Annotated in this window: 56 protein-coding genes, 1 tRNA gene and 2 pseudogenes (1 of these 59 only partly in view); 26 read left to right on the plus strand and 33 right to left on the minus strand. The window is 54.5% G+C overall.

Going from position 1 to position 56445, the window contains the following annotated elements:
• Nucleotides 1–362: flagellin (locus tag ACG0Z5_RS17930; protein WP_394449868.1), on the plus strand; the 362-nt coding region annotated here is incomplete at its 5' end.
• Nucleotides 363–433: 71 nt separating this feature from the next.
• Here ACG0Z5_RS17930 and ACG0Z5_RS17935 read toward each other — a convergent pair.
• Nucleotides 434–1612 (minus strand): methyl-accepting chemotaxis protein, encoded by a 1179-nt coding sequence (locus ACG0Z5_RS17935; RefSeq protein WP_394449870.1) that lies wholly within the window; start codon nucleotides 1610–1612, stop codon nucleotides 434–436.
• A 713-nt stretch (nucleotides 1613–2325) separates the two neighbouring features.
• On the opposite strand from ACG0Z5_RS17935, the gene ACG0Z5_RS17940 reads away from it, so the two are divergent.
• A complete protein-coding gene (locus ACG0Z5_RS17940) occupies nucleotides 2326–3165 on the plus strand; it encodes a transcriptional regulator (protein ID WP_394449872.1) in 840 nt (279 codons plus the stop codon).
• The gene (locus ACG0Z5_RS17945; protein ID WP_394449874.1) at nucleotides 3131–3655 is read left to right on the plus strand and encodes a hypothetical protein; all 525 of its coding nucleotides are present in this window, start codon (nucleotides 3131–3133) and stop codon (nucleotides 3653–3655) included. The genes ACG0Z5_RS17940 and ACG0Z5_RS17945 overlap by 35 nt, the downstream gene beginning before the upstream one ends.
• A gap of 257 nt (nucleotides 3656–3912) precedes the next feature.
• Here ACG0Z5_RS17945 and fliR read toward each other — a convergent pair whose 3' ends face one another.
• The 13 genes from fliR to fliF all read right to left on the minus strand — a co-directional run bounded on the left by fliR (nucleotide 3913) and on the right by fliF (nucleotide 14375).
• Nucleotides 3913–4692, minus strand: a complete 780-nt coding sequence (fliR, locus tag ACG0Z5_RS17950; protein WP_394449876.1) for a flagellar biosynthetic protein FliR — start codon at nucleotides 4690–4692, stop codon at nucleotides 3913–3915.
• On the minus strand, nucleotides 4692–4961 hold the full coding sequence (gene fliQ, locus ACG0Z5_RS17955) for a flagellar biosynthesis protein FliQ (RefSeq protein ID WP_394449878.1): 270 nt from the start codon (nucleotides 4959–4961) through the stop codon (nucleotides 4692–4694). Before fliQ ends, fliR begins: the two co-directional genes overlap by 1 nt.
• A 9-nt stretch (nucleotides 4962–4970) precedes the next feature.
• Nucleotides 4971–5717, minus strand: coding sequence for a flagellar type III secretion system pore protein FliP (gene fliP, locus ACG0Z5_RS17960; protein ID WP_394449880.1), 747 nt, complete (start codon nucleotides 5715–5717; stop codon nucleotides 4971–4973).
• On the minus strand, nucleotides 5714–6115 hold the full coding sequence (gene fliO, locus ACG0Z5_RS17965; RefSeq protein WP_394449882.1) for a flagellar biosynthetic protein FliO: 402 nt from the start codon (nucleotides 6113–6115) through the stop codon (nucleotides 5714–5716). The genes fliP and fliO overlap by 4 nt, the downstream gene beginning before the upstream one ends.
• Complete coding sequence (fliN, locus tag ACG0Z5_RS17970) at nucleotides 6115–6498, minus strand: flagellar motor switch protein FliN (RefSeq protein WP_394449884.1); 384 nt, start codon at nucleotides 6496–6498, stop codon at nucleotides 6115–6117. The genes fliO and fliN overlap by 1 nt, the downstream gene beginning before the upstream one ends.
• Nucleotides 6499–6505: 7 nt before the next feature.
• Nucleotides 6506–7498, minus strand: coding sequence for a flagellar motor switch protein FliM (gene fliM / locus ACG0Z5_RS17975; RefSeq protein ID WP_394449886.1), 993 nt, complete (start codon nucleotides 7496–7498; stop codon nucleotides 6506–6508).
• Nucleotides 7499–7503: 5 nt separating this feature from the next.
• Complete coding sequence (locus ACG0Z5_RS17980) at nucleotides 7504–8013, minus strand: flagellar basal body-associated FliL family protein (protein ID WP_394449888.1); 510 nt, start codon at nucleotides 8011–8013, stop codon at nucleotides 7504–7506.
• A 129-nt stretch (nucleotides 8014–8142) separates the two neighbouring features.
• Nucleotides 8143–9186 (minus strand): flagellar hook-length control protein FliK, encoded by a 1044-nt coding sequence (locus ACG0Z5_RS17985; RefSeq protein WP_394449890.1) that lies wholly within the window; start codon nucleotides 9184–9186, stop codon nucleotides 8143–8145.
• Nucleotides 9183–9614 carry a flagellar export protein FliJ gene (fliJ, locus tag ACG0Z5_RS17990; RefSeq protein ID WP_394449954.1) on the minus strand — a complete coding sequence of 144 codons (432 nt, stop codon included), beginning with the start codon at nucleotides 9612–9614 and terminating at the stop codon, nucleotides 9183–9185. The genes ACG0Z5_RS17985 and fliJ overlap by 4 nt, the downstream gene beginning before the upstream one ends.
• 28 nt (nucleotides 9615–9642) lie before the next feature.
• Nucleotides 9643–11007: a flagellar protein export ATPase FliI gene (fliI, locus tag ACG0Z5_RS17995; protein WP_394449892.1), complete on the minus strand. Its 1365-nt coding sequence runs from the start codon at nucleotides 11005–11007 to the stop codon at nucleotides 9643–9645.
• Nucleotides 11004–11708 carry a flagellar assembly protein FliH gene (locus tag ACG0Z5_RS18000; protein ID WP_394449894.1) on the minus strand — a complete coding sequence of 235 codons (705 nt, stop codon included), beginning with the start codon at nucleotides 11706–11708 and terminating at the stop codon, nucleotides 11004–11006. The genes fliI and ACG0Z5_RS18000 overlap by 4 nt, the downstream gene beginning before the upstream one ends.
• Nucleotides 11695–12681 carry a flagellar motor switch protein FliG gene (gene fliG / locus ACG0Z5_RS18005; RefSeq protein WP_394449896.1) on the minus strand — a complete coding sequence of 329 codons (987 nt, stop codon included), beginning with the start codon at nucleotides 12679–12681 and terminating at the stop codon, nucleotides 11695–11697. Before fliG ends, ACG0Z5_RS18000 begins: the two co-directional genes overlap by 14 nt.
• A complete protein-coding gene (gene fliF, locus ACG0Z5_RS18010) occupies nucleotides 12678–14375 on the minus strand; it encodes a flagellar basal-body MS-ring/collar protein FliF (RefSeq protein ID WP_394449898.1) in 1698 nt (565 codons plus the stop codon). The genes fliG and fliF overlap by 4 nt, the downstream gene beginning before the upstream one ends.
• Before the next feature lie 264 nt (nucleotides 14376–14639).
• On the opposite strand from fliF, the gene fliE reads away from it, so the two are divergent.
• The 9 genes from fliE to ACG0Z5_RS18055 all read left to right on the plus strand — a co-directional run bounded on the left by fliE (nucleotide 14640) and on the right by ACG0Z5_RS18055 (nucleotide 24013).
• Nucleotides 14640–14963 (plus strand): flagellar hook-basal body complex protein FliE, encoded by a 324-nt coding sequence (gene fliE, locus ACG0Z5_RS18015; protein WP_394449900.1) that lies wholly within the window; start codon nucleotides 14640–14642, stop codon nucleotides 14961–14963.
• 16 nt (nucleotides 14964–14979) lie between these two features.
• Nucleotides 14980–15834, plus strand: a complete 855-nt coding sequence (locus tag ACG0Z5_RS18020) for a CheR family methyltransferase (RefSeq protein ID WP_394449902.1) — start codon at nucleotides 14980–14982, stop codon at nucleotides 15832–15834.
• Nucleotides 15831–16919 (plus strand): chemotaxis response regulator protein-glutamate methylesterase, encoded by a 1089-nt coding sequence (locus tag ACG0Z5_RS18025; protein WP_394449904.1) that lies wholly within the window; start codon nucleotides 15831–15833, stop codon nucleotides 16917–16919. Before ACG0Z5_RS18020 ends, ACG0Z5_RS18025 begins: the two co-directional genes overlap by 4 nt.
• A complete protein-coding gene (gene cheY / locus ACG0Z5_RS18030; RefSeq protein ID WP_394449906.1) occupies nucleotides 16909–17295 on the plus strand; it encodes a chemotaxis response regulator CheY in 387 nt (128 codons plus the stop codon). Before ACG0Z5_RS18025 ends, cheY begins: the two co-directional genes overlap by 11 nt.
• A gap of 11 nt (nucleotides 17296–17306) precedes the next feature.
• Nucleotides 17307–17942: a protein phosphatase CheZ gene (gene cheZ, locus ACG0Z5_RS18035; RefSeq protein WP_394449908.1), complete on the plus strand. Its 636-nt coding sequence runs from the start codon at nucleotides 17307–17309 to the stop codon at nucleotides 17940–17942.
• A gap of 18 nt (nucleotides 17943–17960) precedes the next feature.
• Complete coding sequence (gene flhB / locus ACG0Z5_RS18040) at nucleotides 17961–19106, plus strand: flagellar biosynthesis protein FlhB (protein ID WP_394449910.1); 1146 nt, start codon at nucleotides 17961–17963, stop codon at nucleotides 19104–19106.
• Nucleotides 19106–21208 (plus strand): flagellar biosynthesis protein FlhA, encoded by a 2103-nt coding sequence (gene flhA / locus ACG0Z5_RS18045; RefSeq protein WP_394449956.1) that lies wholly within the window; start codon nucleotides 19106–19108, stop codon nucleotides 21206–21208. The genes flhB and flhA overlap by 1 nt, the downstream gene beginning before the upstream one ends.
• Nucleotides 21205–21612 (plus strand): flagellar protein FlhE, encoded by a 408-nt coding sequence (locus ACG0Z5_RS18050; protein WP_394449912.1) that lies wholly within the window; start codon nucleotides 21205–21207, stop codon nucleotides 21610–21612. Before flhA ends, ACG0Z5_RS18050 begins: the two co-directional genes overlap by 4 nt.
• A gap of 307 nt (nucleotides 21613–21919) precedes the next feature.
• Entirely contained in the window at nucleotides 21920–24013 is a 2094-nt protein-coding gene (locus ACG0Z5_RS18055; RefSeq protein WP_394449914.1) for an EAL domain-containing protein, read from the plus strand.
• Between the two features lie 79 nt (nucleotides 24014–24092).
• Here ACG0Z5_RS18055 and ACG0Z5_RS18060 read toward each other — a convergent pair whose 3' ends face one another.
• Nucleotides 24093–27614: an AAA domain-containing protein gene (locus tag ACG0Z5_RS18060; protein ID WP_394449916.1), complete on the minus strand. Its 3522-nt coding sequence runs from the start codon at nucleotides 27612–27614 to the stop codon at nucleotides 24093–24095.
• A gap of 230 nt (nucleotides 27615–27844) precedes the next feature.
• Nucleotides 27845–28249, minus strand: a complete 405-nt coding sequence (gene fos / locus ACG0Z5_RS18065) for a fosfomycin resistance glutathione transferase (protein ID WP_394449918.1) — start codon at nucleotides 28247–28249, stop codon at nucleotides 27845–27847.
• Nucleotides 28250–28386: 137 nt separating this feature from the next.
• On the opposite strand from fos, the gene ACG0Z5_RS18070 reads away from it, so the two are divergent.
• The 3 genes and pseudogenes from ACG0Z5_RS18070 to ACG0Z5_RS18080 all read left to right on the plus strand — a co-directional run.
• A complete protein-coding gene (locus ACG0Z5_RS18070; RefSeq protein WP_319628334.1) occupies nucleotides 28387–28770 on the plus strand; it encodes a VOC family protein in 384 nt (127 codons plus the stop codon).
• A gap of 241 nt (nucleotides 28771–29011) precedes the next feature.
• Nucleotides 29012–29269: a YjhX family toxin gene (locus ACG0Z5_RS18075; protein WP_014882342.1), complete on the plus strand. Its 258-nt coding sequence runs from the start codon at nucleotides 29012–29014 to the stop codon at nucleotides 29267–29269.
• 10 nt (nucleotides 29270–29279) lie between these two features.
• Nucleotides 29280–30131, plus strand: a pseudogene (locus ACG0Z5_RS18080) (class I SAM-dependent methyltransferase); the annotation flags it as partial.
• A gap of 23 nt (nucleotides 30132–30154) precedes the next feature.
• Here the strand turns inward: ACG0Z5_RS18080 and ACG0Z5_RS18085 are convergent.
• The 3 genes and pseudogenes from ACG0Z5_RS18085 to ACG0Z5_RS18095 form a co-directional block, all read right to left on the minus strand.
• Nucleotides 30155–30289, minus strand: a pseudogene (locus ACG0Z5_RS18085) (STM2901 family protein); the annotation flags it as partial.
• Nucleotides 30290–30504: 215 nt separating this feature from the next.
• Complete coding sequence (locus tag ACG0Z5_RS18090; protein ID WP_394449920.1) at nucleotides 30505–30825, minus strand: helix-turn-helix domain-containing protein; 321 nt, start codon at nucleotides 30823–30825, stop codon at nucleotides 30505–30507.
• Nucleotides 30826–30918: 93 nt separating this feature from the next.
• The gene (locus tag ACG0Z5_RS18095) at nucleotides 30919–31245 is read right to left on the minus strand and encodes a helix-turn-helix domain-containing protein (RefSeq protein WP_394449922.1); all 327 of its coding nucleotides are present in this window, start codon (nucleotides 31243–31245) and stop codon (nucleotides 30919–30921) included.
• Nucleotides 31246–31468: 223 nt separating this feature from the next.
• On the opposite strand from ACG0Z5_RS18095, the gene ACG0Z5_RS18100 reads away from it, so the two are divergent.
• Entirely contained in the window at nucleotides 31469–31729 is a 261-nt protein-coding gene (locus ACG0Z5_RS18100; protein WP_394449924.1) for a helix-turn-helix domain-containing protein, read from the plus strand.
• Between the two features lie 115 nt (nucleotides 31730–31844).
• On the opposite strand, the gene ACG0Z5_RS18105 is transcribed toward ACG0Z5_RS18100, so the two are convergent.
• Nucleotides 31845–32108 carry a helix-turn-helix domain-containing protein gene (locus ACG0Z5_RS18105; protein ID WP_394449926.1) on the minus strand — a complete coding sequence of 88 codons (264 nt, stop codon included), beginning with the start codon at nucleotides 32106–32108 and terminating at the stop codon, nucleotides 31845–31847.
• Between the two features lie 122 nt (nucleotides 32109–32230).
• On the opposite strand from ACG0Z5_RS18105, the gene ACG0Z5_RS18110 reads away from it, so the two are divergent.
• Nucleotides 32231–32479, plus strand: a complete 249-nt coding sequence (locus ACG0Z5_RS18110; protein ID WP_394449928.1) for a helix-turn-helix transcriptional regulator — start codon at nucleotides 32231–32233, stop codon at nucleotides 32477–32479.
• A gap of 622 nt (nucleotides 32480–33101) precedes the next feature.
• Here the strand turns inward: ACG0Z5_RS18110 and ACG0Z5_RS18115 are convergent.
• From ACG0Z5_RS18115 to ACG0Z5_RS18145, 7 genes are all read right to left on the minus strand, one after another.
• Entirely contained in the window at nucleotides 33102–33716 is a 615-nt protein-coding gene (locus ACG0Z5_RS18115) for a hypothetical protein (RefSeq protein WP_271130717.1), read from the minus strand.
• An 89-nt stretch (nucleotides 33717–33805) separates the two neighbouring features.
• Nucleotides 33806–34312: a DUF4431 domain-containing protein gene (locus ACG0Z5_RS18120; protein ID WP_271130716.1), complete on the minus strand. Its 507-nt coding sequence runs from the start codon at nucleotides 34310–34312 to the stop codon at nucleotides 33806–33808.
• A gap of 304 nt (nucleotides 34313–34616) precedes the next feature.
• The gene (locus ACG0Z5_RS18125) at nucleotides 34617–36950 is read right to left on the minus strand and encodes a primase-helicase zinc-binding domain-containing protein (RefSeq protein WP_394449930.1); all 2334 of its coding nucleotides are present in this window, start codon (nucleotides 36948–36950) and stop codon (nucleotides 34617–34619) included.
• A 13-nt stretch (nucleotides 36951–36963) separates the two neighbouring features.
• Nucleotides 36964–37284, minus strand: a complete 321-nt coding sequence (locus tag ACG0Z5_RS18130) for a DUF5375 domain-containing protein (RefSeq protein ID WP_271130714.1) — start codon at nucleotides 37282–37284, stop codon at nucleotides 36964–36966.
• A complete protein-coding gene (locus ACG0Z5_RS18135) occupies nucleotides 37281–37508 on the minus strand; it encodes a hypothetical protein (RefSeq protein ID WP_271130713.1) in 228 nt (75 codons plus the stop codon). Before ACG0Z5_RS18135 ends, ACG0Z5_RS18130 begins: the two co-directional genes overlap by 4 nt.
• Nucleotides 37505–38056, minus strand: a complete 552-nt coding sequence (locus ACG0Z5_RS18140) for a host cell division inhibitor Icd-like protein (RefSeq protein ID WP_271130712.1) — start codon at nucleotides 38054–38056, stop codon at nucleotides 37505–37507. The genes ACG0Z5_RS18135 and ACG0Z5_RS18140 overlap by 4 nt, the downstream gene beginning before the upstream one ends.
• Nucleotides 38053–38319: a helix-turn-helix transcriptional regulator gene (locus ACG0Z5_RS18145; protein WP_271130711.1), complete on the minus strand. Its 267-nt coding sequence runs from the start codon at nucleotides 38317–38319 to the stop codon at nucleotides 38053–38055. Before ACG0Z5_RS18145 ends, ACG0Z5_RS18140 begins: the two co-directional genes overlap by 4 nt.
• A 540-nt stretch (nucleotides 38320–38859) precedes the next feature.
• On the opposite strand from ACG0Z5_RS18145, the gene ACG0Z5_RS18150 reads away from it, so the two are divergent.
• From ACG0Z5_RS18150 to ACG0Z5_RS18165, 4 genes are all read left to right on the plus strand, one after another.
• Entirely contained in the window at nucleotides 38860–39663 is an 804-nt protein-coding gene (locus ACG0Z5_RS18150) for a capsid protein (RefSeq protein ID WP_394449933.1), read from the plus strand.
• Nucleotides 39660–39902, plus strand: coding sequence for an ogr/Delta-like zinc finger family protein (locus ACG0Z5_RS18155; RefSeq protein ID WP_271130709.1), 243 nt, complete (start codon nucleotides 39660–39662; stop codon nucleotides 39900–39902). Before ACG0Z5_RS18150 ends, ACG0Z5_RS18155 begins: the two co-directional genes overlap by 4 nt.
• A gap of 16 nt (nucleotides 39903–39918) precedes the next feature.
• Nucleotides 39919–40494 (plus strand): phage polarity suppression protein, encoded by a 576-nt coding sequence (locus ACG0Z5_RS18160; RefSeq protein ID WP_394449935.1) that lies wholly within the window; start codon nucleotides 39919–39921, stop codon nucleotides 40492–40494.
• 478 nt (nucleotides 40495–40972) lie between these two features.
• Nucleotides 40973–41845, plus strand: a complete 873-nt coding sequence (locus tag ACG0Z5_RS18165; RefSeq protein WP_271130707.1) for an HNH endonuclease — start codon at nucleotides 40973–40975, stop codon at nucleotides 41843–41845.
• A 4-nt stretch (nucleotides 41846–41849) separates the two neighbouring features.
• Here the strand turns inward: ACG0Z5_RS18165 and ACG0Z5_RS18170 are convergent, their stop codons facing one another.
• From ACG0Z5_RS18170 to ACG0Z5_RS18180, 3 genes are all read right to left on the minus strand, one after another.
• The gene (locus ACG0Z5_RS18170) at nucleotides 41850–43313 is read right to left on the minus strand and encodes a hypothetical protein (protein WP_394449937.1); all 1464 of its coding nucleotides are present in this window, start codon (nucleotides 43311–43313) and stop codon (nucleotides 41850–41852) included.
• A 146-nt stretch (nucleotides 43314–43459) separates the two neighbouring features.
• A complete protein-coding gene (locus ACG0Z5_RS18175; protein WP_271130705.1) occupies nucleotides 43460–44716 on the minus strand; it encodes a tyrosine-type recombinase/integrase in 1257 nt (418 codons plus the stop codon).
• Between the two features lie 163 nt (nucleotides 44717–44879).
• Nucleotides 44880–44964: transfer RNA gene (locus tag ACG0Z5_RS18180), tRNA-Leu, on the minus strand.
• 207 nt (nucleotides 44965–45171) lie between these two features.
• Here ACG0Z5_RS18180 and ahr point away from each other — a divergent pair.
• Complete coding sequence (gene ahr, locus ACG0Z5_RS18185; RefSeq protein WP_394449939.1) at nucleotides 45172–46191, plus strand: NADPH-dependent aldehyde reductase Ahr; 1020 nt, start codon at nucleotides 45172–45174, stop codon at nucleotides 46189–46191.
• Nucleotides 46192–46250: 59 nt separating this feature from the next.
• Here the strand turns inward: ahr and ACG0Z5_RS18190 are convergent, their stop codons facing one another.
• Nucleotides 46251–47891: a dihydroxyacetone kinase subunit DhaK gene (locus tag ACG0Z5_RS18190; RefSeq protein ID WP_394449941.1), complete on the minus strand. Its 1641-nt coding sequence runs from the start codon at nucleotides 47889–47891 to the stop codon at nucleotides 46251–46253.
• Nucleotides 47892–48039: 148 nt separating this feature from the next.
• Here ACG0Z5_RS18190 and ACG0Z5_RS18195 point away from each other — a divergent pair, with 148 nt between their 5' ends.
• On the plus strand, nucleotides 48040–49542 hold the full coding sequence (locus ACG0Z5_RS18195; RefSeq protein WP_394449943.1) for a helicase HerA-like C-terminal domain-containing protein: 1503 nt from the start codon (nucleotides 48040–48042) through the stop codon (nucleotides 49540–49542).
• 103 nt (nucleotides 49543–49645) lie between these two features.
• Here ACG0Z5_RS18195 and lptG read toward each other — a convergent pair whose 3' ends face one another.
• Together lptG and lptF are read right to left on the minus strand one after the other, a co-directional pair.
• A complete protein-coding gene (gene lptG, locus ACG0Z5_RS18200; protein WP_394449945.1) occupies nucleotides 49646–50728 on the minus strand; it encodes an LPS export ABC transporter permease LptG in 1083 nt (360 codons plus the stop codon).
• Nucleotides 50728–51828, minus strand: a complete 1101-nt coding sequence (lptF, locus tag ACG0Z5_RS18205; RefSeq protein ID WP_394449947.1) for an LPS export ABC transporter permease LptF — start codon at nucleotides 51826–51828, stop codon at nucleotides 50728–50730. The genes lptG and lptF overlap by 1 nt, the downstream gene beginning before the upstream one ends.
• 267 nt (nucleotides 51829–52095) lie before the next feature.
• Here lptF and pepA point away from each other — a divergent pair, with 267 nt between their 5' ends.
• From pepA to ACG0Z5_RS18220, 3 genes are all read left to right on the plus strand, one after another.
• Nucleotides 52096–53607, plus strand: coding sequence for a leucyl aminopeptidase (gene pepA / locus ACG0Z5_RS18210; protein WP_319785155.1), 1512 nt, complete (start codon nucleotides 52096–52098; stop codon nucleotides 53605–53607).
• Nucleotides 53608–53684: 77 nt separating this feature from the next.
• Complete coding sequence (gene holC / locus ACG0Z5_RS18215; RefSeq protein WP_319628357.1) at nucleotides 53685–54128, plus strand: DNA polymerase III subunit chi; 444 nt, start codon at nucleotides 53685–53687, stop codon at nucleotides 54126–54128.
• On the plus strand, nucleotides 54128–56445 hold the 5' portion of the coding sequence (locus ACG0Z5_RS18220) for a valine--tRNA ligase (RefSeq protein WP_394449950.1). It continues 538 nt past the right edge of the window; the window shows 2318 of its 2856 coding nt (coding positions 1–2318); it begins with the start codon at nucleotides 54128–54130; the stop codon falls past the right edge of the window. The genes holC and ACG0Z5_RS18220 overlap by 1 nt, the downstream gene beginning before the upstream one ends.

Raw genomic sequence — 56445 nt, forward strand, 5'->3', positions numbered from 1 at the left:
CCGTTGATGCTGCAGGGGATGCAACTGCAGGCACCCTGACGCCTCGTGACGAATACGCGGTGCAGAAATTCGCTGCGGGCGGCAGCGCCGATGGCCTGCTGGCTAAACTGGACGAAGCGCTGACTTCCGTCACCAACTTCCAGGCCGACCTCGGTGCGGTACAGAACCGTTTTGGTTCGATCATCGCCAACCTGAACACCACGGTTATCAACACCACCGAAGCGCGTTCCCGTATTCAGGATGCCGACTTCTCAGTGGAAGTCTCCGCCATGAGCCGCGCCAACATCCTGCAACAGGCCGGTATCTCCGTGCTGTCTCAGGCTAACCAGGTGCCACAGAACGTGCTGAGCCTGCTGCGTTAATCCAGGCTGCCTCTTCATTGGCAACGCTAATCTATTGCCCTCCGAACGGAGGGCTTTTTTGTCTCTGCTCGCTAACGAGGACTGCGCTGAATCAGCGCATTGGCCACAGTGTAGACTTCTTCAATCAACACGTTATGACTTTGACCCGCAGAGGGGGAACCGCTTTGCGTCTGCATCACCGCATCGGTGACCAGGGCCCGCAGCTCTTTCGACGATCGGGCGCTGCGCTGCGCCAGATTGCGCGCCTCAACGGCAAATACGCCTTCTTCATCATGCAGCGAATAACTGTATGCCCGGCTGGAAAGCTGGACCAGCGTCCCGGCGCTGTCTGCAATTTCTAACGCCGCCTGATGCAGGGCATGCATCGCCTGCACTACGCTCACAACGCTTTCCACCAGCATTGCTACGCGGTTGGCGTTCTCCTCCGGGACGTGCAGCAGTAGCTCGTTTTTTTGCGCGATCGCCGTCGCGGCGCGGGCGATGATACTGGCCTGTTCGCCGATGTCATTCACCAACGGCGGCAAATGCGCATGCTGTTCACGCAGGGCGGTCGCCTCCTGTTTCAGCTGCGACGGCAGCTCCTCATTGAGTCGGGCCAGATGCTGATTCAGGCTGCGCACCAAGGTCAGCGTTGACACCAGCACCAGCGTCGCCAGCGGCCAGGGCTTGTGCAGCACCACCGTTGGACGTTCGCCCAGATGGCGGGTCGGGATATCAATAGCCAACAGCCAGTCGGTGTCGTGTAAAGGCTGGACAACCAGCGTGTGCTCCCCACTGGCGGTACGAAAACGGGTCTGACGCAGGCCCTCGCCGCGCTGCGCCAGCAGGGTTCGCAGGGGGACAGCCATCGGCAAATCGATATCGTTTTGCGACGGTAAACTGGTCGCCCCGGCCGCTTCGCCGACAATGCGCCCCTCGAGGTCAACGATCCATACCCGTCCCCCGAGCCTGTCCCCCAACTCCTTCACCAGGGCGTTAAAGAAGTTACGATCCTGCCCGCCCTGGGCATCAACGTCACCGCCGGGCAGCGATTTGTCCAGCGCATAACTTTTGAGGGTCACCACGTTTTCGGTCATGGAGCGCTGTTGAGCCTCCACCCGGTCGAGCTGTTCGCGCAGCTGATTAGCCAGCGAATCCACCTGATGACGGAGCCTGTCGCCCTCGGATTTAATGACATGTGGCATCACGTAGTACTGAATAACGGCCAGCAGAGTGATGCAGACAAAAACCAAGATAACTGTGAGTAACATTGAATAAACGCCTGTAAAAACAACGGCAGCACAACGCTGCCACTCCCCGGTTATTTTATTATGCGCAGGGCGATAAAGGCGGCAGTTAAACGGCCAATAACAGCGCACTTTTGCCAAAGATACTTAAGCAAAGGTTATACATTGCCAGACGCGGGAATACCTTTCAGGCGGTAGGGTTTTTAACAATGGCTTTTTTAGCGTTATTAAGCACATAAATAACCACAGTTATTAAAGAGGTATTTATTAAATTATATTAAAGCCGCAAGCAGCCGCCGTGAGAATGAAAATGAAACGCGTTGAGAAAACCTTCCCGAACCACAAAACGCCTCGCCTATGATGCGTTCAAAGCCAGACACCGCGCCGATCCCACGACAGCACGCTAAGTCAATGTCAGCTATAGTGATTACAACTCTCAGACCGGGATTATCCTGATGAAAAATAGAGGTACCGTCGGCAGATGTACATCCTCCAGGCCGGGTGTTAACTTTATTAACGACTCAATTTGCGGTGTCTGGATGAACAAAATGCGCTATCGCTGGCGTTAATAACCTTAATGATGTTGCAACAACTCATTCGCAGTGGTTGAAAAAAAACGGCGCAGGACATAAAAAGCTGGCACGCTTTTTCCATTGTTAACAAGGACCAATAACCAGCGTTAATAAAATCAATATCATCTGAACACTAAGAATATTTAATCAGAAGAATCAATAACTATGCTCAACAACATCGTAATTGGATCGTCAGTGACGCTGGATACGCAGACACGGACGCTCACCCGGACGCGGGATGGGGAAAGCGTCACCTTACCCGCATCAGCCTGCCTGTGTTTGAAGGCCCTGGTCGAGGCGCAGGGAGACGTGTTGTCTCAGGATCAGCTAATGGATATTGGTTGGCGCAGTGCCGGGGTGGAAGTCACCGATAACAGCGTGCGGGTGATGATCAATAAACTGCGGCGTGCCCTGAACACGCTGCAGCTTCAGGACAATATCACCCTGCTGGCGGTGACCCGCAGCGGCTATCGCCTGATTGTGCGCGACGACATCCCGGCGCCAGAGCCACAGCCGTCGATGGCGGCGCCCCCCATCGCTGCCGCCGCAGAACATGCCGCGGCACCAGTCCCGGCAGAGCCTCACGTCAGCCAGGCCGCCTACGTCGCCCCCGCACAGGTAAAGCCTTCCAGGGTGCGCCGCTATCTGCTGGCGGGCCTGAGCGGCATTGCAGCCGGGCTGGTGGTCGCCTTTCTTATGCATCTGCTCTTTATCGCCACCCCGACAAAGATGGACTTTGTCCGTTGGACGGGGCCAGACGTGCCTGCGGGAACCGAAGTGATGGTGCCCAAAGGCAAAGAGCATCAGCAAAAAATGATAGACGCGACCCTTCGTATCTATCAGCAACACGTACTGGATAAGCGGCCTGGGGAAACGCCCGCCCAGGTGCTGTATCTCACGCTCGCGGATGCCCGCACCAAAAACCATTTGGGGCTGATCGCCTGCGTACAACCGCTTCAGGATGCAAACAATGACTGTGAATCGTACTATTTTCGGATTTATTAAATGGCCATGGGTGCTGGTGTTTGTGTGTGGTTTTATTGTCGCATTTACCGCCTGCGTGCTGTACTCGATATATGCCAGCCCACTGAAATCCCAGTGTATTGCTCCAGTATCACTGTATGCGGTTAAGGACGATAACGATGTGGTATTAACCCGTGGGGTATACCGCTCCTTTCGGTCCGGGATCGATAAAGGACGCGTCACCTTCACCGGCAACATCCGCCATTTTGTGGACGATAAAATGGTGGGGCGGCCCATTCCGGTCCAGCGAGAAGTGATGTTTAACGCCAACTTTTCCGGTGATTTGTTGCTGATGACCATCACCGGGCATCACCGTCGACTGGGCGATCAGAGCAGCGATCGCGACGTGCAGGATTATATCTTCCCGCAGATCCACCCCGGTGAAACCGGGGTGACGTCGTTGTATCTGCTTGAAGGCAAAGCGGTCGCAACGGGCACAGAAATTACCCCGCGGGTTCTTTGCATCAATTAATCGCCCCGGCCCCTGATAATCCATCAGGGGCCACGCCTTACCCGTTAATCCGGACTCCCAGCGTGCCGACGCCAATCTCCAATGCCGTGCTTTCATACTGTGCCCCGACGTAAGGCTGGCGGCGAGGGGGGAGAGCGTCCTGACAATCGGAAAACGGGCAAGTCTTGACATTGAAGCACCTGCATCTTGATCGCTTTTTTATGATTAAGATGTAGACGCAGTTGATAATTTGAGCAATTTTCGCTGCGAAAAAAGTATCAGGAAAAGGACAGGATCAGTTCCGCCAGATTATCGAAAATCCGCGCCATCAGATGTTCGAAGAACGGGGCCAGGGTCTGGGCCATCAAAAACAGCGCCACCATCCCCACGCTGAGCGTCAGCGGGAAGCCGACCACGAAAATAGAGAGCTGCGGCGTGAGGCGGTTGAGCAAGCCAAGAATGAAGTTAATACACAGCAGCAAGGCAATAATCGGCAGCCCGAGCATCAGCCCCTGGCTGAAAATCAACCCGGCGTGGCTGACCAGATACATAAAGCCACCCGCGTGCAACGGTGCGGCGCTGACCGGCAACGAATGGAAAGTCTCGGCGACCAGCGCCAGCAGCCACAGATGGCCGTTAAACACCAGAAACAGCAGCGTCACCAGCAGATTGAGGAAGCGAGAAATCACCGGGCTGTTACCGACCCCGGGGTCAAAAAAGGTCGCAAAAGAGAGTCCCATCTGCATACCGATGAGCTCACCAGCGAGACGCACCGCGGCGAAGATAAACTGTAGCGTCAGCCCCATCGCCGCGCCGATCACCACCTGTTTGGCGAGCACCCACACGCCGGTCCATGAGTACAATCCCACTCCGGCATCCGGCACGCTGCTTCCGATCAGCAAGGCGGTCAGTAACGCCAGCCCGGCACGCAGCCGGGCGCTGACGCTGCGCTCGCTAAAAATCGGCGCAACCTGTAACAGCGCCGCGATACGCACCATGATGAAAAAGGTATGGCTGATGTGCGCGTAAAACTGCTCGAGGGGGATGCCGAACGCCATTAGCCGATCGCGAAGGGAATGTTGAGTAACAGCGTGCGGGTGTATTCGATGAAGATTTTCATCATCCACGGGCCGAGGATCACCGCCACCCCGACGATCATCAGGATCTTCGGAATAAAGGTCATGGTCATTTCGTTTATCTGAGTCGCGGCCTGCAAAATACTGATTATCAGGCCCGTCGCCAGCGCCACCAGCAGCAGCGGTCCGGCGACCATCAGCCCAACCTTGATCGCCTGCATGCCCATCATCATCACGCTTTCAGGGGTCATGGTGCGCTCCTAACTGTAAAAGCTTTGGGCCAGAGAGCCCATCAGCAGCTGCCAGCCATCAACCAGCACAAACAGCATCAGTTTGAACGGCAGGGCAATGGTGGTCGGGGGCACCATCACCATCCCCAGCGCCATCAGGATACTGGCGACCACCAGATCGATAATCAGGAACGGAATGAAAATGGTGAAACCAATCTGGAACGCGGTTTTCAGCTCGCTGGTGACAAATGCCGGAACCAGAATGCTCAAGGGTACGGCTTCCGGTCCGTCGATAGCCTCGGCTTTGGCAATCCGGGCAAACATCGCCAGATCGCTCTCGCGGGTTTGGTCGAGCATAAAGCCCCGCAGCGGCTTGACGCCTTCCGCCAGCGCGACTTCCATCGTGATTTTATCTTCCTGTAACGGCAGCCAGGCTTTGTCATAAATCTGGCTGAACACCGGGGACATCACGAAAAAGGTCAGAAACAGCGCCAGCCCGACCAGCACCTGATTCGGCGGCGCGGTCGGGGTGCCGAGCGCATTGCGCAGCAGGCCGAGCACGATAATGATGCGGGTGAATCCGGTCATCATCAGCAGCACGCCGGGGATAAAGGTGAAGCCGCTCAGCAGCACCAGGGTTTGCACCGGCAGTGACCAGCCCGCTTCGCCCATCGGTTTGGCTATCGTGATGTCGCTGTTCGCCGCCAGTGCGCCGAACGCGGACAGCAGCAGTCCGGCGCCCAGTAGAGAGCGCCCAAGTAGACGACGGGGGATCATGTGTCTGGGTCCTGACGATGTTGATCACGCAGCTTGTTCAGCAACGCGGAAAATGATTGAGGCGCAGGCGCGGCGGCGTTCACCGGGGTCACAGGCCGGGGCTGGGTGGTGAGGCAGGTAATCTGGCTGGCGGTCACGCCGAGCACCAGACGCTGCTCGCCCACGTCCACCAGCACCAGACGTTCACGCGCGCCAAGGGATTTGCTGGCGACCACGGTCATTACGCCGCTGCCGTCATTCAGGCGGCGTGCCAGGCCGCTGCGACGCACCACCCACGCCAGCGCCATCAGCAGCAAGACCACCAGCGCCAGCGCGCCCATTACCGTCATCAGCACGGAGTCGGACGCCAGGACGTCGGCCGGGCCGTTAACGGCATGGAGAGACGAAGAACGGTTCATTAGCGGCTCAGACGGTGCATGCGCTCGGACGGCGTAATGATATCGGTTATGCGAATGCCGAATTTATCCGACACCACCACCACTTCGCCCTGGGCAATTAAGTATCCGTTGATCAGGATATCCAGCGGCTCACCCGCCAGACCATCCAGCGACACCACCGACCCCTGGCTTAAGCGCAGCAGCTCTTTAATGGTCATCTTGGTGCGACCTAATTCCACGGTCATCTTGACCGGAATATCCAGAATCAGGTTCATCTCTTCAGAGAATTGGGGCACCGCCGTACCGCCGGTATTTCCCGCCGCGTGTTGTTCGCTCAGTGCGTCCCCCCAAAGATTATCGATGGACTGATCTTCCGGGCCCGACGAGGTATTCATGTCGCTCATGGGGGCATTACTCCTTGTGTAATGAGTGTATTGCAGGTTGAATCATCTGCTCGACCTTCAGAGCATATTGATTGTTTACAGAGCCATATTTCGCTGTGAATACCGGTACTCCACCGACACTCGCTGCAATAAACTCCTGTTTGTCTAATCCGATCACATCGCCTTTTTTCATCTGCATCACGTTGGAGAGACGGGTGTTCACATCGGCAAAGCGCGCCACCAGTTCCAGCTCGGTTTCCCGCATCTGGCTGGCCAGCATTCCGCGCCAGTGAGAGTCCTCGTGGCGGGAGTTGTCCATCGGTGGATTGCTTAACACCTCCCGCAACGGCTCAATCGAGCTGAAGGGAATACAGATATTGAACTCCCCGCGATGTGAGCCGATTTCCACCGAAAAAGGCGTGGTGACCACCACGTCATTGGGTGACGAGGTGATATTGGTAAACTTGACCTGAATTTCAGAACGGATGTATTCCGTTTTGATTTTGTAAATCGAGCTCCAGGCAAATTCATAGGCTTCCCGCGCCATGCTCAGCATGCGGTGGATAACCCGTTGCTCGGTCGGGGTAAATTCCCGTCCGTCGGCTTTGGTCGGAAAACGGCCATCGCCACCGAACAGGTTATCCACCGCCATAAAGACCAGCCCCGGTGAAAACGCCATCAGCGAGGTGCCGCGCAGCGGATTCAGGTGCAATAAATTCAGGTTGGTTGGCACCGGTAAATTGCGGGCAAACTCATGGTACGGCTGAATTTTAATATTGCCCGCGGTGATATCCGGGCTACGGCGCAGCAGGTTAAACAGCCCCATCCGAAACTGGCGGGCAAAGCGTTCGTTAATAATTTCCAGCGAATGAAGACGTTCGCGGATCACCCGGCGTTGGGTATGCGGATCGTAGGGTTTAATCCCCGCGTCCGGACTCCCGCCGTGGCGATCGTCGCTGCTCTCGTTGTCGGCGTTGAGCAGGCGATCGATTTCATCCTGTGATAAGAAGCTGTCAGCCATAATATTTACCGCAGAATAAATTCATTAATTAAGACATCAATGGGTTGAATCGCCTGATGCTGCGTCAGCGGTTTGCTCAGTTCATTCTTAATACTGGCAATAAATTGAGCCTTACCTTCATCGGTCGATAAACCTTCATAAGTTTGTTGGGTCAGCAGCAAAAAAAGACGGCTGCGGTATTCGGGTAAATATTTTTCAAGGGTGGCTAATGACTGGCGGTCGGCCAGACGCACCGAAATACCGAGGAACAACACGCGGTCAGATTCATTCGCCGTCGGCTTCAGGCTGACGGTAAAAGTGTTCATCGCCAGATAGAGTGGGTCAGGGCTGACGACCTGCGGCTTCCCTTGCAGGGCCGTATCCTGCCCGGTAGTCGCCGCTGGCTGAGCGTATTTCATTTCCCAGAACATATAGCCGGCAAGTCCGCAGGCGGTGATCGCAATCAGAAACATCAGGGTTGTCAGAAGCGAACGAGACCCTCCGCCAGAGGCGGACTTTTTATTTTTGTTACTCATGACAGTTAACTCTGTAATAAGGGAGCGCCGATCCTCAGCCCTCCCGATTTAATAGGCAGGTATTGTAGTCCATTTAATGAGCTGAATAATCAGGGGATAAAATTTCATTCCTGTCGCTAATTCAGTACATCAGGCAAAGGTATTAATCCCGTAGACATTCCCCGGCGCGGTGGTTAACAGCTGCGGCACACTTTGCGCTTCGGTTGCCTCCTCACTGCCCTCTGACTCCGCGCGGGCGTGTTCCCCCTGCGCATCCGCTCCGGCGTGAGGGTTTTCGGCCCCTACGCTGGCTTGCCCCAGCTGAATACCGGACTCCGCCATCGCCGTGCGCAGCTGTGGCATCGCCTGTTCCATCGCCTGACGCACCTGCGCATGTTCGCTAACGATATGCACCTGGGCCTGCTCCTGATGCAGACGCAGAGTGATATGCAGCGACCCCAGCTCCTCAGGGTGCAAACGAATTTCCGCATTGTGGATGCCGTTCCGGCTGAACATCACAATCTGCTGGCTGACCGAATGCTTCCACTCCGGGGCTTCCGGCGGGTAGCTCACCGTCGCCACCGGGACAGGTGCCGGGCTGATGGCCGGACGCGTCGCCGCAGGCAGGGTAATGGGGCTGACACCGATCGGCTGCGCGCTGTTTTCAGGAACGCCTGCCTCAACCGTGAGCACCGGCTGAACGCTGGCCTGCACCATTCCCGCGCTGCCGTTCACGCCGGCTAACGTTGCCTGCGGTTTGTCGGCTTTCACCGCTTTCCCGGCCACCGCCGCCACAACGTCAGCCATGCTTTGGCGTGCAGAAGGCTTGATGGCTTCCAAAGGCGCCACTTCGGCCCCCGTTGTCACCGCCGCATTACGCGCCACCAGCTGCTGTAGTTGCCATTGCGGACTCTCTTGCGCCCCCTCGGTCGTCAGCGCCGCCAGCATCTTTTCCGCCCGGGCTGTCTCTGTCAGACTCTCCCCGTCACGCTCCCCGGTGACAACGGGTATGTTCTCAGGCTTCTGCGCCAGCAGTTCTGCCACAATCGGCAGCCCCACCAGCCCCAGTTCCACTAACTTTTCATCCAGCTGAATACCAAAATCCTTGCCGGTCAACGCGCTGGTCAATTCGCCGCTCATGAGGGGCAGCCCCTCCGCGCCGCCTGTCAGCAGCCGGGTGATATCTATGTTCATAATCTCTCTCTTTTTTGTCCGGCACGCTGGGCGAACTCGTCCATCATTTTTTGCTCGGCTCGGCTTTCCACCTGCGCCTGGGCCGTCTCGCGGCGCACGATCAGGGTTTCAAAGGCGTTGAGGCGCTGCTTGTCGGAGATCCAGCTCGCTTTCGCCCGATCCACCGCTTTTTCGCAGGTGTTCACGTGGCCTGCATGCTGCTTCACCACCTGATTGAGCGACAAAATAAACGACTGGTGATTGACCAGATCCGCCACCGACATCCCGCGCCCGGTCATCCCACGGCGCAGCGACTGCTGGTACTCCTGCTCGTAATTCTGTAACTGCTGATGCTGGTTGACCGCCTCCTGCCACGTCTGCTGCATCGTGCCGAGCGTGCGGGTGGTTTCGGTCAGCTTCTCCTCCGCCATGTCGCGCAGCATCACCATCGGGTTTTTGACCTTCATTGGCTGGCCCTTATGGGTTGATCGTTGGGAACAGGCCCGTCAGACCGGCAATCGCGTCTTCGTAGCGGCTGCGCTCGTGAATAGCCTGAAGCAGGAACGCTTCCAGCGCCGGATAGTCTTGAATGGCCTGATCGAGCAGCGGATCGCTGCCCTTCACATAGGCCCCGACGCTGACCAGGTCACGGTTGCGCTGATACGTCGACAACAGCTGCTTGAAGCGCTGCACCTTGCGATACTGTTCGTGCGGGATAAGCTCGGTCATCGCGCGGCTGATCGAGGCTTCAATGTCGATCGCCGGATAGTGTCCTGCCTCCGCCAGACGGCGCGACAGCACGATATGACCGTCGAGGATCGCCCTGGCAGAGTCGGCGATCGGATCCTGCTGATCGTCGCCCTCGGTCAGCACGGTATAAAACGCAGTGATCGATCCGCCGCCCGGCATCCCGTTTCCGGCACGTTCCACCAACGCAGGCAGGCGGGCAAAGACCGACGGCGGATAGCCTTTGGTGGCGGGCGGTTCGCCGATGGCCAGCGCCACTTCACGCTGCGCCATCGCATAGCGGGTCAGGGAATCCATGATCAGCAGCACGTTCATCCCACGATCGCGAAAATCCTCGGCGATGCGCGTGGCATACACCGCGCCCTGCATTCGCAGGATCGGCGACACGTCCGCCGGGGCCGCCACCACTACCGCCCGCTCGCGGCCTTCCTCCCCGAGGATATTTTCAATGAAATCTTTCACTTCGCGGCCACGCTCGCCAATCAGCCCGACCACAATCACATCGGCGGTGGTGAAGCGGGCCATCATGCCGAGCAGCACGCTTTTGCCGACCCCGGACCCGGCGAACAGGCCCATACGCTGACCGCGTCCGACCGTCAGCAGGCCGTTGATGGCGCGAACCCCGACGTCGAGCACGGTTTTAATCGGGTCACGATGCAACGGGTTCAGCGTCGGGGTGAACAGCCCGGCGGCGGGTTTGCCCGGGGCCGGACGCCCGTCCAGCGGTCGGCCCTGCGCATCGAGCACCCGCCCGAGCAGATGCGGCCCGACCGGGAGCTGTTTGCCGTCATGGCTGTCGGCTTCCGGGGCGTACACCCGTGCGCCGGGCAGGATGCCATCCACGTGCTCGAGCGGCATCAGGAACAGGGTCTGACCGTTAAACCCGACCACTTCACTCTCGACGGCGGAAATCCCCTGGCTGGTCTGGCGTTCGACGATGCACAGCGCACCAATCGGCAGCTTCAGCCCGACCGCCTCCATCACCAGCCCAGTGGCGCGGGTCAGCTTGCCGTACTGACGAAAATCGGGCATCTCCGTGAAACGTTCTTCGACCCGATCAATCGCCGCCAGCCATGCTTTCAGACGCTGGCTCATTGCGACAGCTCCTCACGCGCCAGCTGGCATAACGTCTGCCAACGGGTTTCCAGAGAGGCATCAAACTCGACATCCGGCGAGACCAGGCGACAGCCGCCCGGCACCAGCTGCGGGTCGCTGTGCAGCTCCCAGCCCGCGGCGGTCAGGGTGTCGCCTAACGCAGCGGCGACCTGCGCCCGCTCGTCGGGATGGACGTGCAGCTGAATGCTGCCGTGCAGCAGCGCATCTTGTTTCATCAGGGTGCGGATTTGCTTCACCAGCGCGGCGTTGTCCACCATGCTGACCGAGCCGTACAGCTGCTGCACCGCCGCCAGCGCCAGCTGTACCAGCCGACCGGGGATCAGGCTGTCGAGATTCTCCAGCGTCAGCTGGAAGTTATTCACCCAGCCCTGGGCCTGACGCAGCAGGGCCTGTTGCTCCTGCCCCGCCTGGGCGATACCCTGCGCCAGCCCGGCTTCATGCCCTTCGCGCTGTCCGGCTTCATAGCCCTGCTGGCGGCCCTCTTCCTGCCCCCGGCTTAAGCCCTGGGCATAGCCCTGTTTTTCAGCCTGCTGCCGCAGGCGTGCCAGTTCGGCTTTGAGCTGTTCATCCGACTGGGCGGAATCAAGGCTCGGCAACGGGGCCTCCGGGGTATCGTTCAGCAGATTCTCCGGCTGCCAGCTGCGCCACTGCGGCTGGGCGTTATCATCAAACGTAGGCATCGTCGCTGCCTCCAATCAGGATCTCGCCCGCTTCGGCCAGGCGACGCACCACATTGAGGATCGTCTTCTGCTCGGCTTCCACCTGCGACAGGCGTACCGGGCCACGCGAGGCCAGATCTTCGGTCATCAGATCCGACTGACGACGCGACATATTGCGGAAGAACTTGTCGCGCAGCGGCTGATCGGCGCCTTTCAGGGCGATGATCAGCGTCTCGCTTTCCACTTCCTGCAACAGACGCTGGATCGACCGGTCTTCGACATCCACCAGGTTTTCGAACAGGAACATTTCGTCGATGATCTTCTGCGCCAGTTCGCCGTCGAAATCGCGTACCGCTTCGATGGCGGCCTCTTCCTGCTGCGATTTCATCAGGTTGAGGATCTCCGCCGCCGGACGCACCCCGCCCATTTTGCTGCGCTTGAGGTTCTGGCCGTGCAACAGGTTGTTGAGCACTTCGGTCAGCTCCTGCAACGCTGCGGGCTGCACGCCGCCAAAGGTGGCGATACGCAGCATGATGTCGTTCCGCTCGCGCTCGTCGAATTTACCGAGTACGTCCGCCGCCTGATTACGCTTGAGGTGTACCAGGATGGTGGCGATGATCTGCGGATGTTCTTCGCGGATCAGGTCAAACACCGACTGCGGCTCCATAAAGTTGAGCGTTTCGATGCCGTTGGTGCCCTGATGGGTATCGAGCAAATCCTCCAGCAGCGACGAGGCGCGCTCTTCGCCCAGCGCCTTGATCAGCACACTGCGCAGATAATCATTGGTATTGAGGCTCAGCGCCGCGTACTCGTTGGAGTCGGTTTTAAACTCCTGCAACACCGCCGCCATCTGGTCATGGGTGAATCCGGCCATGTTGACCATTGAGCTACTGATCTGTTTGACCTCGTGGGCGTTGAGGTGCTTGAACACCTCGGCGGCCAGCTCATCACCCAGCGTCAGCATGACGATGGCACTTTTTTCAGCGGCATTCATGATTTGAGATCCTTATTCATCCACTGGCGCATCACCAGCGCAATCACCCGAGGTTCCTGCTCAGCCAGCTCACGCAGCTGCTGCGTATTGAGCTCGGTGTCCACCCGCTGCTGGGCGCGTTCGCGGGCATCTTTTTCCGAGGCGCGTTTCTTCTCGGCCTGCTGTTCCTCGCGTGCCTCTTTTTCCATCTCCATGCGCCGGAGAGTCGTTTCCTGATGGCGTGCCCAGGCTGGCTGTACCAGCTTGCGCCACATCACCCAGGCGATAATCGCAATCACCAGATAGCGGGCAATCGACATCAGCAGGGAATAGAAACTTTCCTGTTGCCAGAACGGCGGCAGTGGCTCATCGACCACGCCGTTAAACGGCGAATTCATGATGTTGACGCTGTCGCCCCGCTGAGCGCTGAAGCCAATCGCCTCTTTCACCAGGGCGTTGACCCGCGCCAGCTCGGCCTCGTTCATCGGCCCGGTTTTGCCCTCCTCGCCCTGTGGCAGATGGTTGATCACCACCGCCACCGACAGGCGCTCGATCCGGCCCGCGTTGGATTTGGTGTGGGTCAGGGTGCGGTCGACCTCAAAGTTGGTGGTTTCGTCGCTGCGGTTGTTGTACGGCTGCGCGGTTTCCCGCCCGCCCACGGTGGTGGTGCGTTTGGTATCGGCTGTCGCAGCGCCAGTGGCGGCTGCTGGCGTATTCAGCGGCTGGGTTACCGGCGCGGTGGCCGGGGCCGGAGGCGTATTGCTCAGCGCGCCCGGCACACCGCCGGTGCTGCGGCCGTTACCCTGTTCGGCAAGGCTGGCCTGACGGCTGCGGATCGCCATTTTCTGCGGATCAGAATTAGGCTGATACTGCTCCAGGGTTTGCTCCTGCTGGGTGAAATCAACCTGCGCGGTGACCTGGGCGCGGATGTTGCTCTCGCCCACCAGCGGGGCCAGAATGCGCTGGATGCGCTGCTGATAATCGCTTTCCAGCTCGCTGGTATATTTCAGCTGTGAGGTTTGCAGCCCGCGCACCCCGCTCTGGGTCAGCAGGTTGCCGCGCTGATCGACGATAGTCACGTTCTCAGCGGGCAGCCCGGTGACGGCGCTGGAAATCAGATGGGTAATGGCCACCACCTGGCCTTCATCGAGGGTGCGGCCCTGAATCAGGTTGACGGTCACCGAGGCGGTCGGCAGCTTCTGCTCGCGGACAAACATCGACGGTTTCGGCACCGCCAGATGCACGCGGGCGCTCTGGATCGGCCCCAGATTTTCGATGGTGCGCGACAGTTCACCTTCCAGCGCACGCTGGTAGTTGACCTGTTCGCTGAACTGGCTGATACCAAATTTTTCCTGGTCCAGCAGTTCAAAGCCTACCGAGCCGCCCTTCGGCAGCCCCTGTTGGGCCAGCTTCATCCGCGCCTCATGCACCTGCGCTTCCGGCACCATAATCACACCACCCGGCGTATCGATGCGGTAAGGCACGTTCATCTGCGTTAGCTGGGCGACAATCGCCCCGCCGTCTTCGTCGGTGATATTGCTGAACAGAACCCGGTAACCCGGCTCCTTTGCCCAGAACATCAACGCAATGAAAACCGACATTGCCGCCGCCGCGCAAATGACCAGCACCAGCTTGGGGCTGGTGCGCAGCCATGACATGGCGGCTTTCATTCGCTCTGTCGGATTGTTCGTTAAACCATTTAATGTGGCACTCATGCCGTCATCCTGTAAGAAATAGCACGCAGGGAATACGCGTGTCGGCTGACGTATTACCGTGAGCCAATATCAACGTGTAGAAATTTGAGAGAATTTTTCAGGTGGGCATTATCGACCGGAAGCCGTTTTTTTTAAGGATAAATAAGCTCAAAGTTCTGTCCGCTTATCGGATTTTCTGCCGGATTTACTCACATGGTAAGCTGTCGGCGTTTAAAAGATGTGCAATAACATGCAGCGTTTTCTTTATTAATGCAGGAAGTGAATATGTCAGCAACATTAATGCGTGGGGTCCTCGATCAGATCCAAAGCCAGGCCCAGCAACTGTCCGGCGTATCGCGCCCTGCCCCGGCAGCCGCGGCAAAGACGCCGTCGTTTTCTGACGTTTTATTTAACAGCATTAACGAAATAAATAAAACCCAGCTGGACGCCAAAAATACCACGCAACAGTGGATGTCCGGCAGTAGCGATATTGGTCTGAACGACGTGATGTTGTCGATGCAGAAATCTTCTATTTCTTTCAGCTTTGGTATGCAGGCCCGCAATAAAATGCTGAGTGCTTATCAGGAAATAATGAATACCCCGGTATAAGGTGCAACGTTGTTCTATGAGTGAAATTAACGTCACCTCTGCGCGCTTATCGCGCCATAGCCTGGTATTAACCGACAGTGAATTACAGCGGATCGCGAAATTAATATATCGCCGGGCGGGCATTGTGGTTAACGCCCAAAAACGGGAGATGATTTTTAATCGCCTCTCACGCCGGGTACGCGAACTGGCGCTGAATACGTTCAGCGAATATGTGGGGATCCTTGAATCCCATCCGGACCACCCGGAGTGGCAGACGTTTATCAATGCGCTGACCACCAACCTGACCTCGTTTTTCCGCGAGTCGTATCACTTTCCCACGCTCGCCGCGCACGCGCGTCAGCGTGGGGCTGGCTACCGGGTGTGGTGTACGGCGGCCTCGACCGGGGAAGAGCCGTGCTCGATAGCGATTACCCTTGATGAATGTCTCGGGGCGGCGATTGGCGGGCCGCGCGTCTGGGCCACCGATATTGATACCGACGTGCTAAGCAAAGCCGAAGCCGGGGTGTATCGCCTGAGCGATTTGCAGTCGCTGACGCTGGCGCAAAAGCGCCACTATTTTCTGCGCGGATCCGGCGAGAACAGCGAGCGGGTGAAAGTGAAACGCGAACTGCTGGCAGGTATTCACTACCAGCCGCTCAATTTGCTCGACGCTACCTGGTCCGTGCCGGGGCCATTCGATGCGATTTTTTGCCGCAACGTGATGATTTATTTCGATGCGCCGACTCAGGTGCGCCTGCTGGAACGCTTTGCCCGTTTGCTCAAGCCGGGCGGCCTGCTGTTTGTCGGCCATTCGGAGCATTTCAGCCACTCGCACCTGCCGCTGCGCCTGCGCGGGCAGTCGGTGTATGAACTGACGGAGACGGCGCGTTGAAGCGGATACGCGTGCTGGCGGTGGATGACTCGGCGTTGATGCGCAACCTGCTGAGTGCGGTCATCAATCAGCAGCCCGATATGGAGATGGTGGGCACCGCGCCCGATCCGCTGATCGCCCGGGAGATGATTAAAAAGCTCAACCCGGACGTGCTGACGCTGGATATCGACATGCCGAAGATGGACGGTCTGGAGTTTCTTGCGCGTCTGATGCGCCTGCGCCCGATGCCGGTGGTGATGATCTCCTCAATGACCACCCGGGGCTCAAAGGCCACGCTGACCGCGCTGGAACACGCCGCAGTGGATTTTCTGCCGAAGCCGGATCAGCGCGTGGCGGGCGATCTGGAGCACTGGAGCGTGCTGGTAGCCGAGAAAATTCGGGCCGCCACCCACGCCCGTCTGCATCGCCTGCCAAGCGTGGAGCCGGTCAGAGCGCCGCTGCGCGCGGGGACCTTTAGCCAGCAGAACATTATCGCCATCGGCTCTTCAACCGGCGGCACCGAAGCGTTGCGCCGGGTGCTGATGCCGCTCCCGCTGAGCTGCCCGGGGATTGTGATTGCCCAGCATATGCCGTCGGGCTTCACCCGCTCGTTCGCCCAGCGCCTCGATTCGCTGTGCCAGATTCGGGTGCGCGAAGGCGAAGACGGGGAGCCGGTGCAGCCGGGCACCGCGCTGATCGCCCCCGGCGACAGACATATGCACATCGTGCGGCACGGCAAGGGCTACCTGGTCAGACTCAGCGACGCTCCGCCGGTCAATCGGCATCGCCCGTCGGTGGACGTGCTGTTTGACGCGGTGGCCCAACATGCGGGCCGCCACGCCAGCGCCGCCATTCTGACCGGCATGGGCGGCGACGGGGCGCGGGGACTTTTACGCTTACGCCACGCCGGGGCGTACACCCTGGCACAAAGCGAGGCCACCTGCGTGGTGTTTGGCATGCCGCGCGAAGCGATTGCGCTGGGCGCGGCGCACCAGGTGGTCGACCTGGACGATATCAGCCAGCGGTTGCTGGACAGTTTTAGCGATAGCAAACAACGAGATAAACCCGACTCACGACGTTCAGGAGATAAACCCCATGTCGGATAAAAATTTGCGTTTTCTGGTGGTGGACGACTTTGCCACCATGCGACGCATCGTACGTAATCTGCTTCAGGATCTGGGCTACAAGCACATCGAAGAAGCCGAAGACGGTCAGGATGCGCTGAACAAACTGCGCGCGGGCGAATTTGATTTCGTGGTCAGCGACTGGAACATGCCGAACATCGACGGCCTCGAGCTGCTGAAAACCATTCGCGTGGACCCGGTGATGGCCAAACTGCCGGTGCTGATGGTCACCGCCGAAGCCAAGCGCGAAAACATCATTGCCGCCGCTCAGGCCGGGGCCAATGGCTACATTGTGAAGCCGTTTACTGCCGCCACGCTGGAAGAGAAGCTCGGCAAAATCTTTGAAAAGCTGGGATAAGGGCGAGGACGATGCACAACAATCCGCAATCTGCTGAAAACACCAAAGATCTCTTTTTACGCATCGGGCAACTGACCCGCCTGCTGCGTAACAGCATGGCCAACCTCGGCCTTGAACAAGCGATCATGGAAGTGGCCGACGCCTTCCCCAACACCCGCGACCGCTTGAACTACGTGGTCGGCAAAACCTCGCAGGCCGCCGATCGCGCCCTGACCAGCGTCGAGGCCGCCCGTCCGTTACAGGACGGCCTGAGCGACAGCGCCAGCGAACTGAGCGGCCGGTGGGACGCATGGTTCGCCGAGCCTCAGCCGCTGGACGATGCCCGCGACCTGGTGAAAGCCACCCGCGCGTTTCTGCACCAGGTGCCGGACGTCACCCAGCAGACTAACCGCCAACTGACCGAAATCATGATGGCGCAGGACTTCCAGGATCTCACCGGGCAAGTGCTGCAAAGCCTGATGCTGGTGATTGAAACCGTCGAAAAAGAGCTAATCAGCGTGCTGGTGGAGAACATGCGTGAACGTGACGCCAGCGCGGAAGAAAGCGACGCCAACCTGAAAAATGGCCCGCAGATTAACACCACCGTGGACGGGATTGTGGCTTCTCAGGAGCAGGTAGATGACCTGCTGGAGTCCCTCGGCTTCTGATGAAGCCAGGCGTGCGCCATGTCCCAGGAAAGCGATAACGAAAAAACGGAAGACCCCACACCGCACCGAAAACAGAAGGCGCGAGAAGAGGGACAGGTTCCGCGCTCCCGTGAACTCACCACCCTGGCGATGCTGCTGGTCGGCTGGGGGCTGATCGTCGCGGGGGGCGACTATCTGAGCATCCGGTTGATGCACCTGCTGCATAACGGCCTGACGTTTGACCGGTTACTGGTGAGCGACCCCCAACAGATGCTGCATCACGCTTCGTCGCTTATCGGGATGGCGTTTCTGGCGATTCTACCGTTCGTCGGCGGCCTGTTTCTTACCGCCGTCAGCGCGCCGATGATGATTGGCGGCCTGAACCTGAGCGGCAAGGCCATCAAGTTCAACGGCAAAAAGCTCAACCCGTTGAGCGGCATCAAGCGCATGTTCTCCGCCCAGATGGTGTCGGAGATGGTGAAAGCGATTTTGAAAGTGCTGCTGGCCGGTATCGGCGGCACGCTGTTTTTACTGCTCAACAAAAACACCTTTATTGGCCTGATGTTTGAGCCGCTCGGTATGGCGCTGAGCGACATCAGCCAACTGCTGATTAACTGCATGCTGGTGATCATCCTGTCGCTGATCCCGATGGTGGCCTTCGATGTGATTTACCAGATCTGGAGCAACCTGAAGAAGCTGCGTATGAGCCGGCAGGAAGTGAAGGACGAGTTCAAAAATCAGGAAGGCGACCCGCAGCTCAAAGGCCGTATACGCCAGCTGCAACGCCAGATGGCACAGAGCCGGATGATGACCGACGTGCCGACCGCCGACGTGGTGGTCAACAACCCGACCCACTTCTCAGTGGCGCTGAAGTACCAGGAAGGCAGCATGGGTGCGCCGATGGTGGTGGCGAAAGGTACGGGCCTCGTCGCCCTGCGTATTCGTGAGCTTGCCGAAGAGAACCGCGTGCCGATGCTGGAAGCGCCTCCGCTGGCCCGGGCGCTGTATCGCCACTGTGAACCTGGCACCCCGGTGCCAACCGAACTGTACAACGCCGTGGCGGAAGTGCTGGCCTGGGTTTATGGCCTGCGCCGCTGGCGTAAAGGCTACGGCTTACGCCCGCTGGCCCCGAAAAATATTCCGGTGCCCGAAGGGCTGGATTTTGCACAAGAGAGTAGAGAGTGATGGCCAATATCGCCACCAAATTACGATTACCAAACATGAAGGAGACTCAGTGGCAGGTGCTGGCGGGTCCGGTGCTGATCATGACCATCCTCGCGATGATGATCCTGCCGCTGCCCACCTTCGTGCTGGACCTGCTGTTTACCTTTAACATCGTGCTGTCGATCATGATCCTGCTGGTGGCGATGTTCAGTCAGAACACCCTGGATTTCTCCGCCTTCCCGACGGTGCTGCTGTTCTCCACCCTGCTGCGGCTGGCGCTTAACGTCGCCTCGACCCGGGTTATCCTGATGAACGGCCACACCGGCGCGGGTGCGGCGGGACAGGTGGTTGAAGCCTTCGGCCACTTCCTGGTCGGCGGCAACTTCGCCATCGGCATCATCGTGTTCATTATCCTGATAATCATCAACTTCATGGTGATCACCAAGGGGGCCGGGCGTATCGCCGAAGTGGGGGCGCGATTTACCCTCGACGGGATGCCGGGCAAACAGATGGCGATCGACGCCGATCTCAACGCCGGGCTGATTGGCGAAGAGGAAGCCAAACGCCGCCGAAAAGAAGTCACCCAGGAAGCCGATTTTTACGGATCGATGGACGGGGCGAGTAAATTCGTGCGCGGCGATGCGATTGCCGGGCTGATGATCATGGCGATCAACATCATCGGCGGGCTGATCATCGGCGTGATGCAGCATGACATGTCGGCGAGCATGGCGGGCGAGACTTACACCCTGCTGACCATCGGCGACGGTCTGGTGGCGCAGATCCCAGGCCTGGTTATCTCCACCGCTGCGGGCGTGGTGGTGACCCGCGTGGTCAACGATCAGGACGTCGGCGAGCAGATGGTCGGCCAGCTGTTTTCCTCCCCGCGCGTGATTGCGCTGGCGGCAGGGGTGATTGGCCTGCTCGGCCTGATCCCAGGGATGCCGAACGTTGTATTCCTGTTGTTTACCGTCTCACTGCTGGCGTTGGCCTGGTGGCTGCGCGGTCGCGAGGCCGAACAAAAAGCGCCGGGGACGGCTCGCCCTGGCAGCGATGACCCGGCAATGGCGGAAGCCGAAGCGGCGCAGGTCAACGAAGCAACCTGGTCTGACGTGCAGATGGAAGACACCCTTGGGCTGGAAGTGGGCTATCGGCTGATCCCAATGGTTGACCACGAGCAGCAGGGCCAGCTCCTGACCCGCGTGCGCGGCATCCGCAAGAAGTTCGCCCAGCAGATGGGCTTCCTGCCCCCGGCGGTACATATTCGCGACAACCTTGATCTGCCGCCGACGCGCTACCGGATCCTGCTCAAGGGCGTGGAGATCGGCCACGGTGAGATCCAGCCCGATCGCTGGATGGCGATTAACCCAGGCTGCGCCGAAGGCGAAGTGCCGGGCACACCGTGCGCCGAGCCGACGTTCGGCCTGCCCGCGCTGTGGATTGATGAAGTGCATCGCGAGCTGGCGCAGACCCTGGGCTATACCGTGGTTGACCCCAGTTCGGTAGTGGCGACGCACCTGAACCATCTGATTGCCACCCACACCGACGAACTGTTTGGCCGCCACGAGGCGCAGCAGCTGCTGGATCAGCTCACCAAACACTCGCCGAAGCTGGTCGAAGATCTGATCCCGGCGGTCATTAGCCTGACCACGCTGCATAAGGTGCTGCAAAACCTGCTGTCCGAACGGGTGCCGATCCGCGATATGCGCACCATCATCGACACCCTGGCAGAGTTTGCCACCAGCCACAGCGATGCCGACGACCTCACCGCCCGGGTGCGTGCCCGTCTGGCGCGCGCCATCACCCAGCAGTGGTTCCCGGGGGAAGACGATATTCAGGTGATAGGCCTCGATTTGTCGCTGGAACAGCTGCTGGTACAGGCCACCCAGAGCGGGAGCGCCATCGAACCAGGCATTGCCGAGAACCTGATGAAGCAGACCGAACAGGCGCTGCTGCACCAGGAGGGCCTCGGTGCGCCGCCGGTGCTGCTGGTCAATCCTTCCCTGCGCCTGATGCTGTCGCGCTACCTGCGCCGTATCTTCCCGCAGATGGCGGTACTCTCCAGCCAGGAGATTAACACCCAGCGCAACGTGCGCATGACGTGGGTGATAGGCAGGAAAGCATGATCCGCGCAGGTATTCTCGCCCTGCTGTTCATCGCCCCGGTCGCACAGGCGGCGAACGGCTCCTGGACCAGCCAGAGCTTTGGCGGCACGTTGACCCGTGGGCAGCAGACCTTAAAAAGCCGCCCCATTCAGGCGGCCTCTGCCCTGCCAAAAGGGGCCGTTGCCACGCGACTCTCGTGGAAAATCACCCCGGATGGCCCGACGCCCGTGGGCTTTCGTATCCAGATTTGCAGTGGCCATCGCTGCGTGGCGCTGCCCGGCCTGCGCGGGGAAATCACCCTGCCTGCCGGATACCCGGCGGCGGGCCCGTACCGCTTTGAATATCTCTCCGTCGCACGCGGGCCGCTGTATCCCCCGCTGGGGGTGCTGAGTAATCAGATTACGGTGGAATACCGGGTAAATTGACGGCTCAGGACGCCACAAACATAATTTAAACAAATAACACACAACTCACACATAACCCACAAAAATAGCAACACATCAATAGCTTATACCGATCGCTGCCCTGCAATTGATCACCGAGCCCTATCAAGGAAACCTATTAATTATTCTCTATTGATCGACAATACCGTTATATGGTTATATTCAGCCCGTCGCTGAATACCCTGCACCCCATTATTCAGGCGATCAGACTGTTCCCGCCGCATTCCGAAACAGCGAATCGAAATATATCTAAAATATCTGGCAAACCTGTCAAACGGTGGTTATCCCGATGGTGAAGACATGGCTACACAACAATTTTATTTATCAATTAAACACCAGTAAGGCGGTGCTGTTTAACAACAACATTATCCGCGCCATCGTCGCCAGTTCGTTAGCCATTGTTCCCTTCGTCATTATTCGCGCGCTGCTTCTGGTGAGTTCCGTTATTGCCGCCCATCTGGGATGGGTCGCTTTTGCCAGCTGGCTGGAACAGCTCCAGCAAACGCTGATGGATTTTATGCCGATCCTGATGAACGCCTTTATGGCGCTGCATTGGGCGATTCGTAATCACCGTTCGGTGGTGCATTTTTTGACGGTCAATTTCTGTAGCCTGCTGTTTATCAGCTGCGCCATCAGCCACGATCGGCTTTTTTTTATGGATATCTCGATTCCGGTCGCGCTGTTATCCGGCCTGGTGGTCAATACATTATTAGACCGGGTGATTGGTGCCGTGGATAAGCAGCCCCGCCTGCAAACGCGCAACAAGAAACACTTCGCCCTGTTTCTGTTTTCCGTGGTGATGATTTCCGTTTTCGCCTTTGTGGTGAATACCCTGATGCAGGAAATAGTGAACCCACTGGCACCGATTATCCGCCACACCCTGGAGCAGAGTTATCCGCAGAGCTTCGCTACCGGGTTGCTGTATATCGTTTTGCGCTGCATTCCGTGGCTGTTCGGCATCCACGGTTATTTCATCTTTAGCGATATCGACAGCCATTTCATTGCCCAGGCACAGGCCAATATTACCGCCTGGCACGCGGGCCAGGAATCGCTCAATATTTTGAGTCCGGAGTTTTACAACATCTGGTGCACCATGGGCGGCACCGGCAATACCCTCAGCCTGCTGCTGTGCATATTGTTCAGCAAAGATAATTCACATCGCCATATTCTTGGCCCGTCGCTGCCGCTGGCGATATTCAACATCAACGAACCGCTGATCTTCGGCCTGCCGATCGTCATGAACCCGCTGCTGATCATCCCTTTCGTGCTGGTGCCTGCGGTCTCCTACATCATCGCCTACACCGCCACCGCATGGCATCTGGTGCCCACCATTTCCGAGACGGTGAGCTGGAGTGTGCCGCCGATCATCAGCACCTGGATTGGCACCAACGGCTCTCTGGCGGCCATCGCGCTGAACCTGCTGATTATCGTGGTCGGGGCGATGATTTATGCGCCCTTTATTCAGCGCTGGACCCTCAGCAAAAAGAACGCCCCGGATCAGCATCTGTTCATGCAACCCACCAATCTGGAGCTGGTCCCCGATCACCGCGCGCTGACCGAAGAGAAAGCTTATCTGGAGGCGCTGGACCGCGTGTATGCCCTGCAATCCAGCGGCCATTTCGTCCTCTACTTCCAGCCGCAGGTGCGCCTGAGCGACCGACGAATCATCGGTATGGAGGCGCTTATTCGCCATCAGGGCAACGACGGCACCCTCACCCCGCCCTACTTTTTAGACGATTACAACCGCCTGAACGCGATGGCCGATATCGACTTCTGGGTGATGGAACAGGCCGTAGGCTACCTGCGTGAACACCTGAGCGACTACCGCGACATGACGCTATCGGTAAACGTTTCCCCGCAGACGCTGCATGACCCGCGGCTGTTCAACGTTATCTCGCGCATTTTGAGTGAACCGCTGCCCGCAGGCTGGACGCTGGAGATGGAGATTACCGAGTCTCAGGCGCTAACCAACCCGGAACAGGTGTCGTTTATTCTCGGCCAGCTCAAGCAGCACGGGATAAAAATTGCGCTGGATGACTTTGGGGCGGGTTATTCGACGCTTAACTACCTGACGCGCTACCCGCTGGACAAAATTAAGCTCGACCGCTCGCTGGTACAGGGCTTGTCCAAAAAAGGCGGTCTGCAGTTCTTAAATCAGGTCACCAAACTCTGTCGGCTGACCGAATGCCACGTGGTGATTGAAGGGGTAGAGACCGAAGATGAGCTGCGCCAGATCCTGATCGAAGGGATTGAGACCGAACACGAGATGACGCTGGTGCGCTCGGTGGGCATCGATCTGGCGCAGGGCTTCTTATTCTGGCGACCGCTGCCGATTGACGAGATGTGTCGGGTGCTGGAGAAAAATCAATGCGGCATCGATTGAAGGGTTGGAAGTGAAGGTGTGAGTTGGGGTTCGACGTCTCAGTGAAGAACGCCGATCCCCTTCTAAGTGAATAGCGCTATTAATTGAACTGGCGCTTTTCCAGGCTGTTATAAATCGTTGTAATTTCGTCTTTTAAGCTTTCGCCACGATATACCATCGACGTATCGTATCGCTGATATTTCTCTTCTCGTGTGGCACTAAACCAGTTAAACGAACCTACGCACAGTAGCCCCTCGTCCCCAATCACGATTTTACTGTGTACGCGGTTGACCAGCTTGGTAGTGACACCCATTTCGTTTAGCTTATCCAGCGCAGCTTGAAGACGCTGTTGCTTTTCTTTGCGCTTTTCGTAGTCGGTGTGCTCGGTATTAAAATTTCTGTCCGTCACCACGGTGATACCAATACCGCGTGAGCGCGCATGAATCATCGACGTTAAGAAACCCGTTTGTTCCAGTTTTTGCCAGGTTAGCCAAGGGGATACAATGGTAATACTCTTCCCTATAGTGCCAAATGTTTGGTTCAGAAATGCATCGTGTTGCTCAACGCCGTGCAGAGTAGAGATTTGAGTTTGCGATGCATTTAAATCCACGCGCTCCCGAAACTCAAACTGCAATGCATTACTGGTGGAAGCAAACAGGTATTTGGCCAACAATCCTCGCGGCGAAGAACTCGGCTGGATCTCAAATAGATCCATATCACCGAAGACAAGAAAGCTATCTTTCGCGCGGGAGACGGCAACATTAAGCATGCTGCTATCGCTGTCGATAAACCCGCCGTCTTCATGTTTAGAATAGACTGGGGAGAAAAGCACGATCGCCCTTTCAGCACCTTGTAAGGAGTGCACGGTACCCACAGTCAGTGATTTTTCATCGCCACTACAATTAATATTCAACTTACGTAATGACGCCTTTATAGCGTTAACTTGTGCAGAAAATGGCGTAACAACGCCTACCATTTCGTGCAGGGGTTTGCAGTAATGACGCTCAATGTCCTCTTTGTGAGTCGCCAGCCATGCTGCGATTGTCTCTGCCTCAAACTCGTTATAGCGGCTTCCGCCGTTTGCCTGCATCCCTTTTCCATCAATGTGCAGATAGCCCATTGCTGGAAATATGGTCTCCTTTTCCGCACCTCGTTTGGGCTGTAACTTACCGTGATAGCAGAGAGCGTTGCAGTAGCCAATAATGTTATCGAAGCAGCGACGGTGCTCATAGAGGTACATTCCGCGAGCAAAGTCAGGGTCATACTGGTAGCGTGAGCTAAACTGAGCAACCTTCATCACACTGCCAGATGCAGCACTTTTTCCAGAATCGCACACCACTGCATATGCGTCCGTGAGTTCTTCTTGCGTACCACCGGGGAGAATATTCTCCTCCACCATATTGCCGATATCAATGCCAGGTTGGCTGTTCCAGATTGGCGCAATCTGTTCTGTATCGCCAATCACTAACGCTTTTTTTGCCAGCGCAAAGGAGGATGCAGCAACCTCTGGAAGCACCTGACCCGCTTCGTCGACGATCAGCAAATCGGTAAAATTATATAAATAGTTATCATCATATTTCTTAGCCCCACCGATAAACTCACTGGTTTTCATATGGTAAGGCAACATGTAACAGGTCATGACTACACAGGGGGTAAGTTTCATTCTACGCTGCCAGCGGGCCTTAACACTTTTAGCCCCACGGCGGATTTTTTCTTTTTGAAGATTATCAATCGCTGACATATCCATCAGCCATCGTCCTTCCCAATAATGAGTAGCCAGCAGGAACGCAGGGAAACGGATTTGCGTATCAGCAAGTTCGTCGGCTCCTGCCAGACTCAGTTCCTTGTCATTTGTATATCCCAGCGTTCGACTCAGGTCCTGCCAGGATTTAACAGCCTCGCTTTCCCGTCGTGAAACATCCTGAGCAAAATCGATTTGCTGTTGATATTCAGCCTGCTCTATTTGTGCCTGAGCAATCAGACCATCAATATAAGTATCGACATTTTCTGGGACGTTGCCGTGAAACTCGGCCATTCTGGTACCAAACGTCGACTCCAGGAAAAGGTTAATCTGATATTGGCGCTTAGTACGAATAGCTGGGAGCCATGAGAAAAATGCATACACCATCGACTCACCAGCACGATACTGTTGCCACTGCTTTTTTCCCTCAGTTAACTGCGCGATTTCATTCGTGCTGGCGAGCAGTAACCCATTTTTGTCCTGAATATACTGGTCGATTTCTTCGCTGATAGCACGGCGCTCCTCGCGGATGCTATTAAGTCTTTTCCATGCGGATTCGATTTGTTTAAGGAGAGTATCGTGATCTGTTAAACACTCATGCAGAAGATCTACGACGCGCTCGGGAGAACCGCAATCTTCCGATGGGAACGCCGCCTTTGCCTTCTCAAGATAGTAAGCCTGCGCAAGTTCAATATATTCACGAGATTCAATTCGATTATAAAAATCTTCCGTCTGATATTTATCAACTGCAGCCGCCTTCCGACTCGACGAAGGGAAGTAAGCGCCATAGCTTTTCAGATCAGGTAACCAGCGCCCTGACATTACTCCAGTGCCGGTAGCAAAATCTTTACCGAAGGCTTCAATAATGTTGGTCACAGCCTGATTGTTGGTCGATGTAGCAATCACAACTGGTGGTTCGGTTTTGTTGAGAGCAGCCCTTGCCCATTCAGTGGCTATGATAGACAGAACCAGTGTAGTTTTTCCGGTTCCCGGCGGGCCATTAACTGCGAGGATATCGCCCGACTGCTGAGTGAGATAATGGCTTAGGGCATCACGCTGAGACATAGCCAAAGGGAACGTGTCGCCAGAATACCCCAGACGTTCGCTGAATTTTGTATTAGCACTTAGGATAGGTTCTACGAGAGGCATTTCCGTTGAAGCAAAGCGCGACAGTAACGGAACGTCTTTTTGGCACACCTGCAAATGATCGTACAGGGGGAGAATATGGATACTGGCTCCGCCAGACTGTTTTGCTTTAACAATATAGCCATATTCAGCCGGTATATATTGCTCGTGAGTTGTACTCCACAGCCCGGCAACATTGTTTAAAAGATCGTCGGCCTGATTTAGGTACTTTTCCCACTGGTGAAGATATTTTTCATAACGCTCTGCACGCTGTTCATCTGTCTCGTTAAGGCGTTCTTGTGCGTCATCATCACCAAAAGTAGATGAGTTATGCGTGGTTTTGTATTGGTCATACTGCGCCATCTCACCAATTGAGAAGGTACCTTTGGGAAGCGGCTCAAGCAGATCACGTGGAATGGTGGCGGGTGCGGTAGGAAAGAGGAAACCTTCGCGGTTAAGAAGTGCTGGGGTAATCAATGGTGTGACGATACCTGGCGCGCCAGCGGTTAGCTCTTTGCCATGCTTTATTAAAAGGATCCATACTTTAGGCCGTAAAAGTACCTCAACGGTCTTAACCGCATCATCTTCATCTTTAAAAAACGCGCGTACGATCTCTTCATCTAGCCTTCCTGTGGTGATATTCATCCACTGGGTGAATAAATCCTCATCCTTCCGCGAAAATGCCCCTTTCCCAGATTCAGCATCAGCTAACGAATTACGCCAGTATGATGCGAATCTCTGAGTATTCCTGTCCATTTCCCATCCCATGACTTAAGTAAAACTATTGATTTCGTTAATATAAACGCAACACATGGTTAATCATTGTCCACGTTGCGAGCACGATCGCAATAATTTGTTAACGATCGGAAGGAAATAGAGTTGGACCCCCATTCGGGATATTGGCATCGCCTGGGGGCAGGGCTATATGTTTGCCAAGCCTGAGTCGACTGAGGGGATGAAGGCGACGGTGATATGAACTTTACTATTCAGTCAAAAAACACCATCCCGGCATAGGGTTTCTCGCGACAGGCCGCCACACGCTGGGCTAAATCCCCGACGTGGAGTTCCAGCCGATGGCCGTCAGGATCGAGAAAATAGAACGACTCCCCTTCGCTTTTATTGTCCTTCCACATCACCGCGCCTTGCGCTTCAAGACGTGCCACGAACCCTGTAAATTCCGAGACGGCAATGCTGAAGGCATAGTGGGTGTAATCGCGCTTATCCGACACCTGCGTATCGACCGACAGGCACAGCCACAGCGCTCCGCAGCTAAAATACGCCCCGCTATTCCAACGGGCATGCAGCCGCAGCCCCAACTGCTGCTGATAAAAATCAATGCTGCGGGCAAGGTCGGTGACCGCAAGCGTGAGATGGTTCAGGCCGGTGAGCATCGCGTGGTATCCATAATGAAGTTAGCGGACAGGCAGAGTAGCATTCCTCCCCATCGCGATCACATCCTGAACAGCGGGCGATATCGGCCCGGCGTCAGTGGATGCATAATCGAGAGATTGCATTCAAGGAGATAACCATGAAGATTGCGCACGTAGCCCTGTGGACCCGCGACCTGGAGGCACAGGCCGCCTTCTGGCAGCGATATTTTGGCGGGAAAGCCAACGAGAAGTATCTCAGCAAAAACCGACCGGGTTTTGCCTCGCATTTTATTACCCTTGCCGATGGCCCAACGATTGAGTTGATGACCCTCCCTAACCTGCCAGACGCCCCCGAGAACCGCGAGTTCTGCGGCTGGGCGCATATCGCCATCAACGTCGGCGACCGTCAGACCGTGGATGCGTTGGCGGATAAGGCCCGCGCAGAAGGGATTTTGAAAAGCGGCCCGCGGATGACCGGGGATGGCTACTACGAAGCGGTGATCGTCGACCCGGACGGGAATGGGGTGGAACTGGTGGGATAAGTGGTGTGTAGGGATCACACTTTGGCCCTCCGGCTATTCACATACAAAAACCAGGTGTTATCCTTCGCCGCGTAAATACCTATCAACTCAACCTGAGGCTTTGATGCTGGAGAATGTAATCATCCGATAATCAGCTCCCGACCTTTTCAGGCCGGACTGATTATCAATGCGCCGAAATCGAATGCGAACACCGCTGTGTGTTGGCACGTTTTGCACATGATGATTAAACAGGTTTTCCAGTATGAATTTATCCCGTCAGGAACAACGTACCTTACACGTTCTCGCCAAAGGCGGCCGTATTGCGCACGTTCGCGATGCGTCAGGCCGTGTCACATCCGTTGAATGCTACAGCCGCGAAGGGCTGTTGCTCACCGATTGCACCCTCGCCGTCTTCAAAAAACTCAAAACCAAGAAGCTGATTAAGTCGGTCAACGGTCAGCCCTACCGCATTAATACCACTGGGCTGAACAACGTTCGCGCCCAGCTTGATAATCGCTAAGGAGCGCTTTATGGATATCAGCACCCTTATTACTGCTTCCGGTTACCTGCAGCTGTCTGTGGATGAAAGCAAAATCCCCTGGGACGAACCGGCCTTTAGCCAGCGCATGCTGGAGAACCATCTGTCGCAGGATCATGACTGGGCCAGCCGCAGGCTAACGGTGATTGAACAACAGGTCGCGTGGATTGCCAGCCAGCTACCGGCTGGCGCACGCATTCTGGATCTCGGCTGCGGGCCCGGATTTTATACACGTTTGTTGTCCGAACGTGGATTTCGCTGCACGGGCGTGGACTTCTCACCAGCCTCCATTGAATGGGCACGCCAGCAGGCACAACGCGCGGGCCAGAACATTGATTACATCCAGCAGGATATCCGCACCTACTGCCCGCAAGCACCGTTCGATTTCATCATGATGACCTTCGGAGAGCTGAATGTATTCAGTGCCGCAGACGCTCAGGCCCTATTCAGCCGCTGCGCGCGATGGCTGGTGCCGGGCGGCAGGCTGCTCGCTGAAGTTCATACTTTTGATGAAATTAAGCGTCAGGGCATGGCCCCGGCGAGCTGGCAGCGTTGTCCGCACGGGCTGTTCCTTGCGGTGCCTCATCTGTTGTTAACCGAAAATGCCTGGGATGAAGAGGCCCAGACCAGCTCAACGCAGTTCTGGGCGATAGATGAAAGCGGGCGTACTACCCGCTTTGGTAGCCAGATGACGGCCTGGCGGGATGACGACTATGTCTCCCTGCTCGGTAACGCGGGCTTTAACGTCCTGCAGCGCCCGGACAGCCACGAATGGCCGGTAAGCGAGACGTTTGAGGGCAAACTTTTTGCACTGCTGGCGGAGAAAGCGCCCCACTCTGAAGACCCGATTGACCAAAGGATTTAAGCAATGGCTGTAATATCTTTCACCCCAAAATGATTGGCCGTCGTCATTACGAACACCATGAAAAATAGCTCTGTTGCCGTCAGATTAGAATGGCCTGCATAAAAGTATGTCCCGTTTAGTTCCTCGACCGTATCCACGTTCAGTCCCTTGTCGATCCTTTGTGGAACGCAATCATAACGGCGCATGAAAGGACAATATGAGATCTAACGCTCTGAATTAAAAGAACGGGGATTTTATTTTCGGTTAATAAAATCCCCGCTAGACATAATTACTGGAACTTATTTATTCATCCCACGAATTAATTTGCGACGATCTATTAACTTTCCGGTCTCATCGTAATAACGGCTGGACCTTATAAATCTGGTTTAAGAGATGCCAATAAATTTCGCTTCAACTCAGGGTCTATCCGCTCCCAGTTGAATAGCAACAATGCCAGATCGTCATCATCGGTGTAGAAATAGGCCGTCGGCACTTCAAGCGCTTTGGCTAATTGATGCACTACTTCGATACTGGCCTGATGAACGCCCTGCTCATATCGATTGATTCTTGTGCTTGCGACAAACTCGTCTATCCCGGCAAGCATGCCGAGCTTCTTCTGCGAGAGACCTTTCGCCAGCCTGGCATGTTTCAGACGCTGGCAAAAAATCTGTTGGTAGGTAGTGGATTCGTTCATAGCTACGATAGTCGTAGCTTTATACGTTTCCCGATACTACGAGAAACGTAACTCATAATGCTGGATTTCAAATAAGTTTTTGTTAATTCGACTTTACTTAAAAGGTTCAGCCTGAAGAGATGTCAATAATGTGTTCTTCAACTCAGGCTCTATCCGCTCCCAGTTGAACAGCAACAATGCCAAGTCGTCATCATCGGTATAGAAATACGCCGTCGGCACTTCAAGCGCTTTCGCGAGTTGATGCACTACTTCGATACTGGCCTGATGAACGCCTTGCTCATATCGATTGATTCTGGTGCTTGCGACAAACTCGTCTATCCCGGCAAGCATGCCGAGCTTCTTCTGCGAGAGACCTTTCGCCAGCCTGGCATGTTTCAGACGCAGGCAAAAAATCTGTTGGTAGGTAGTGGATTCGTTCATAGCTACGATAGTCGTAGCTTTATACGTTTCCCGATACTACGAGAAACGTAACTGATGTGCCGCGGTTTCCAATAAGTTCTTGTTACATAGGTCTTTCATTGAAAAATGACGAACGATCGCAAAACTACGAAATTCGTAGTTTTTGTAATGGATATAAAACTACGAATCTCGTAGCATTTCATTGTTAGCACATCACATTACTTTTCGTCGCATGGAGGGAATCATGAACAAACAAGACTGGCACCAGGCGGATATCATCGCCTCGTTACGCAAGAAAGGAACATCACTGGCAGCCGTGTCTCGCGCTTGCGGGCTTAGCTCATCAACGCTGGCAAACGCACTGACACGAGAGTGGCCCAAAGGGGAGTATTTGATAGCCGAAGCGATAGGAGTACACCCGTCGGTGATTTGGCCTAGCCGGTATTTTCGGGATGGGGTGTTGGTGGAAAGACGGGAGTTGATAAGAAAGGGAGCTGGGAAGTAATTTCAGGAAAAGAGAAACAGGAAATGATGTTGGCCTAAGCGTTAAAAGCGAACACACGTATGAAGTATTGAACTTGCCCCATCGATAGGCGGGGCTGGTCAGCACAAATCTGTTTTTATTTATTCTTCCCACGGATTAATTCACGACGATCTATTAATTTTCCGTTCTCATCGTAATAACGGCTGGGCCAGATGCAACACGGCTCAACACCTAACGCATCGGCAATCAAACACTCACCTTTCGGCCATGGTCGGTTAAGCGCGTTCGCCAACGTGGAAGAGCTTAAACCACTTTGACGAGATAGCGCCGCCAGCGACGAGTTGCGCTTACGCAATTGCGCAATGATATCAGCCGGATGCATATCAGTTCTTTTCTGCATATCACTCCTTAAAGGCTAGCCGCAGTATACATTTTAACCATAAATACTAAGCATAACTTAGTGCATTTTCAACTATCAGCTACCAGAATCATGATTCTGTTTCCAGACTTTTCAGGATCATCATGTTGCCGCATCGGTTAAAAGAAGCACGTTTAAGAGCAGGTCTTTCACAGCAAAAGTTAGGCATTCTTGCGGGTATCGACGAAGCCACTGCCAGCGCACGGATGAACCAATACGAAAGAGGCATCCACACACCAGATTTTGCTTTGGCGTGCAAACTCGCTGAAGTGCTGAATGTTCCATCCTGTTACTTTTATACGGTTGAGGATGATTTGGCAGAGGTGGTGATGGGGTGGTTTAGGATAGCGTAAATTTGACATCATATTAACGAGGCCGGTTAATTAAGTGAAATGACACATAGAAATCATATTATAATACGGTGCGAAGGCCGGACTCAAATATCAATTCAACACAATGAAATTAAACGAAAAATTAATAAGGACTGTCTCATGTGCCCCCTTTTGTGCCCCCATCATTTTTTGTGACCATATCTACCTCAACTTGTTGGTTTTATAGAAAAAATCCAAAAAATCTCTTACTTGGTTTGGATCCGTTACTCGGATCCGAACCGGAACAGAAAAAAACTTTTTTTCAGGAAAACTGTTCACACTGTTCACTCTGTATTTTTTATCTTAATTTTCATTATGATACAGCGTGAATGGTTGGTGAATAGTGAACACTTTACTGTTCACCATAACTACAGCAAAGCCAAAATTCGGCATACTGGTATGTACTAGTAATTTACTTCGGACACAGGAGTATTGTTCATTTCAAGATGTAGAGTTTGGGGAACTTTAGATTGGAAGGTTATCCTATCTCCGATCACTATAGAGTGTTTTTACTATACAGATTACGCATGCTTCTTTCATTTAATTAGCAATTGAATGATAATTATTGTAATTATTTAATTGCTAGCTATTCCAGCCACCATTTTCACTTTACAATGATATATTCATCCACTCCCACGGAATATTTGTATGGAATACCATTAGTAGCTGAAAGCTCATTCGCTGAGGGGCTTATACCGTTAAGAGCGAGAAAATGGATCAGGAAAGTGCCAGCGCTGCTTAAGCTATGCACAAATGTAAGCTCATAACTTTCGCCAGCACCGATATTAACGAATTGAAGTGGCATTCTGTTAAGGGTACCCGTATAACGTCCTGAAAGGAGATTAATTGGTTCCTGAAAGGCTGGTTTACCCTCGGTGAATTTAATAGGGATCAAAGTCAAGGAATCATCGTCCAGCGTAACTCTACTTTCTTTGGTACCAAGATTTGATAGGGTGACCTTGATCTGTAGTAATTTTTGGCCATTTTCGATAGGCTGAACAATCGAATCGACCTTTACCTGAATATGCGGTGTTTGAGTAGTCTTCTGCTTTAATTCTTTTAGCGTATATTCTGTAACTTCTTTTTCTTTTTTCACATAAATAGTTGAATAATAACCCCAAAGCCCGACGACAACAGCTGCAATTATCGTTGTGATTTGTGTAATAATTTGAATCCAGAGATGGAAACATCGAACCCTCCTCGACGAACTATCCTTCACGATAAACTCCTTGCTTGATTTAACACAGTAAACAATCATGACACTCACTGTAATCTATAAACATATTATAAAATATGCAATTATATTACCTATCTCAAAACATGAATGGAGTTAACATTTAACACAGCTTTAGTTTTGTGATGCCCAGAATGTCCAAAGAAGATATCTCCATCAACCTTCACGTACTTCCCGAGAATATCAAGGCGATTTTCATAAATTGCATCCGTGAGATTCAATTGGAACATACATGAATTTCCATTCTCATATAGCGCACCATTTTCCATGCTCCGCCCTACCAAACTAATCGGTGAATTCACATACAAAACCCAATAAAACTGAGGCCTGTCACCATTATTTATTGATTCATAATTCGGGGGGCCGGGAAACACCTCCTCTCTTACTTTTCCGAATAAGGTGGTAAATTGCCCTTCTAGGAGTTCATTTGGAACGTTAGAATTTTCTAAAAACAATGAATTTTTCGACCTAAATACTTTTCTCCGGATATTTTGAGAAAAAAGGACACCCATAACAGCAATAATTATTGAAACTATAACGCCTATTCCTTGCCATGAATCACTCGATAAAAATGCAACCACAGTTATTGCCTCTCTTAAACTAAATTATAGGGATTGCGGGTACAATCATCATTGTCTTTTAGCCCAAAGCTTTCAAGCAATCAAAACAATCGCATACCCTTGCTTCGCTCTAGCACATCATTGCAGTTATCAGCTCATCAATATGACTGTTATCTATTCCCAAAACGATCACCCTAATCGAATTGGACTATACGTGAAAGGTAATGATGAATAGAAAGAAAAACTTTTCCACGAAAAATATTCACACAGTTCACTTTTGCCGTTTTTTAGAAAAAAATGACCGGCATAGCCGGTCTGAGATAGGTTATTTCGCTGCGGGCTCATCGCATTTCGGCAGCCAGTCGGCATTACTTTCCTCCCTGAGTGCCAGATTGGTCTGCATCCCCTGATTGGTTCGCCGCTTGTCATAGTTCAGCCCGTACTCTTTGAGCATGGACGACAGTCCTTTCCCGAACATGGTCAGGCTGAGAGTGTTCTTATAGCCGTGCGCCTCCATGTAAATCAGATAGGCGTGATACAGGTAGAGCCGGGGCTGGCGCGGGATAATGTTGGCGTTCCCCATAAACATCCCGTCAGGCTCCGGTAGCGCCTCAAGGTAGCCGCAAAAATCAAAGGTCGGGTCAGCATCCCGTTTAATGCTGAGTGCCTCGTCGGAGTTCTGCTGAGACTGTAGCAACGTCCTCGCGCTCATCGGGTCGCTGAACTTCTGCATGAGCTGGCGCACAATGACGGCCAGCTCACGGGCAATCTTGTCTTTCAGCTTCGGGTCGCGCTCTTCAGGGGCGATTTGTTCCGGGAAGTGCAGAATCACCCGGCGACGGGAGACACCGCCGCTGCGGTCAGTGAAGCGCATCGGGTTATTGTTCACGGCCAGAATGACCGCCGGAATGTGCGTCGAATACGCATCCTTGTATTTCGGGTCAACCGACACGGCATCGCCGCCGGTGATGGCCTTAAGCCCTGCGCCGTCGCCGCTCCATTTCTCCTGGTCAGGCAGTCGAATCAGCGAGAAACCTATCAGGGCGGCGCGTTCACGTGGTGATTCCAGCGTTTCGATGGTCGCTGAGGTGGCGTTATCCTCCCCGGCGAGCATGGTCGCGATTTCGGCCAGAATACTCTTCCCGCTGCCGCCGGGGCCGGTCACTTCCAGAAAGAGTTGCCAGTCGTAGCGGTTCGCCAGCACCATAAACAGTGCGGCGAGAATAATATCGCGCTTCTCTGCCCGAAAACCGGCGGCACGGTCGAGCCAGCGCCAGAAATTCGGCGCATGCGATTCCAGCATTTCGCCCTCCACCGGCGGGGTAAAATCGACGTCGCACAGGGTACGCAGCCAGTGTGATTTGCTGTGCGGGCTGAATAAGCCGGTGCCGGTATCGAGCACGCCGTTGCGAAAGCCAATCAGCCGCCGCGCCGGGAAGTTCTGCTGCGGAATAATAAGTTTCAGGGTGTCGACTACCGAGCCGATTTTCCCGGACGAGAATGGGGCGCGCAGACGCTGAAACAGCCCGGCCACGTCACGGGCAAAATCAGACGGCGGGATAATTTTCCAGATACCCGCCCCATAGCGGGAAAGGAGCTGGCCGTTCGCATCGACGGCCAGCGCTTCGCCGTAATGCTCATGCACCCGCATCGCTTTCTCGCTGGTACTCATGGCAGTAAATTCTGCCTCACTCATAGTCTCAAACGGGCTGACGGCCGGGGCCTTAATTGCGTTGTATATCGCCCGGCGGGTGCAGTCTTCGCCATGCAGCATAAACGCATCGTTCCAGTCGCCGAACACCGGCGGCAGGGCCACTACGCCCTCACAGGCTTCTGCGGCCGCAGCGGCTTTGGTCTGGCCGTCGCCGTTGAGGTCACGGTCGGCCGCCAGCACAATCTGACAGGCCGGGTACTTTCGCCGGGCCAGGCTTGCCAGAGAAAGGAGGTTCACGGACGACAGCGCCACCATGACGGTTTCACCAGTGAGCTGATGCACGGTCAGAGCCGTGGCGTAGCCCTCCGCAATCCACAGGCGTTTTCCGGCCTGTTTCTGTCCTTCGATGATGTGACTTGCCCCTTTCACCTGCCCGCCCTTCAGCGTTCGTTTGAGACCGTCAGCATTGATGAGCTGGAGATTTACCAGTGCGCCGGCCCCGTCGTGCAGCGGCACCACCACATCACCGGCACGGTAGGTCACGCCGCCGGTTTTATGCGTGGCCGTCAGCGTCAGGCATTCGCGACCAGGGAAGCCCTTGCGGGTCAGATAGGCGTTGCCGGTGGCCGGACGAGCTTTCTCCATGAGTGACGTAGCAAGTTTTGCGGCCGCTGTGCGACCAGCCTCAGTTTCAGCGTCTGTTGCGGCCATTACTTCAGGAGTGACCGGCGGCAGATTGCCGGTGACGGCATTTACCTTCCCGGCCGCCTCTGACGGGTTCACACCGAAGACCTTCTCAACCAGTTTCAGGCCATCTCCCGCGCCGCACTGGTTACAGAACCACGTGCCGCGCCCCTCTTTGTCATCGAAGCGAAAACGGTCAGTGCCGCCGCACACCGGGCAGGCCTGATGCCGGTTTTTAATGACCTTCACCCCCAGCGCCGGGAGAATGCGCAGCCAGTGGCCGCTCGCCTGTTTGACGGTTTCCGTAACGTTCAGTTTCATGGCGTTTTCTCCCTCAGTGCAGTGCCGGTGTGTTGATGTGGCGGGCGCATAACTCATCCATCACGACCAGCCCGAGAAAGGACAGTGACGGCACAGCTTTCAGTGGCCCGGCTTCCATCAAATCTTCAAGCAGCGCACAAGCAATCTGACGGCCTTTTTCCTCACCGTGCTGGCGCAGATAGAAGCCCTCGAGTTCGTCAGTCATGGCGCTTTCCAGCGTGTCGAGGGTGAGGCGCGGATAGCGGTGCTGATGTTCGCATACGGTCAGCCAGGCACAGGCGACGGCCCGGCGGTAGAGGGCGACACGTAAAGCCGGGGTTAATGGCTGCTTCATACGTTTGCCTCCCCGGTGAGCCAGCGCTGATTACAGCGTTCGACCACACTGTCGAGCTGAGCAGTCATGAGGTAAATCACAGAGGAAAGCTGTGACTGCTGCGCCGGATCCCGACGCACGGAAGTACAGTCCTGTACCTGCGACATTTCACTGACGAACTGGCCGACGTTGCGCAGGTGCTCGAGACATTCGAGATCTTTGATTGTGAGAGAAGGCTGATTCATACATGCACCTCCGCTACCGGCAGACGACCAGCAAACGAGAGAACATATTCGCGAATAAGGGCACGGCGTGCAGAGCACTCATCACCGGCAATAGTACGGATCATACAGATACGGGGTTTACGGTCTGCGCGACGGACGGCGGCAAACACAAAGACAAACTGCGGGTGAGACGGGGTGAGGATTGTAGCCATGATGGCAGCCTCCAATAAGTAGCGGTAAATGCCACCACTGGAGTTCCTACACTCATGGGTGGTGGCCCGAACGGGGGTAGGAATACCGGCCTTATTGGAAACCGGCCAGCCCGAAGGCTGCCCCGCCCGGACCACCATTATCTGACAGGGGCTAAGGTATAAGCACCACAGCCCGAAAAATGGGTGTGCCTGAGCAACGACGTAAAAAAAGACGCAAGGCGCGTCTGTTGTCGCCAATAAGTAACTCGGGTTCCTACGCCCGGCTGCCGATTTTGCGACAGCGGGAAAACTGTACCAGGAAACAAACAACAGATGCAAGCCAGAAAAAGGGGATTTTTGCGGCGCAGCCTTCTTCATGCGTCATAGCCTCTGTTACGGGCGGCGATGCGATCGGCCATCCACGCGGCAATTTCGGAGTGAAGCCACGCAACATTTTTGCCGCCGAGGGATACCTGCTGCGGAAAGGCATTCCGGCTGATGAGGTCATAGATGGTGGAGCGGGAGATACCACACAAATGCATCACTTCAGGCAGGCGTAGAAAACGCTCCTGAACGGCATCTGAGACCGGCATCATTGGTGCGGCGGGGGCAGAAGACGGGGAAGAAAAAGCAGTGTGCATCGGGCTACCTCATAAAATCTATACAGTGCCGGACGTGTCCTTCCGGCTTCGGGTAGCTATCTATTTTGTGAATATTTTGGCTCGGGGCAACAAATTATTTTTAACTACCACACCCCATAACTGATTGATTTTCAAGCTATAGCAATGATTTTGTATACGTTTGCATTTCATTGCACTTCACTGCACGATCCCTTAATTGTTTTGGCGATAAAAAAAAATATATCAACCTGAATAAAGCCTAAATCAGGAACGCATTGGGGAAGATGTAGAGTGAACAGTAGTGAACACTCAGTGAACACTTCCCTCTCAACTGTTCACTCTCTAACTTGCTGTATTACCTTCTTTTTTATTCTTAGTGAACAGTAGTGAGTAGTTATAAGTAGAAAAACAAACAGAAACAGGGTCTTCCAGAGACCTTTCTCTGGCCAGCCGGGTTTAACCGCCCTTGCTTGTGCCAGAAGTGCCACAACTGCATTGGATCGAGTTGTTGTCTGGGGCGGGGCAGAATGGTGTCAGGTTGAAAACACAGAGAGCCCGACGATGAAAAAAGACATGTTTACCGCCGTAATGAAAACCATCGGCAGCACGCAGTATGAGAAAACCCGCACTCTCATTGACGGTACCCTGAAGGCCATGAATGAGACAGCCTCCCGTAACGCCGCTGCCAGTCTGAACAAGGCGCTGGCGTCATTCATTCAGGCAAAAACGGCCCACACTGACAATATGCTCAAGCTGAACGATATCAGCGCGTCTATCATCCGCAGCGAGAAAGAGCGTCAGAACGCGCTGGAAGAAAGTGCTGAGGCTGTGCAGAACTGGCGCACCCGTTTCCGTGAGCTGCGCGGGGTAATGACCCCTGAGATGAAGGCCGAGCACAGCCAGCGAACGGCCAGCCGCGAACTGGCAGAGGAATTTACCGGGCTGATTGCCGACCTTGAAGATGATAAAGCCCGCGTGATGCTGGCCGCATGTACCTCCGGAAAAGACTATGTCTGCGCCCATCTCAGTGCATTCTCCGTCTGTGCACAGAATGAATGGGCAGAGGCGATGAAGAATATCAGCCCGGCACTGGTGCGGGCTTTCACCCTTCGACTGCGTGAGCTCGAACTGAAGGGGGGAGAACATCCCCACAAAAAACTGTATGAGGAACTGGGGGCACAGGTACTGACGCAGAGCCATTTTTACACTTTCAATATGGAGCGGGAGCCGGTTATTTCCCAGCTCGGCCTCCACCGCCCGGCACTTACTGGTGTGGATATGGATCTCTACAAAAGCCCCGTGCGCCGGATGGCAAAAAGCGCAGAACTGGCAGCAAAAAGTAAAACGCAGGAGGTGAAGCCATGATGCGCTGCCCGTTCTGTCGAAAACCCTCGCATGTACGCACCAGCCGCTATCTGGCAGACAACGTCAAACAGTGCTACTACCAATGCATCGATGTGTTCTGCTCTGCCACGTTTCGCACCATTGAATCCATCGATGACGTGATACACCAGCCAACAAAAAAACAAGAGCCGGAGCCGGCTCCTGTGGCACCGCAGGCTCGCCCCTTGCTCGACCGCGCCCGCTCATCGATGCGCCACTGATTCAGGAGACGAAAAGATGACCCGCATTCCACTGGAGCAGGCCGTTGAGGCCTGCCAGCAAAACAAAGTGGCCTGGCTGACCTGTAAGGCGGCGCTGTCGCAGGCTGAAATGGTGTACAGAGAGTATGAACTGACCGGCCATGTGACCGGGGAGGATACACCAGAAACCCTGCGTGACCGCGTTGACCTGAAAAAATGGGAAGTGAATCAGGCCGCCGGGCATTACATCCTGGCGCATGAAGCGGTACAGCGTATCAGTATCCGTCGCCAGCTCCGCGCCTTTATGTCAGAACACGGCTCAGCAATGGCCGCAGCCCTCGCCCCGGAGCTGATGCACCTCAACGGACAGCCGGAGAGGGTCAGGGAGCGAGCGCTCGACCGTGCGGCCGCCAGCATCCGAGAGGCGCTTTCGGTGCATCTGACGACACAGCCCGGCATCAGTTACGCAGAAGACGACCGGGATATTCTGACCGCCATTGGATTCCGGCCGGACAGAGCGTCCCGGACAGACTGTCAGGCAAAATATTCACCCGAACAGTGCCAGATTTTCCTGCGAAGACAAGCGAAGCAGACCCGCAAAAAATCCGCGTAAAAATCCCCAAAAAAAACTGCTATTTCGCAAAAAATGACCATGCACGCCTGGGCTGCATGGTTTTGCATGCAAAATCCTGAATTTTACTCGCCCTTCCGCGCCAGCTCTGGCGCGGCCTCAGCCAGATTATGCACCTGCATTAAAACCCACCCCAAAAGCGGGCAGGCGTGGCGGGGAGAGCATTGCGCGCTGGAGTAATAATTAATTATTTATTATCTCGATCTGTGTTTGCCGTTGGGCCGCGCGAATTCGCGAGAATGCAGGATAGGAATGGTGTTATTTGAGTGGGTTAGCAGGCCTCTAAGGAGTTCAGGTCAAGTGGAAGGAATGCTGCCCGGAGATGATGGAAATCAGTCATTTTGGTGTTATAAACCTACTTCAGATTTAATACATACATATGTAGACAAATATCAATCCAGAAGTATATTCTTATAATCAATCCAAACTGAGCATCCAAAAAAAATACAGGGAGTTATAAATGCAATTTTACTTCCATGAAGTTGGTATAAAAGGAGCAGAGAGTGCGTTCCCCAAAACAGTTTATAAAAAAATAAAGACGGAGAATATTGCTAGTTTCACTAACAATCCAGAACACATCCAGAAAGTCTTAAATAATGAATTCAGTGATGGATTTTGCAACGTATGGGGTGTACCCAAAGGAGCTGCAAGCATAATAAAAAAAATTCAAATTGGTGATATTGTCTTGCTTGTCAGGACAAGAGCTAAGGACGGAGACATACCTATATTATGCAAAATAAAGTTTATATTAAATGAACCATCGCCTGAGTTGTCAAAATCATTATGGGGTGACGAGCGCTTTCCCTTAATATTTTTGTTTGATTCTGAAGTAATTAGCTACACATGGAAAGAGTTAGTGAATGATTTAGGATATAGTCATAAATTCCGCCCAAACGGTAGCATTTATAGAGTTATGGAAGAAAGGCTAATTATCCATAATGGTGCGAATGGGTATTTGCGAAAAATAAGAAAATCAATCTCTAGCAATAATTTAAAAAGTGAAGTTTTATTTTCAGAAGGGCTACAACAAAGAAAGGAGATTTCTTTTTTCTCTAGAAATTCACGGCTTGTATCGATAGCAAAAGAATTACATGGATATCGATGCCATGTTTGTGACTTTGATTTTGAAGAGTATTACGGCGATATAGGAAAAGAATTTATAGAATGTCACCATTTGAATCCACTATCTGAAAGCAATTCAGAGGAAATGATTCAAACACATCTAAAAGATGTAATTACCGTTTGCTCAAATTGTCATAAAATGATCCATAAAAGAACCCCGCCCTTTAGCATTGAGGAAATAAAATGCAAAATTAAAAAAACAACCCCGTAAGGGGTTATTTTACATTTGAGGCAGATACTTTATTAGGTCTCGCATCGATTATAACCAATTCCTTACTTTCCTTAACCCCTAGTTCTTTAAACACTTTAATTAGCTTAGATAGTTCTGTATCATTAAAATACAAAATCACCTTTATAGATTTTTTAGTTTCATTTGCTGACTCGTAGACTTTTACCTGATTTGCTAGATTCTGCTTTAGCTTAGAGTTACTGGCTAATTTAAACTCGACCAATGTTTTATCTTTGGAGCCTCGTGATATCTTGTAATCCACTGGTCCTCTACCATTATCAACTTCGCTGTTTACATCCGAAATACTAGCAAACCATGTCAATCGAAACATTAACTGTAAATCAGCTTCTCGTTTAACAGGTACACCATTCAAGTAGAAAACTTTATATCCGTTGTTATTTTCGATAACTTGTTTAAGGTAACTAACCCGTTTATAAGTTTCTTCGAATGTGTCATCCTTTGCATGAAAGAAGTCTTCATTCCTTTCAAAAATCATATTAACTAAAAGCTGTACAGCTTCAACATATCTACGCTCAGTTTCACTAACTTTTGCATCGCTCTCGCGATTAGCCCCATTTGGGTTCTGTTCTTTATAACGGATATAATAATCTATAAAGCTAGGATAGTTCTTTATAGTTAAATCCGCAGCTAGCTCCCTTTCTTTTTTCTTTGCCTCATCAGGCAAACATCTATTAAAGTAATCTGATAACTGACCACGTAATTGATCATTAGAGATACTATCACATATATCTCTAAAGTCCTCTATCATTTCATTCCTGTTAATCCAAGTTTCATCTTTTGTAAGTATATCCCTTGGTGTTAAAAGAACATAATCGCCATCATAAGTTGGCAGTGTGAATTTCTTTGATGACCAACTTCGAGTTTCATAATTAAATTCAACCTTAGCCACCATGTGCTCTGCGAGATATTTCTTTTCTATATTATCTTTAGCAAAATCTTCAGTATACTTTAATAAAAAAGATTTAATTAAGTTGGTGGTAAAATCACTTACGCTGTCCTTTCCAATGCCTTCCTTAATTAAGCACAACTTCTCAAGATGACTACCTTCCGTTATTTCTTCCTTGCCAAAATTTTGAAGTACACTAGAGAATGAATTGTTTAATGATTTTGCGAAATCAATACCAAGGCCACTACCACCATTACCAACAATACTATAACCTAACCAGTTTTGCTTTACCTCTGGGAATAAAAACCAACTTTTAATCAAGCCACTATTCAATTCACCGTGTTGAGATCGGTCTCGTAAAAAAGAAACATATTTTATTATACTTTGATGCAATTCTTTATAGCTTTCATTGTTAAATAATAAAAATGGATCTATAAACAATGGAAGATCATTAATTAACGAAATATTGAAAGCACCATAGTTTTTTATTTTTTCTGGTGCAACATTAAAAAAATCCGAGAAATATATTCTTAATTTAGGCATGGTAGTTTCCTTAAAATAATTCTATCCAGTAAAAATCCCATAACTACATTACGCTTCATTCCGCTAACATTTCAAGTCGGGTGTGAGGGTAACTCTGAGAAACGTGATAATGATTACATAACATCTCACATAGTTTAGTCTGAAAACTAGTTCGACTTAGCATAATCATAAGGTGCAACATATATTTTTTTATTTGCATCTAAGTAATCAGCCCACCACTGCACCATCAATCTCCGCTCATCTAAATGCTCAGAAGTGTGGATATAAGCCGCTCGTACACTATTACGTTCTGAGTGGCTTAACTGGCGCTCTATCGCGTCATCACTCCATAACCCTGACTCACCTAAAGCACCACGCGCCATCGTTCTAAAGCCATGCCCACATACTTCGGTTTTTGTGTCATAACCCATCGCACGCAATGCGCTATTTACCGTGTTTTCACTCATAACCTTAGTTGCGTCATGATCGCCCGGAAAAAGCAGTTCTTTATCACCACTAATCTGCTTTAACTGGCCTAACAAATTCATCGCCTGACGACTAAGTGGAACGATATGCTCCTCTTTCATCTTCATGCCACGATACGAATAACGCACCCCCTTAATTTCTTCTCGTTTTGCAGGTATACGCCAAAGAAATTTATCGAAGTCGAACTCATCCCAACGCGCGAAACGTAATTCACTGGAACGCACAAAAGTTAGTAAGGAAAGCTCGACCGCGATCCGTGTCATTACACGGCCACGATATGCAGCAAGGCGTGCAAGAAACTCAGGGAAGCTGCTGGAGGGTAAAGCGGGGTAATGTCGCGCTTTGGTTGTCGATAGCGCACCGGCCATATCACTGGCTGGATTTGAGTCGATGTAATCGTTCTGTACGGCATAACGCATAATAGCCGTGACACGCTGCTGAAGACGCTGCGCAACATCATGCTTACCGCTGGCATCAACTTTTTTAATCGGGGCTAACAGGTGACTGGTTTTGAGCTGGCGAATGTCGGACGAACCGATATGAGGGAAAATATAAAGCTCAAGATAGCGAAGAACGCGCGATCGATGGTCTTCGCTCCAGCGCTTGTTACTGTCATGCCATTCACGAGCGATAGTTTCGAAAGTGTATGCCCCCGAATTCTCGGCCTGAGCCTCTTTCTGTTCGGCTTTTGGGTCTATGCCCTGTACTAAGAGCTTTTTAGCTTCGTCGCGCTTTGCTCTTGCCTGAGCAAGCGTCACAGTAGGCCAAACACCAAAAGCGAGGCGATCCTCTTTTTTGTCAGAGGGGCGTCTGTATTTCATACGCCAGTATTTGGAACCCTTAGCCGAAACCTCGAGATACAAACCGCCGCCATCGGCCATTTTGTAGGTTTTGTCTTTTGGCTTTGCGGTCTCGACCTGTCTGGCGTTGAGCTTCATTTGGGGGCACATTTCTAATCGAAGTTAAGATGCCCCCAATTATGCCCCCAATGACATCCGGATTTCAACGGACAACCTCGGACGACTCAGGACGTAAAAATCGCTGCAAGCATTGATTTTTAAGGGATAATTGGACTTTCTCGGATGGTCTTGGAAGAACTAATGGTGCCGAAGGCCGGACTCGAACCGGCACGTATTTCTACGGTTGATTTTGAATCAACTGCGTCTACCGATTTCGCCACTCCGGCACGGAAGGGATATGCTGATAGCGGGTGCGATTATACCTGTCATCCGGCACCTTGCAAGCGCCGTCTCGAGTCAGACTCGTTAAGTGTTGAAAATTTCAGCAGGCCAGAATCCTCCCCACACTCACCCCTTTCCCGCCGCCTTCTGTTAAGCACCGCCGCTTGCCATGCTCTACACTTCCAGTTCAACATCAAATTGAGGGAAGTGCGATGTCCATCATAAAAAGCTACGCCGCGAAACAGGCGGGTGCCGATCTGGAAGTTTGGGAATACGACGCGGGTGAACTGCAGCCGGAAGACGTCGAGGTGCAGGTCGATTACTGCGGCATTTGCCATTCAGACCTGTCGATGATCGACAACGAATGGGGCATGTCGAGCTATCCGCTGGTTGCTGGCCATGAAGTGATTGGTCGGGTGGCGGCGCTGGGCGCGGCGGCTCAGAACAAAGGCCTGAAAGTGGGCCAGCGTGTGGGCGTGGGCTGGACGGCGCGCAGCTGCGGACATTGCGATGCCTGCATCAGCGGCAACCAAATCAACTGCCTGGAAGGCTCGCTGCCAACCATCATCAACCGCGGCGGCTTTGCCGATAAGCTGCGCGCCGACTGGCAATGGGTCATTCCCCTTCCGGAAAGCATCGATATCGAATCCGCAGGCCCGCTGCTGTGCGGCGGCATTACCGTTTTCAAACCGCTGCTGCTCAATAACGTCACCGCCACCAGCCGCGTGGGCGTGATTGGTATCGGCGGCCTGGGGCATATCGCCATTAAACTGCTGCACGCCATGGGTGCGGAAGTGACGGCGTTCAGCTCTAATCCGGCGAAAGAGGAAGAAGTGCTGGCGATGGGTGCCGACCGGGTGGTTAACAGCCGTGATCCGGAAGCCCTGAAACAGCTGGCCGGGCAGTTCGACCTGATCATCAACACCGTGAGCGTGGATCTGGACTGGCAGCCGTACTTCGAAGCGCTGGCCTACGGCGGCAACTTCCATACCGTCGGCGCGGTGATGAAGCCGTTGCAGGTGCCTGCCTTTACCCTGATTGGCGGCGACCGCAGCATCTCCGGTTCTGCCACCGGTAACCCGGCGGAACTGCGCAAGCTGATGAAGTTTGCCGGACGCACCAAAGTGGCCCCGACCACCGAGCTGTTCCCGATGTCGCAAATCAACGAAGCCCTGAAGCACGTTCGCGAGGGCAAAGCCCGTTATCGCGTGGTGCTGAAAGCGGATTTTTAAGTCTCGCGCGTTGAGTAACGAGTGCCCGGCGGCGGCCACGCCTTGCCGGGCCTACGGGATTATCCAGTAATCATTGCCGCAAACACTTCTGCTATTGCCACCGCCCCCGGGTCGGTGACGCCGTCCAGGTTCTGCTGGTTCACATATGATGAGCGTCCCGCGCCCGCTTTCTGCATCCGGGCGGTGCTTTCGGCTCCCGTTTTCGCCGCGCTGACGGCAGCTTGCATGCCCTGGTCGCGCAAAGCTTCCAGCGCCGGTTGCAGAGCGTCGATTAACGTCCGATCGCCCAGATCGGCCCCGCCATACTGTTTCATCTGCATCAGCCCGCTGAGCAACGCGTCGGGTAGCTTTTTGCCGTCGTGAATCGCCTGTCCGGCCGCGGTGAAGAAGATAGACATCAACACCCCGCTGGAGCCGCCCATCACCGTCGCTAATCGGTCGCCGATCAGCTGCAACAGCTGCGCGCTGTTATTCAGCGGCAGTTTGCCCGCATTCAGCAGTTGGGCAATATCCCGCGCGCCTTCGGCAAAGGTTGAGCCGGTATCGCCATCGCCTACTTTGGCATCCAGCGCGTTGAGGCGGTTCTCCAGGTCAATCAGCGTCCGGGTGGCTGCCGTGAGCACCGCTTTCACCTGCGGGTTGTCAGACGGCGTGGCTTCCACGCTGTCGTGAATTTTGCTGTAAGCCACGGTTTTCAGCGGGGCGAACGCCACCGGTTTTTGCCAGCCGAGGGTCTCGACCTCGGCCTGCAGCGCCTCCTCAAACGCCGGGGTAAGCTTCAGAACCGAGAGCGAGAAGCCTTTCATGTCCAGCGAACTGACCAGCGCCGCCGGGCCAATCAGCCAGCTGATCTGCCCTTGTAACGCCGAGTGCGCCAGCTCTTTGGTCAGCAGCGCCATCTCCAGCGCCGAGACGCCGCCGAGGTTGTTGATCAGTACCGCCACCTTCGCGTCGCCGATGTGCTTCTGCAACGGTGTTACCAGGGTGTCGATGATGGCTTTGCTGTTATGGCTGTCGACCACCGAGGCACCCGGTTCACCGTGGATCCCCAGGCCCAGCTCGACGTGTCCGGGTTTGATGCGCCCTTCTGCATCGTCGCTGCCCGGCAGGTTACAGGTCTCCATCGCCACGCCGAGGCTGTAGACGTTATCGCACGCCTGTTGGGCGATGTGCCGCACTTCGTTGAGGGATTTCCCCTGTTCGGCGGCGTGGCCTGCGATTTTATGCACCAGCGCGGTGCCCGCGATGCCGCGCGGCTGTTTGTTGTCCGGCAGGGCGATGTCGTCGGCGACGATCACCATCTCGACTTTCAGGCCATGACGTTTGGCTTTCTCCGCCGCCAGGCCGAAGTTCAGGCGGTCGCCGGTGTAGTTTTTCACAATCAGCAGGCAGCCGCGATCGCCGGTCACCGCCACGATGGCGTTGAGCACCGCATCCACGCTCGGCGAGGCGAACAGGTCGCCGCACACCGCCGCGGTGAGCATCCCTTTGCCGACAAACCCGGCATGCGCCGGTTCGTGGCCGGAGCCGCCGCCGGAAATCACCGCCACGCGGCTTTTATCCCAGTCGCCACGGGCAATGATGCGGATTGCCGGATCGATATCTAACCGCACCAGGTTGCCGTGCGGGGCCGATAAGACGATGCCTTCGATGGCATCATTGACCAGCTGCTTGCGGTCATTGAAGAAGAATCTGGACATTACCTTTCACTCTTTTGAAACGTTCATTGCAAACGGATAGGAAAAGCATAGTCGGCGCTGTGGTTTACGCCGCAAAGAGCGGAATGACCTCATCATATTTTCATTGGCTTTAACCTATACTCTGCCTTGAATCTACGGAGGAAACACCATGAGCTCACCTTTGCTGATAGCCCAGACCACGGAACAACAGCTGTATTTACTGCCCGGCATGGCCAACCGCCACGGGCTGATCACCGGCGCGACGGGGACCGGGAAAACCGTCACCCTGCAAAAAATGGCCGAGTCATTTTCCGCGATCGGCGTGCCGGTGTTTATGGCCGATGTGAAAGGCGATTTAACCGGCGTGGCGCAGGAGGGACAGGCCTCGGACAAACTGCTCGAGCGGCTGAAAAAAATCGGCGTGACCGACTGGCAGCCGCACGGTAATCCGGTGGTGGTGTGGGATATTTTCGGCGAGAAGGGGCATCCGGTTCGCGCCACGGTCTCTGACCTTGGGCCTCTGCTGCTGGCGCGCCTGCTCAATCTGAATGAAATCCAGACCGGCGTGCTGAACATTATCTTCCGCATTGCTGACGATCAGGGTCTGCTCCTGCTCGACTTTAAAGATCTGCGTGCCATTACCCAGTACATCGGGGATAACGCCAAATCGTTCCAGAATCAGTACGGTAATATCAGCGGAGCCTCGGTGGGCGCTATCCAGCGCGGGCTGCTGACGCTCGAACAACAGGGCGCGGAGCACTTCTTCGGCGAGCCGATGCTCGACATCAAAGACTGGATGCGTACCGACAGCAACGGGAAAGGGATTATCAACATCCTGAGCGCCGAAAAGCTCTATCAGATGCCGAAACTGTACGCCGCCAGCCTGCTGTGGATGCTCTCTGAGCTATACGAACAGCTACCGGAAGCGGGTGACCTCGAGAAACCCAAACTGGTGTTCTTCTTTGATGAAGCACATCTGCTGTTCAGCGATGCGCCGCAGGTGCTGCTGGATAAAATCGAGCAGGTTATCCGCCTGATCCGCTCCAAAGCGGTGGGGGTTTATTTTGTCTCGCAGAACCCGTCTGACATTCCCGATAACGTGCTCGGCCAGCTTGGCAACCGCGTGCAGCACGCCCTGCGTGCCTTTACGCCGAAGGATCAGAAAGCGGTGAAAACCGCGGCGCAGACCATGCGCGCCAACCCGGCGTTCGATACCGAAAAGGCGATTCAGGAACTGGGCACCGGCGAGGCGCTGGTGTCGTTCCTCGATGAAAAAGGCAGCCCGTCGGTGGTGCAGCGTGCGATGGTGATTGCCCCGAGCTCGCGCATGGGGCCCGTGACCGACGATGAGCGCAATGGGCTCATTAATAACTCGCCGCTGTACGGCAAGTATGAAGATGAGGTCGACCGGGAATCGGCGTTCGAGAAGCTGCAACAGGGTGTGCAGGCCACGACCGAAGAACAGAACGCGCCTCCGGCTAAAGGGACGGCGGTAAATGTCGACGACGGTATTCTCGGCGGGCTGAAGGATATTCTGTTTGGCACCACCGGGCCACGCGGCGGTAAGCGCGATGGCGTAGTGCAGACGATGGCGAAGAGCGCCACCCGGCAGATTACCAATCAAATAGTGCGCGGGATGCTGGGGAGTTTGCTCGGAGGGAGAAAGCGGTAATTTTAAAAGCACCCTCACCCTACCCTCTCCCTCAGGGAGAGGGGAAGAGCGAAAAAGGTCGTAGGCCCGGCAAGCTATTTGCGCCGCCGGGCGCTCGAGAGGATTACGCTTTACGCGTCATCAGCCACAGGCTAATCAGGAAGAAGCTGGCACTTGGCAGCAGCGCCCCGACAATCGGCGGGATGCCGTACACCAGGGTCAGCGGGCCAAAGATCTGGTCGAGGACGTAGAACACGAAACCGAAGCTTATCCCCGTTACCACCCGCACCCCCATCGCCACGCTCCGCAGCGGACCGAAGATAAATGACAGCGCCATCAGCATCATCACCGCCACCGACATCGGCTGGAAGATTTTACTCCACATGTTCAGCTGGTAGCGCCCGGCGTCCTGGCCGCTGGACTTGAGATACTTCACGTAGTTGTGCAGGCCGCTAATCGACAGCGCATCCGGGTCCAGTGCCACCACGCCCAGTTTGTCCGGAGTGAGGTTGGTTTTCCAGGTGCCGCTGACGGTCTGTGAACCGGTGACCTGCTTCGGATCGGTCAGGTTAGATTCATCCACCTGCGACAGGCGCCAGGCTTTGGCGTCTTTATCAAACTTCGCCGAGGCGGCGTAGCGCACCGACTGCAAACGACGCTTGTCGTTAAAGCTGTAGATGCTGATGCCACCGAGCTCATCGTCGCCTTTAATGCGTTCGATGTAGATGTAGTTATTGCCATCTTTTGCCCACATGCCTTGCTGGGTAGACAGCAGCGAACCGCCGTACATCGCCTGCGCACGCAGGTTACGCGCCATCTGTTCGCCCTGCGGGGCAACCCATTCGCCGATAGCCATCGTCAGCAGCACCAGCGGAATCGCGGTTTTCATCACCGCCATCGCCACCTGCATACGGGTGAAACCGGACGCCTGCATGACCACCAGTTCGCTACGCTGCGCCAGCATCCCTAAACCCAACAGCGCGCCAAGCAGCGCCGCCATCGGGAAGAAGATTTGCACGTCTTTTGGGATGCTGAGCAGGGTATACATGCCTGCGCCCAGCGCGTCGTAGCTGCCCTGCCCGGCTTTTTTCAGCTGGTCGACAAACTTGATGATGCCTGAGAGCGACACCAGCATGAACAGGGTCATCATGATGGTGGTGAAAATGGTTTTACCGATGTAGCGGTCAAGTACGCCAAATAGCTGCATTATACCGCTCCTTTCCCGCTAATCCGTTCCCGAAGGCGGCGCATCGGTATCGTATCCCAGAGGTTTAGCCCCACCGCCAACGCAAAGTAGAGCACGTTGATCGCCCACATCCACAGGCTCGGGTCAATTTTGCCCTTGCCGCCGTTGGATTTGAGCGAGGTCTGCACCAGGAAGAACACCAGATACAGCAGCATTGCAGGCAGCATCGACAGCACGCGCCCCTGACGGGGGTTGACCACGCTCAGCGGAACCACCATCAGCGCCATGATAAACACCGTCGCGACCAGGGTCAGACGCCAGTGCAGCTCTGCGCGCGCCTTCGGCGTGTCGGCATTCCACAGCGCGGTCATGCTCATCTGTTCGGTATCGTTCGGATCGAGGGCCACGGTCTGATGACCGATAATCGCCTGGTAATCTTTAAAATCGGTGATGCGGAAATCACGCAGCATCGCGGTGCCTTCAAAGCGGGTCCCCTGATTGAGGTTCACCACCTGGGCGCCATCTTTGCGCTGGGAGAGGTGCCCGGAGTCGGCGACGACCACGGACGGGCGCGCGTTGCCGTTAGGGCGGATTTGCGCCATGAACACATCATGGAATTGGCTACCGTTCACCCCTTCGATAAACAGCACCGAGCTGCCATCGCTGGCCTGCTGGAACTGGCCCTGGGCTAGCGCCGCCATGCCCGGGTTGGCTTTGGCTTCGGCTAAGACTTCGTCCTGATGACGGGAGGACCACGGCCCGGCCCACATCACGTTGACCGCCGCCACAATGGCGGTGAAAAGCGCAAGGATCATTGCGGCTTTCACCAGCACGGCTTTACTCAGGCCGCACGCGTGCATCACCGTAATTTCACTTTCGGTGTAGAGTTTGCCCAACGTCATCAACAGGCCGAGGAACAGACTGAGGGGCAGAATAAGTTGCGCCATTTCTGGCACCCCGAGTCCCAGCAGGGACAGCACGAGGTTCGTGGGGATTTCACCGTCCACCGCAGCGCCGAGGATCCTGACCAGTTTCTGACAGAAAAAAATCAGAAGCAGGATGAAGAGGATCGCCAGCTGGCTTTTCAGCGTCTCCCGCACCAGATATCTTATGATTATCACTATAAATACGCCCGTTAAAACCTGTCTTATTGCAGGAAAATTGCTTGTTTCATGGCTTAAACGTCATTTATTCTCTTGAGTCGTCGAAAACATCGCTAAGATTAGAAGACTCAGCGGCTTTACGTTTCAGACCCGGTTCTGACGAGCCAACATCGCGATATCGTTAAGATTAACACGAAGTCACCGCAACAGCGGACATGAGTTACGAAAGCTTGCAATTCTATCCGTAGCCACCGCCGTTGTCTTTAAGATTCAGGAGCGTAGTGCATGGAGTTCAGTGTAAAAAGCGGTAGCCCGGAGAAACAACGGAGTGCCTGTATCGTTGTTGGCGTCTTTGAACCACGCCGTCTCTCCCCGATCGCCGAACAACTCGATAAGATAAGCGACGGCTATATCAGCGCCCTGCTGCGCCGTGGCGAGCTGGAAGGCAAACCTGGCCAAACTCTGCTGCTACACCACGTGCCGAACGTGCTCTCCGAGCGCATTCTGCTGATTGGCTGCGGTAAAGAACGCGAGCTTGATGAGCGTCAGTATAAGCAAGTTATCCAGAAAACGATTAATACGCTGAATGATACCGGCTCAATGGAAGCGGTATGCTTCCTCACCGAGCTGCACGTCAAAGGCCGCAATAATTACTGGAAAGTTCGCCAGGCGGTTGAGACCGCCAAAGAGACGCTGTACAGCTTCGACCAGTTGAAAACCAATAAAAGCGAGCCGCGTCGCCCGCTGCGTAAAATGGTGTTCAACGTGCCCACGCGTCGTGAACTGACCAGCGGCGAGCGCGCTATCCAGCACGGTCTGGCGATTGCGGCGGGCATTAAAGCCGCGAAAGATCTCGGCAATATGCCGCCGAACATCTGTAACGCAGGCTATCTCGCCTCGCAGGCGCGCCAGCTGGCGGATTCCTACAGCAAGAACGTCGTTACCCGCGTGATCGGCGAACAGCAGATGCGCGAGCTGGGGATGCATTCCTATCTGGCGGTCGGCAACGGCTCGCAGAACGAATCCCTGATGTCGGTCATTGAGTACAAAGGCAATCCGTCCGAAGATGCCCGTCCGATTGTGCTGGTCGGTAAAGGCCTGACCTTCGACTCCGGCGGGATCTCCATCAAGCCTGCCGAAGGCATGGACGAGATGAAGTACGACATGTGCGGGGCAGCCGCGGTGTACGGCGTGATGCGCATGGTGGCTGAACTTCAGCTGCCGCTGAACGTGGTCGGCATTCTGGCAGGCTGTGAAAACATGCCTGGCGGGCGCGCCTATCGTCCGGGCGACGTGCTGACCACCATGTCGGGCCAGACCGTCGAAGTGCTGAACACCGATGCCGAAGGGCGTCTGGTGCTGTGTGACGTGCTGACCTACGTGGAACGCTTCGAGCCGGAAGCGGTTATCGATGTGGCGACCCTGACCGGGGCGTGTGTGATTGCCCTCGGCCATCACATCACCGGCCTGATGTCGAACCACAACCCGCTGGCGCATGAGCTGATCGGCGCGTCCGAACAGGCCGGTGACCGCGCGTGGCGTCTGCCGCTCGGCGACGAGTATCAGGAACAGCTGGAAACCAACTTTGCGGATATGGCGAACATCGGTGGCCGTCCTGGCGGGGCCATTACCGCGGGCTGCTTCCTGTCACGCTTTGCCCGCAAGTACAACTGGGCACACCTCGACATCGCCGGGACCGCATGGCGATCCGGTAAAGCCAAAGGCGCAACCGGTCGTCCGGTCGCCCTGCTGTCTCAGTTCCTGCTGAACCGCGCCGGTTTTAGCGGCGAAGAGTAAGAAAGTTGTTGCCCGGCGGCGCATTGCTTGCCGGGCCTACCGGATTGGTTTAAATCCACGATAAGAAGCCCCATATTATGAAGAATGCGACGTTCTACCTGCTCGACAACGACAACACCGCCGACGGCTTAAGCGCCGTGGAACAGCTGGTGTGTGAACTGGCGGCGGACAGGTGGCGGGCGGGCAAGCGCATTCTGATTGCCTGTGAAGATGAGAAGCAGGCCATTCGCCTTGATGAGGCGCTATGGTCGCGGCCACCGGAAAGCTTTGTGCCGCATAATCTGTCGGGTGAAGGCCCACGCGGCGGTGCGCCGGTGGAAATTGCCTGGCCGCAAAAGCGTAACAGCAGCCCGCGGGATATCCTGATAAGCCTGCGCGTCGGCTTTGCAGATTTTGCCACCGCTTTCACAGAAGTGATAGACTTCGTTCCTCACGAAGACTCTTTGAAACAACTGGCGCGCGATCGCTATAAAGCGTACCGCATGGCTGGTTTTAACCTGAATACGGCAACCTGGAAATAATGGAAAAGACATATAACCCACAAGATATCGAACAGCCGCTTTACGAGCACTGGGAAAAGCAGGGCTATTTCAAACCGAATGGTGATGAAAGCCAGGAAAGCTTCTGCATCATGATCCCGCCGCCGAACGTCACCGGCAGTTTGCATATGGGTCATGCCTTCCAGCAAACCATCATGGATACGATGATCCGCTACCAGCGTATGCAGGGTAAAAATACCCTGTGGCAGGCCGGGACGGACCACGCGGGTATCGCTACCCAAATGGTGGTTGAGCGTAAAATTGCCGCTGAAGAAGGTAAAACCCGTCACGACTACGGTCGCGAAGCCTTTATCGACAAAATCTGGCAGTGGAAAGCCGAATCCGGCGGCACGATTACCCGCCAGATGCGCCGTCTCGGTAACTCCGTAGACTGGGAGCGCGAGCGTTTCACTATGGATGAAGGTCTTTCCAATGCCGTGAAAGAAGTCTTCGTCCGCCTGTATCAGGAAGATTTGATCTATCGTGGTAAGCGTCTGGTCAACTGGGACCCGAAACTGCGTACCGCGATTTCTGACCTGGAAGTGGAAAACCGCGAGTCTAAAGGCTCGATGTGGCACATCCGCTATCCGCTGGCTGACGGCGCGAAAACCGCCGATGGCAAAGATTACTTAGTGGTAGCGACCACCCGTCCGGAAACCCTGCTGGGCGATACCGGCGTGGCCGTCAACCCGGAAGATCCGCGTTATAAAGATTTGATCGGCAAATTCGTGGTGCTGCCGCTGGTGAACCGCCGTATTCCTGTCGTGGGCGACGAACACGCCGACATGGAAAAAGGCACCGGCTGCGTGAAAATCACCCCGGCGCATGACTTTAACGACTACGAAGTCGGGAAACGTCACGCCCTGCCGATGATCAACATCCTGACCTTCGACGGCGATATCCGCGAAAGTGCGCAGGTGTTCGACACCAAAGGCGAAGAGTCTGACGTTTACTCCGCAGACATCCCGGCTGAATTCCAGAAGCTGGAGCGTTTCGCCGCGCGTAAAGCGGTGGTGGCAGCCATTGATGCCCTCGGCCTGCTCGAAGAAATCAAACCTCACGACCTGACCGTGCCGTACGGCGACCGTGGCGGCGTGGTTATCGAACCGATGCTGACCGACCAGTGGTACGTACGTGCCGACGTGCTGGCGAAACCGGCGGTTGAAGCGGTTGAGAACGGCGACATCCAGTTCGTGCCGAAGCAGTACGAAAACATGTATTTCTCCTGGATGCGTGATATTCAGGACTGGTGTATTTCCCGTCAGCTGTGGTGGGGTCACCGCATCCCGGCGTGGTACGACAACGAAGGCAATGTGTTCGTTGGCCGCACCGAAGAGGAAGTGCGTCAGGAAAATAATCTCGGCGCTGACGTGGCGCTGCGCCAGGACGAAGACGTACTCGACACCTGGTTCTCCTCCGCGCTGTGGACCTTCTCCACGCTGGGCTGGCCGGAAAACACCGACGCGCTGCGTCAGTTCCATCCGACCAGCGTGATGGTCTCCGGCTTCGACATCATCTTCTTCTGGATTGCCCGCATGATCATGATGACCATGCACTTCATCAAAGATGAAGACGGCAAGCCGCAGATCCCGTTCAAGACCATCTACATGACCGGTCTGATTCGTGATGACGAAGGCCAGAAGATGTCCAAATCCAAGGGCAACGTCATTGACCCACTGGATATGGTCGACGGGATTTCGCTGGCAGACCTGCTGGAGAAACGTACCGGCAACATGATGCAGCCGCAGCTGGCTGAGAAAATTGCCAAACGCACCGAGAAGCAATTCCCGGACGGTATCGAGCCGCACGGCACCGACGCCCTGCGCTTCACCCTGGCGGCGCTGGCATCGACCGGCCGCGACATCAACTGGGATATGAAGCGTCTGGAAGGTTACCGTAACTTCTGTAACAAGCTGTGGAACGCCAGCCGCTTTGTGCTGATGAACACCGAAGACCAGGACTGTGGCTTCAACGGTGGCGAAATGACGCTGTCGCTGGCCGATCGCTGGATCCTCGCCGAGTTCAACCAGACCATCAAAGCGTACCGTGACGCGCTGGATAACTTCCGCTTCGATATCGCGGCAGGCATCCTGTACGAGTTCACCTGGAACCAGTTCTGTGACTGGTATCTGGAGCTGACCAAACCGGTAATGACCGGCGGAACAGAAGCGGAACTGCGCGGCACTCGCCACACGCTGGTGACGGTGCTGGAAGGTCTGCTGCGTCTGGCGCATCCGATCATTCCATTCATTACCGAAACCATCTGGCAGCGCGTGAAGGTTATCGCCGGTATTTCCGC

The sequence above is a fragment of the Scandinavium sp. M-37 genome, from assembly GCF_043558715.1.
GTDB classification, from domain to species: domain Bacteria; phylum Pseudomonadota; class Gammaproteobacteria; order Enterobacterales; family Enterobacteriaceae; genus Scandinavium; species Scandinavium vulneris_A.

Excerpts from the sequence above, each read along its gene's own strand:
- ACG0Z5_RS18195 (WP_394449943.1), top strand. The coding sequence starts at position 48,040 with ATGAGCTCACCTTTGCTGATAGCCCAGACCACGGAACAACAGCTGTAT.
- flhB (WP_394449910.1), top strand. The coding sequence starts at position 17,961 with ATGTCCCAGGAAAGCGATAACGAAAAAACGGAAGACCCCACACCGCAC.
- fliQ (WP_394449878.1), bottom strand. The coding sequence starts at position 4,961 with ATGACCCCTGAAAGCGTGATGATGATGGGCATGCAGGCGATCAAGGTT.
- ahr (WP_394449939.1), top strand. The coding sequence starts at position 45,172 with ATGTCCATCATAAAAAGCTACGCCGCGAAACAGGCGGGTGCCGATCTG.
- ACG0Z5_RS17945 (WP_394449874.1), top strand. The coding sequence starts at position 3,131 with ATGACTGTGAATCGTACTATTTTCGGATTTATTAAATGGCCATGGGTG.
- fliF (WP_394449898.1), bottom strand. The coding sequence starts at position 14,375 with ATGAGTGCCACATTAAATGGTTTAACGAACAATCCGACAGAGCGAATG.
- pepA (WP_319785155.1), top strand. The coding sequence starts at position 52,096 with ATGGAGTTCAGTGTAAAAAGCGGTAGCCCGGAGAAACAACGGAGTGCC.
- ACG0Z5_RS18090 (WP_394449920.1), bottom strand. The coding sequence starts at position 30,825 with ATGAACGAATCCACTACCTACCAACAGATTTTTTGCCAGCGTCTGAAA.
- ACG0Z5_RS18145 (WP_271130711.1), bottom strand. The coding sequence starts at position 38,319 with ATGCACACTGCTTTTTCTTCCCCGTCTTCTGCCCCCGCCGCACCAATG.
- ACG0Z5_RS18060 (WP_394449916.1), bottom strand. The coding sequence starts at position 27,614 with ATGGACAGGAATACTCAGAGATTCGCATCATACTGGCGTAATTCGTTA.
- ACG0Z5_RS17935 (WP_394449870.1), bottom strand. The coding sequence starts at position 1,612 with ATGTTACTCACAGTTATCTTGGTTTTTGTCTGCATCACTCTGCTGGCC.
- cheY (WP_394449906.1), top strand. The coding sequence starts at position 16,909 with ATGTCGGATAAAAATTTGCGTTTTCTGGTGGTGGACGACTTTGCCACC.
- lptG (WP_394449945.1), bottom strand. The coding sequence starts at position 50,728 with ATGCAGCTATTTGGCGTACTTGACCGCTACATCGGTAAAACCATTTTC.
- fliM (WP_394449886.1), bottom strand. The coding sequence starts at position 7,498 with ATGGCTGACAGCTTCTTATCACAGGATGAAATCGATCGCCTGCTCAAC.
- ACG0Z5_RS18190 (WP_394449941.1), bottom strand. The coding sequence starts at position 47,891 with ATGTCCAGATTCTTCTTCAATGACCGCAAGCAGCTGGTCAATGATGCC.
- ACG0Z5_RS17980 (WP_394449888.1), bottom strand. The coding sequence starts at position 8,013 with ATGAGTAACAAAAATAAAAAGTCCGCCTCTGGCGGAGGGTCTCGTTCG.
- ACG0Z5_RS18100 (WP_394449924.1), top strand. The coding sequence starts at position 31,469 with ATGAACAAACAAGACTGGCACCAGGCGGATATCATCGCCTCGTTACGC.
- ACG0Z5_RS18165 (WP_271130707.1), top strand. The coding sequence starts at position 40,973 with ATGCAATTTTACTTCCATGAAGTTGGTATAAAAGGAGCAGAGAGTGCG.
- ACG0Z5_RS18150 (WP_394449933.1), top strand. The coding sequence starts at position 38,860 with ATGAAAAAAGACATGTTTACCGCCGTAATGAAAACCATCGGCAGCACG.
- ACG0Z5_RS18140 (WP_271130712.1), bottom strand. The coding sequence starts at position 38,056 with ATGAAGAAGGCTGCGCCGCAAAAATCCCCTTTTTCTGGCTTGCATCTG.
- ACG0Z5_RS18125 (WP_394449930.1), bottom strand. The coding sequence starts at position 36,950 with ATGAAACTGAACGTTACGGAAACCGTCAAACAGGCGAGCGGCCACTGG.
- fliE (WP_394449900.1), top strand. The coding sequence starts at position 14,640 with ATGTCAGCAACATTAATGCGTGGGGTCCTCGATCAGATCCAAAGCCAG.
- fliG (WP_394449896.1), bottom strand. The coding sequence starts at position 12,681 with ATGAATGCCGCTGAAAAAAGTGCCATCGTCATGCTGACGCTGGGTGAT.
- ACG0Z5_RS18095 (WP_394449922.1), bottom strand. The coding sequence starts at position 31,245 with ATGAACGAATCCACTACCTACCAACAGATTTTTTGCCTGCGTCTGAAA.
- ACG0Z5_RS18110 (WP_394449928.1), top strand. The coding sequence starts at position 32,231 with ATGTTGCCGCATCGGTTAAAAGAAGCACGTTTAAGAGCAGGTCTTTCA.
- fliO (WP_394449882.1), bottom strand. The coding sequence starts at position 6,115 with ATGAACCGTTCTTCGTCTCTCCATGCCGTTAACGGCCCGGCCGACGTC.
- fliI (WP_394449892.1), bottom strand. The coding sequence starts at position 11,007 with ATGAGCCAGCGTCTGAAAGCATGGCTGGCGGCGATTGATCGGGTCGAA.
- fliJ (WP_394449954.1), bottom strand. The coding sequence starts at position 9,614 with ATGGTGATGCTGCGCGACATGGCGGAGGAGAAGCTGACCGAAACCACC.
- holC (WP_319628357.1), top strand. The coding sequence starts at position 53,685 with ATGAAGAATGCGACGTTCTACCTGCTCGACAACGACAACACCGCCGAC.
- ACG0Z5_RS18105 (WP_394449926.1), bottom strand. The coding sequence starts at position 32,108 with ATGCAGAAAAGAACTGATATGCATCCGGCTGATATCATTGCGCAATTG.
- ACG0Z5_RS18000 (WP_394449894.1), bottom strand. The coding sequence starts at position 11,708 with ATGCCTACGTTTGATGATAACGCCCAGCCGCAGTGGCGCAGCTGGCAG.
- fliN (WP_394449884.1), bottom strand. The coding sequence starts at position 6,498 with ATGAGCGACATGAATACCTCGTCGGGCCCGGAAGATCAGTCCATCGAT.
- ACG0Z5_RS18055 (WP_394449914.1), top strand. The coding sequence starts at position 21,920 with ATGGTGAAGACATGGCTACACAACAATTTTATTTATCAATTAAACACC.
- fos (WP_394449918.1), bottom strand. The coding sequence starts at position 28,249 with ATGCTCACCGGCCTGAACCATCTCACGCTTGCGGTCACCGACCTTGCC.
- fliR (WP_394449876.1), bottom strand. The coding sequence starts at position 4,692 with ATGGCGTTCGGCATCCCCCTCGAGCAGTTTTACGCGCACATCAGCCAT.
- ACG0Z5_RS18070 (WP_319628334.1), top strand. The coding sequence starts at position 28,387 with ATGAAGATTGCGCACGTAGCCCTGTGGACCCGCGACCTGGAGGCACAG.
- flhA (WP_394449956.1), top strand. The coding sequence starts at position 19,106 with ATGGCCAATATCGCCACCAAATTACGATTACCAAACATGAAGGAGACT.
- ACG0Z5_RS18135 (WP_271130713.1), bottom strand. The coding sequence starts at position 37,508 with ATGAATCAGCCTTCTCTCACAATCAAAGATCTCGAATGTCTCGAGCAC.
- ACG0Z5_RS18050 (WP_394449912.1), top strand. The coding sequence starts at position 21,205 with ATGATCCGCGCAGGTATTCTCGCCCTGCTGTTCATCGCCCCGGTCGCA.
- ACG0Z5_RS18075 (WP_014882342.1), top strand. The coding sequence starts at position 29,012 with ATGAATTTATCCCGTCAGGAACAACGTACCTTACACGTTCTCGCCAAA.
- fliP (WP_394449880.1), bottom strand. The coding sequence starts at position 5,717 with ATGATCCCCCGTCGTCTACTTGGGCGCTCTCTACTGGGCGCCGGACTG.
- ACG0Z5_RS18170 (WP_394449937.1), bottom strand. The coding sequence starts at position 43,313 with ATGCCTAAATTAAGAATATATTTCTCGGATTTTTTTAATGTTGCACCA.
- ACG0Z5_RS18130 (WP_271130714.1), bottom strand. The coding sequence starts at position 37,284 with ATGAAGCAGCCATTAACCCCGGCTTTACGTGTCGCCCTCTACCGCCGG.
- ACG0Z5_RS18175 (WP_271130705.1), bottom strand. The coding sequence starts at position 44,716 with ATGAAGCTCAACGCCAGACAGGTCGAGACCGCAAAGCCAAAAGACAAA.
- ACG0Z5_RS18155 (WP_271130709.1), top strand. The coding sequence starts at position 39,660 with ATGATGCGCTGCCCGTTCTGTCGAAAACCCTCGCATGTACGCACCAGC.
- ACG0Z5_RS18020 (WP_394449902.1), top strand. The coding sequence starts at position 14,980 with ATGAGTGAAATTAACGTCACCTCTGCGCGCTTATCGCGCCATAGCCTG.
- ACG0Z5_RS17940 (WP_394449872.1), top strand. The coding sequence starts at position 2,326 with ATGCTCAACAACATCGTAATTGGATCGTCAGTGACGCTGGATACGCAG.
- cheZ (WP_394449908.1), top strand. The coding sequence starts at position 17,307 with ATGCACAACAATCCGCAATCTGCTGAAAACACCAAAGATCTCTTTTTA.
- ACG0Z5_RS18160 (WP_394449935.1), top strand. The coding sequence starts at position 39,919 with ATGACCCGCATTCCACTGGAGCAGGCCGTTGAGGCCTGCCAGCAAAAC.
- ACG0Z5_RS17985 (WP_394449890.1), bottom strand. The coding sequence starts at position 9,186 with ATGAACATAGATATCACCCGGCTGCTGACAGGCGGCGCGGAGGGGCTG.